50 protein-coding genes and 1 pseudogene (2 of these 51 only partly in view) are annotated in these 57,671 nt (G+C 69.4%); 29 read left to right on the forward strand and 22 right to left on the reverse strand.

The window, feature by feature from the left end; translation table 11 throughout:
• The 7 genes from ACF059_RS08750 to ACF059_RS08780 form a co-directional block, all read left to right on the forward strand.
• A protein-coding gene (locus tag ACF059_RS08750) for an Eco57I restriction-modification methylase domain-containing protein (protein ID WP_392053418.1) crosses the window boundary here: on the forward strand, window positions 1–1,856 show its final stretch. It extends 2,203 nt beyond the left edge of the window; only the last 1,856 of its 4,059 coding nucleotides appear in the window; its start codon lies off the left edge, out of view; its stop codon occupies window positions 1,854–1,856.
• Entirely contained in the window at window positions 1,853–3,526 is a 1,674-nt protein-coding gene (locus ACF059_RS08755; RefSeq protein WP_392053420.1) for a hypothetical protein, read from the forward strand. The genes ACF059_RS08750 and ACF059_RS08755 overlap by 4 nt, the downstream gene beginning before the upstream one ends.
• On the forward strand, window positions 3,523–4,170 hold the full coding sequence (locus ACF059_RS08760) for a hypothetical protein (protein WP_392053422.1): 648 nt from the start codon (window positions 3,523–3,525) through the stop codon (window positions 4,168–4,170). The genes ACF059_RS08755 and ACF059_RS08760 overlap by 4 nt, the downstream gene beginning before the upstream one ends.
• The gene (locus ACF059_RS08765; RefSeq protein ID WP_392053425.1) at window positions 4,167–6,263 is read left to right on the forward strand and encodes an Hsp70 family protein; all 2,097 of its coding nucleotides are present in this window, start codon (window positions 4,167–4,169) and stop codon (window positions 6,261–6,263) included. The genes ACF059_RS08760 and ACF059_RS08765 overlap by 4 nt, the downstream gene beginning before the upstream one ends.
• A gap of 2 nt (window positions 6,264–6,265) precedes the next feature.
• Window positions 6,266–9,232 carry a GTPase gene (locus ACF059_RS08770; RefSeq protein ID WP_392053428.1) on the forward strand — a complete coding sequence of 989 codons (2,967 nt, stop codon included), beginning with the start codon at window positions 6,266–6,268 and terminating at the stop codon, window positions 9,230–9,232.
• A complete protein-coding gene (locus ACF059_RS08775; protein WP_392053430.1) occupies window positions 9,225–10,967 on the forward strand; it encodes a GTPase in 1,743 nt (580 codons plus the stop codon). Before ACF059_RS08770 ends, ACF059_RS08775 begins: the two co-directional genes overlap by 8 nt.
• A 303-nt stretch (window positions 10,968–11,270) precedes the next feature.
• A complete protein-coding gene (locus tag ACF059_RS08780; protein ID WP_392053433.1) occupies window positions 11,271–12,344 on the forward strand; it encodes an endonuclease domain-containing protein in 1,074 nt (357 codons plus the stop codon).
• A gap of 211 nt (window positions 12,345–12,555) precedes the next feature.
• Here ACF059_RS08780 and ACF059_RS08785 read toward each other — a convergent pair whose 3' ends face one another.
• On the reverse strand, window positions 12,556–12,741 hold the full coding sequence (locus ACF059_RS08785) for a DUF397 domain-containing protein (protein WP_392053436.1): 186 nt from the start codon (window positions 12,739–12,741) through the stop codon (window positions 12,556–12,558).
• Entirely contained in the window at window positions 12,738–13,607 is an 870-nt protein-coding gene (locus ACF059_RS08790; RefSeq protein ID WP_392053439.1) for a Scr1 family TA system antitoxin-like transcriptional regulator, read from the reverse strand. Before ACF059_RS08790 ends, ACF059_RS08785 begins: the two co-directional genes overlap by 4 nt.
• A 167-nt stretch (window positions 13,608–13,774) precedes the next feature.
• Here ACF059_RS08790 and ACF059_RS08795 point away from each other — a divergent pair, with 167 nt between their 5' ends.
• The 3 genes from ACF059_RS08795 (at window position 13,775) to ACF059_RS08805 (ending at window position 15,428) form a co-directional block, all read left to right on the forward strand.
• Complete coding sequence (locus tag ACF059_RS08795) at window positions 13,775–14,254, forward strand: ATP-binding protein (RefSeq protein WP_392053442.1); 480 nt, start codon at window positions 13,775–13,777, stop codon at window positions 14,252–14,254.
• Between the two features lie 141 nt (window positions 14,255–14,395).
• Window positions 14,396–15,052 carry a DUF433 domain-containing protein gene (locus tag ACF059_RS08800; RefSeq protein ID WP_030026458.1) on the forward strand — a complete coding sequence of 219 codons (657 nt, stop codon included), beginning with the start codon at window positions 14,396–14,398 and terminating at the stop codon, window positions 15,050–15,052.
• A complete protein-coding gene (locus ACF059_RS08805; protein WP_392053445.1) occupies window positions 15,042–15,428 on the forward strand; it encodes a toxin-antitoxin system, toxin component, PIN family protein in 387 nt (128 codons plus the stop codon). Before ACF059_RS08800 ends, ACF059_RS08805 begins: the two co-directional genes overlap by 11 nt.
• Window positions 15,429–15,587: 159 nt before the next feature.
• Here the strand turns inward: ACF059_RS08805 and ACF059_RS08810 are convergent, their stop codons facing one another.
• The gene (locus tag ACF059_RS08810) at window positions 15,588–16,217 is read right to left on the reverse strand and encodes a uracil-DNA glycosylase (RefSeq protein WP_392053448.1); all 630 of its coding nucleotides are present in this window, start codon (window positions 16,215–16,217) and stop codon (window positions 15,588–15,590) included.
• Window positions 16,218–16,322: 105 nt separating this feature from the next.
• Window positions 16,323–16,730, reverse strand: a complete 408-nt coding sequence (locus ACF059_RS08815; protein ID WP_392053450.1) for a hypothetical protein — start codon at window positions 16,728–16,730, stop codon at window positions 16,323–16,325.
• Between the two features lie 414 nt (window positions 16,731–17,144).
• On the opposite strand from ACF059_RS08815, the gene ACF059_RS08820 reads away from it, so the two are divergent.
• The 7 genes and pseudogenes from ACF059_RS08820 (at window position 17,145) to ACF059_RS08850 (ending at window position 26,936) form a co-directional block, all read left to right on the forward strand.
• Complete coding sequence (locus ACF059_RS08820) at window positions 17,145–19,529, forward strand: AAA family ATPase (RefSeq protein WP_392053453.1); 2,385 nt, start codon at window positions 17,145–17,147, stop codon at window positions 19,527–19,529.
• Entirely contained in the window at window positions 19,526–19,918 is a 393-nt protein-coding gene (locus tag ACF059_RS08825) for a hypothetical protein (protein WP_103419641.1), read from the forward strand. Before ACF059_RS08820 ends, ACF059_RS08825 begins: the two co-directional genes overlap by 4 nt.
• A 24-nt stretch (window positions 19,919–19,942) precedes the next feature.
• On the forward strand, window positions 19,943–21,304 hold the full coding sequence (locus ACF059_RS08830; RefSeq protein WP_392053456.1) for a hypothetical protein: 1,362 nt from the start codon (window positions 19,943–19,945) through the stop codon (window positions 21,302–21,304).
• Window positions 21,305–21,365: 61 nt separating this feature from the next.
• Window positions 21,366–21,596 (forward strand): hypothetical protein, encoded by a 231-nt coding sequence (locus tag ACF059_RS08835; RefSeq protein WP_392053459.1) that lies wholly within the window; start codon window positions 21,366–21,368, stop codon window positions 21,594–21,596.
• 108 nt (window positions 21,597–21,704) lie between these two features.
• On the forward strand, window positions 21,705–23,567 hold the full coding sequence (locus ACF059_RS08840) for a DUF4357 domain-containing protein (RefSeq protein WP_392053462.1): 1,863 nt from the start codon (window positions 21,705–21,707) through the stop codon (window positions 23,565–23,567).
• Window positions 23,564–24,778, forward strand: coding sequence for an McrC family protein (locus tag ACF059_RS08845; RefSeq protein WP_392053465.1), 1,215 nt, complete (start codon window positions 23,564–23,566; stop codon window positions 24,776–24,778). Before ACF059_RS08840 ends, ACF059_RS08845 begins: the two co-directional genes overlap by 4 nt.
• A gap of 44 nt (window positions 24,779–24,822) precedes the next feature.
• Window positions 24,823–26,936 (forward strand): annotated as a pseudogene (locus tag ACF059_RS08850) (UvrD-helicase domain-containing protein).
• 12 nt (window positions 26,937–26,948) lie between these two features.
• Here the strand turns inward: ACF059_RS08850 and ACF059_RS08855 are convergent.
• The 4 genes from ACF059_RS08855 to ACF059_RS08870 all read right to left on the reverse strand — a co-directional run bounded on the left by ACF059_RS08855 (window position 26,949) and on the right by ACF059_RS08870 (window position 31,494).
• Complete coding sequence (locus ACF059_RS08855) at window positions 26,949–28,610, reverse strand: N-6 DNA methylase (RefSeq protein WP_392053468.1); 1,662 nt, start codon at window positions 28,608–28,610, stop codon at window positions 26,949–26,951.
• Window positions 28,611–28,728: 118 nt separating this feature from the next.
• Window positions 28,729–29,088: a DNA-binding protein gene (locus ACF059_RS08860; protein ID WP_392053471.1), complete on the reverse strand. Its 360-nt coding sequence runs from the start codon at window positions 29,086–29,088 to the stop codon at window positions 28,729–28,731.
• A 791-nt stretch (window positions 29,089–29,879) separates the two neighbouring features.
• A complete protein-coding gene (locus tag ACF059_RS08865) occupies window positions 29,880–31,019 on the reverse strand; it encodes an aromatic acid exporter family protein (RefSeq protein WP_392053474.1) in 1,140 nt (379 codons plus the stop codon).
• A 70-nt stretch (window positions 31,020–31,089) separates the two neighbouring features.
• Window positions 31,090–31,494, reverse strand: a complete 405-nt coding sequence (locus tag ACF059_RS08870; RefSeq protein ID WP_392053477.1) for a DUF1622 domain-containing protein — start codon at window positions 31,492–31,494, stop codon at window positions 31,090–31,092.
• 89 nt (window positions 31,495–31,583) lie between these two features.
• Here ACF059_RS08870 and ACF059_RS08875 point away from each other — a divergent pair, with 89 nt between their 5' ends.
• A complete protein-coding gene (locus tag ACF059_RS08875) occupies window positions 31,584–32,615 on the forward strand; it encodes a magnesium and cobalt transport protein CorA (RefSeq protein WP_392053480.1) in 1,032 nt (343 codons plus the stop codon).
• A 785-nt stretch (window positions 32,616–33,400) separates the two neighbouring features.
• On the opposite strand, the gene ACF059_RS08880 is transcribed toward ACF059_RS08875, so the two are convergent.
• Window positions 33,401–34,690: a cation:proton antiporter gene (locus tag ACF059_RS08880; RefSeq protein WP_392056535.1), complete on the reverse strand. Its 1,290-nt coding sequence runs from the start codon at window positions 34,688–34,690 to the stop codon at window positions 33,401–33,403.
• Between the two features lie 179 nt (window positions 34,691–34,869).
• The gene (locus tag ACF059_RS08885; RefSeq protein ID WP_392053483.1) at window positions 34,870–35,244 is read right to left on the reverse strand and encodes a VOC family protein; all 375 of its coding nucleotides are present in this window, start codon (window positions 35,242–35,244) and stop codon (window positions 34,870–34,872) included.
• A 142-nt stretch (window positions 35,245–35,386) separates the two neighbouring features.
• On the opposite strand from ACF059_RS08885, the gene mscL reads away from it, so the two are divergent.
• Window positions 35,387–35,863, forward strand: a complete 477-nt coding sequence (gene mscL, locus ACF059_RS08890; RefSeq protein ID WP_366868051.1) for a large conductance mechanosensitive channel protein MscL — start codon at window positions 35,387–35,389, stop codon at window positions 35,861–35,863.
• Window positions 35,864–36,284: 421 nt separating this feature from the next.
• Here the strand turns inward: mscL and ACF059_RS08895 are convergent, their stop codons facing one another.
• Window positions 36,285–37,403 carry a fatty acid desaturase family protein gene (locus tag ACF059_RS08895; RefSeq protein WP_392053486.1) on the reverse strand — a complete coding sequence of 373 codons (1,119 nt, stop codon included), beginning with the start codon at window positions 37,401–37,403 and terminating at the stop codon, window positions 36,285–36,287.
• 7 nt (window positions 37,404–37,410) lie between these two features.
• Complete coding sequence (locus tag ACF059_RS08900) at window positions 37,411–38,475, reverse strand: ferredoxin reductase (RefSeq protein ID WP_392053488.1); 1,065 nt, start codon at window positions 38,473–38,475, stop codon at window positions 37,411–37,413.
• Window positions 38,476–38,561: 86 nt separating this feature from the next.
• Here ACF059_RS08900 and ACF059_RS08905 point away from each other — a divergent pair, with 86 nt between their 5' ends.
• The 6 genes from ACF059_RS08905 (at window position 38,562) to ACF059_RS08930 (ending at window position 45,000) form a co-directional block, all read left to right on the forward strand.
• Window positions 38,562–39,701 (forward strand): PucR family transcriptional regulator, encoded by a 1,140-nt coding sequence (locus tag ACF059_RS08905; protein ID WP_392053492.1) that lies wholly within the window; start codon window positions 38,562–38,564, stop codon window positions 39,699–39,701.
• A gap of 305 nt (window positions 39,702–40,006) precedes the next feature.
• Window positions 40,007–41,242 carry a PP2C family protein-serine/threonine phosphatase gene (locus tag ACF059_RS08910; RefSeq protein ID WP_392056538.1) on the forward strand — a complete coding sequence of 412 codons (1,236 nt, stop codon included), beginning with the start codon at window positions 40,007–40,009 and terminating at the stop codon, window positions 41,240–41,242.
• Window positions 41,243–41,445: 203 nt separating this feature from the next.
• Complete coding sequence (locus tag ACF059_RS08915) at window positions 41,446–41,724, forward strand: GlsB/YeaQ/YmgE family stress response membrane protein (RefSeq protein WP_366868056.1); 279 nt, start codon at window positions 41,446–41,448, stop codon at window positions 41,722–41,724.
• A 199-nt stretch (window positions 41,725–41,923) separates the two neighbouring features.
• Window positions 41,924–42,397 carry an SPW repeat protein gene (locus ACF059_RS08920; protein WP_392053496.1) on the forward strand — a complete coding sequence of 158 codons (474 nt, stop codon included), beginning with the start codon at window positions 41,924–41,926 and terminating at the stop codon, window positions 42,395–42,397.
• Between the two features lie 450 nt (window positions 42,398–42,847).
• Window positions 42,848–43,213 carry a DUF1360 domain-containing protein gene (locus ACF059_RS08925; RefSeq protein ID WP_392053499.1) on the forward strand — a complete coding sequence of 122 codons (366 nt, stop codon included), beginning with the start codon at window positions 42,848–42,850 and terminating at the stop codon, window positions 43,211–43,213.
• A gap of 803 nt (window positions 43,214–44,016) precedes the next feature.
• Window positions 44,017–45,000 carry a tetratricopeptide repeat protein gene (locus tag ACF059_RS08930; protein ID WP_392053502.1) on the forward strand — a complete coding sequence of 328 codons (984 nt, stop codon included), beginning with the start codon at window positions 44,017–44,019 and terminating at the stop codon, window positions 44,998–45,000.
• Window positions 45,001–45,067: 67 nt separating this feature from the next.
• Here ACF059_RS08930 and ACF059_RS08935 read toward each other — a convergent pair whose 3' ends face one another.
• Window positions 45,068–46,909 (reverse strand): PQQ-binding-like beta-propeller repeat protein, encoded by a 1,842-nt coding sequence (locus ACF059_RS08935; protein WP_392053505.1) that lies wholly within the window; start codon window positions 46,907–46,909, stop codon window positions 45,068–45,070.
• Window positions 46,910–46,914: 5 nt separating this feature from the next.
• On the reverse strand, window positions 46,915–47,328 hold the full coding sequence (locus ACF059_RS08940; RefSeq protein WP_392053508.1) for a hypothetical protein: 414 nt from the start codon (window positions 47,326–47,328) through the stop codon (window positions 46,915–46,917).
• Window positions 47,329–47,560: 232 nt separating this feature from the next.
• Between ACF059_RS08940 and ACF059_RS08945 the strand changes: the two genes are divergently transcribed.
• On the forward strand, window positions 47,561–47,887 hold the full coding sequence (locus tag ACF059_RS08945) for a hypothetical protein (protein ID WP_392053511.1): 327 nt from the start codon (window positions 47,561–47,563) through the stop codon (window positions 47,885–47,887).
• Between the two features lie 52 nt (window positions 47,888–47,939).
• Window positions 47,940–48,389 (forward strand): hypothetical protein, encoded by a 450-nt coding sequence (locus tag ACF059_RS08950; protein WP_392053514.1) that lies wholly within the window; start codon window positions 47,940–47,942, stop codon window positions 48,387–48,389.
• 20 nt (window positions 48,390–48,409) lie between these two features.
• Here the strand turns inward: ACF059_RS08950 and ACF059_RS08955 are convergent, their stop codons facing one another.
• Together ACF059_RS08955 and ACF059_RS08960 are read right to left on the reverse strand one after the other, a co-directional pair.
• Window positions 48,410–48,847, reverse strand: a complete 438-nt coding sequence (locus ACF059_RS08955; protein WP_392053517.1) for a nucleoside deaminase — start codon at window positions 48,845–48,847, stop codon at window positions 48,410–48,412.
• Window positions 48,844–49,662 carry an LLM class flavin-dependent oxidoreductase gene (locus ACF059_RS08960; protein ID WP_392053520.1) on the reverse strand — a complete coding sequence of 273 codons (819 nt, stop codon included), beginning with the start codon at window positions 49,660–49,662 and terminating at the stop codon, window positions 48,844–48,846. Before ACF059_RS08960 ends, ACF059_RS08955 begins: the two co-directional genes overlap by 4 nt.
• 93 nt (window positions 49,663–49,755) lie before the next feature.
• Here ACF059_RS08960 and ACF059_RS08965 point away from each other — a divergent pair, with 93 nt between their 5' ends.
• The gene (locus ACF059_RS08965; protein WP_392053523.1) at window positions 49,756–50,220 is read left to right on the forward strand and encodes an Lrp/AsnC family transcriptional regulator; all 465 of its coding nucleotides are present in this window, start codon (window positions 49,756–49,758) and stop codon (window positions 50,218–50,220) included.
• A 262-nt stretch (window positions 50,221–50,482) separates the two neighbouring features.
• A complete protein-coding gene (locus ACF059_RS08970; RefSeq protein WP_392053526.1) occupies window positions 50,483–52,291 on the forward strand; it encodes a galactose oxidase-like domain-containing protein in 1,809 nt (602 codons plus the stop codon).
• A gap of 92 nt (window positions 52,292–52,383) precedes the next feature.
• Here ACF059_RS08970 and ACF059_RS08975 read toward each other — a convergent pair whose 3' ends face one another.
• The 6 genes from ACF059_RS08975 to ACF059_RS09000 all read right to left on the reverse strand — a co-directional run.
• Window positions 52,384–52,917: a winged helix-turn-helix transcriptional regulator gene (locus tag ACF059_RS08975; protein WP_392053529.1), complete on the reverse strand. Its 534-nt coding sequence runs from the start codon at window positions 52,915–52,917 to the stop codon at window positions 52,384–52,386.
• A gap of 118 nt (window positions 52,918–53,035) precedes the next feature.
• Entirely contained in the window at window positions 53,036–53,575 is a 540-nt protein-coding gene (locus ACF059_RS08980) for a flavin reductase family protein (RefSeq protein ID WP_392053532.1), read from the reverse strand.
• Between the two features lie 34 nt (window positions 53,576–53,609).
• Complete coding sequence (locus ACF059_RS08985; RefSeq protein WP_392053535.1) at window positions 53,610–55,178, reverse strand: tryptophan halogenase family protein; 1,569 nt, start codon at window positions 55,176–55,178, stop codon at window positions 53,610–53,612.
• 76 nt (window positions 55,179–55,254) lie between these two features.
• Complete coding sequence (locus ACF059_RS08990) at window positions 55,255–56,511, reverse strand: pyridoxal phosphate-dependent aminotransferase (RefSeq protein ID WP_392053538.1); 1,257 nt, start codon at window positions 56,509–56,511, stop codon at window positions 55,255–55,257.
• A 57-nt stretch (window positions 56,512–56,568) separates the two neighbouring features.
• Window positions 56,569–57,315 (reverse strand): SDR family oxidoreductase, encoded by a 747-nt coding sequence (locus ACF059_RS08995; protein WP_366868074.1) that lies wholly within the window; start codon window positions 57,313–57,315, stop codon window positions 56,569–56,571.
• On the reverse strand, window positions 57,312–57,671 hold the 3' end of the coding sequence (locus ACF059_RS09000) for a thioesterase II family protein (RefSeq protein ID WP_392053541.1). It continues 423 nt past the right edge of the window; 360 of the gene's 783 nt are visible here — the last part of the coding sequence; its start codon lies off the right edge, out of view; the stop codon is at window positions 57,312–57,314. Before ACF059_RS09000 ends, ACF059_RS08995 begins: the two co-directional genes overlap by 4 nt.

A 57,671-nucleotide genomic window follows, 5' to 3' on the forward strand; every position in this document is an offset into this window, starting at 1 on the left:
CGGACGCGTCCAGCGCCTCGAAGGCCACCCACGACGAGATCGTCCGCCTGCGGGAGCAGTACCGCTTCTTCCACTGGCACCTGGAGTTCCCCGAGGTGTTCTCCGTCCCGGACGGGGTCGTCACAGGGACGGTGGACGAGGCGACGGGCTGGGCGGGCGGCTTCGACTGCGTGCTCGGCAACCCGCCGTGGGACAGCGTGGAGCTGAAGGAACAGGAGTTCTTCGCGCAGCGCGCCCCGGAGATCGCCGCCATCTCGAATGCGAGCGCCCGCAAGAAGCAGATCGCCAAGCTCCAGGACGACCCGGACACGCTGGAGCTGTACGGCGAGTACGCGGCGGCGAAGCGGGCCGTCTACGCGGAGAGCCACTTCCTGCGCCGGTCAAAGCGGGTGCCGTTGACGGGTCAGGGGAACCTGAATCTGTACGCGGTGTTCGCGGAGACGGACCGGATACTGACGGGCGAGCGGGGCCGCGTCGGCGTCATCGTGCCGACGGGCATCGCGACGGACGCGCGGACGCAGTACTTCTTCAAGGACCTGGTGCAGCAGGGTTCGATCGCGGCGCTGTACGACTTCGAGAACGCGGCGCCGATCTTTCCGGACGTGCACCGTTCGTTCAAGTTCAGCATCCTGTCCCTGACGGGGCGAGCCCTGCGCGAACCTGCGGCCCGGTTCGCCTTCTTCCTCCACGATCCGGCGGAGCTGGACGAGGCGGACAAGGCGTTCACGCTCACACCCGAGGAAATCACCCTCCTCAACCCGAACACGGGCACGTGCCCGGTCTTCCGCTCTCGCCGCGACGCCGAGATCACCCTGAGCATCTACCGCAGGGTCCCCGTCCTCGTCACGGAGTGCGGCGATAGTGGTCAGGGCGGAAGTAACCCCTGGGGCATTTCGTTCTTGAGGATGTTCGACATGTCCCATGACTCGCACCTGTTCTCTACCCGCGGGGACATGCAGGCTGATGGTTGGCGTTTGGAAGGCAATGTCTTTACCAAGGGTTCAGGTAAGATGTTGCCTCTTTATGAGGCGAAGATGCTTCACCACTACGACCATCGCTGGGCCACATATGGCGAGGACGGCTCAACGCGAGACCTAGAGCTGGATGAAAAGCGGGATCCGACCACTATTGTCCTCCCGCGTTATTGGGTGGCCCAGTCCAAAGTGGATGCGGTCGTCAGTGCGAAGGATTGGGGCCATGAATGGCTGATGGGTTTCCGTAAGATCTGTCGCGCCACAGATGAGCGGACGGCAATTGTCTACCTGTATCCGAAGGGTGGGCTGGGGGACTCCGGAAATGTGATGGTTCCGTCAGTAGGGCAGCCTTCTGTCTTGCTGTTCAGTAATGCCACGTCCTTGGTTCTGGATTACGTGCTGCGTCAGAAGCTCGGCGGGACGAACTTGAACCTCTTCCAGTTTGAGCAGCTCCCGTTCCTTTCTCCGGGTGATGTCGCCCCACACGGGAAGTTCATTGGCCGTCGCGTGTTGGAACTCGCGTACTCGACTTATGACATGCGACCCTTCGCCCGCGACCTCGGCGACACCGGCGCCCCCTTCATCTGGAACGAAGACCGCCGTACCGTCATCCGCGCCGAACTCGACGCCCTGTTCTTCCACCTCTACGGCATCACCCGCGACGACGTCGACTACATCCTCGACACCTTCCCCATCGTCAGGCGCAAGGACGAAGCCAAGTACGGCACCTACCGCACCAAGGACCTCATCCTCGCCGAGTACGACCGCATGGCGGTGGCCGGCGTCAGCCTGACCAACCCCATCGTGGATGGCGAGAATTACACCTCCACCCTCACCCCGCCCCCGGGTCACGGCCCCCGCCACGAAGGAACCGGAGAGTGACGAGTCCGCCGCCGGCCAGCGGCACGCCGGGGCAGCCGGTGTCCGGGGCGCGGGCCGAGGCGGTCGCGCGGGAGCGGGAGCGGCTGCGGGCGCTCAGGGAGCGCAGGGAGGCTCAGAGCGCGGACTCGGGAATCGACGGGTTCACCGTACGCAGATGGCGGAAGGTGGGGGTGCTCGGAGCCCAGGCGGTGCCGCGCGCCCACACCCTACTCCGGCGACTCGCCGACCTCGCGCGCGACACGGCTCACGACGCCGCGCACGACGCACTGACCGACGCCCTGCGCGACGAACCGGACGACCGGCTGCTGCCCGCTGTCCGGGCCGTACTCGAACGGGCCGACCCGGCCGCGGTCGCCGCGACGCTAACGGAGGTGCACGCGGGCGGCTTCCTGTGGCTGTCCGAAACTGGGGAGCAACGACTTACCGCGCTGACGGCGGGCAACGACACGCTCGCCGTCTCCGGGAGCGAGGACCCCTCTGGGGCTTTCGCTCTCCTCGCCGCGTTCACGACGGAGAGTACGGCCGCCTTCCCGCCCCGGATGCTGCCGCGTGTGCTCCCCTGGATACCGCTGAGCGTCCTCGACGACCTGATCGACGCCGGAGTGGTCGGCCCCGAGCACCAGCCCTGGCAGTACCGGGCCGAGGAGACGGATCACGCGTACCTCAAGGCCCGGCTGGTTCCCGATCAGGTGACCGCCGAGCAGGCGACCGCGCTGGAGTGGACGGCCCGGGAACGGCGGAACGCGTTCCTCGCCGGGGGCGAGCCGCTGCCCTCGGCCGGTGACGTCTACGACCTCCTGGAGCGGGTCGCCGACGGCGACGCCTCGGTCGTGAAGGAGCTGGAACGGGAGCTGCCCCGTGACCTGGTGCTCCGACTGCGCCGGCTCCTGGACGGGGTCGCGGTCGGCAACTGGGACCGGGACATATGGGAGGACCGGGGGTTGTGGCGGCTCATTTTCGCTCTGTGGGAGCCCAAGGTGGCCGTCAACCCGTCGCGCTCGCCGCTGCACGCACTCATGGCCCTGCGTCAGGCCTACGACCTGCTGTGCATGAACGACCTCGCACGTGTTTCCGCCCAGATCGACAAGCTGGTGTCGTACGAGGCCGCCGACCCGGCCTGCCGGGCCGAGGCTCTCAACTTCCACGCGTACACGCTGCTGCTCCAAGAGGAACTCGATGCGGCGGCCCTGGTCCTGGAGGGCATCCGCGACGCGCACGAGCGGGCCGAGTCCAACCTTTGTATGCTCCGCCGGCGTCAAGCGGTTCAGCGCAACGACAGACCGGCGGCCTCCAACCCCTATCTCGACCTCGGGCTGCCGCACGGCGCACCGAGCTGGACGACCCGGTACCGGGACCTCCGCCGGGAGCATGTGCGTGATGTGGACATGAGCGCGCAGCTCAACAGCGCGATGAAACGCATCAGGGACGCCGAGCGTGACGAGGACTGGTCTGGCTTCTTCGTGCTGCCGCTCGACCTGGACGTGTTCGAGCTTCCGGACGAGGTGCCGGTCACGTTGGTCCCGCCCCTGACCCCCCTGACCAGGCGAACGACATCTCATTCTCCTGAAGGCCTGGCGCTCGTGCGGCAGCGGGCGGTGGCGGATCTGCTGCCGCACCTGCTCAGCGCGCCCCGGCGCCCCGATCGCAACGCAAGGACGCACACACCGTGAAGAAGGTGCCCCGCAGCCAGCGGAAGACCTCGGTGGTTCCCAAGCGGGTTCCTGCCAAGGGGAACAACGGCCTCAAGCATCGTCGGGACAAGCGGCGAGCGGAGGCCGATGCCCCTGCTGCCCCTCCGCAGGCTTCCCGCCGACTCCCCGCAGACTCCCCGCGCACCTACCGCCCCGAGGAACTGCTCAGCCCCCACATGCTGCTCGCACGTTTCACCGAGCGGGCGACCGAGCTCCTGGCCGCTGTCCCGGAAGAGGAGAGGCCGACGCAGACCGCTGTGGCGGCTGCCCTGCGCCAGGCCGTTCTGGAGGCGTTCCGCTCCCGGGAGGAGTACGTGGCCCGGATGGTCGAGGTCGATCTGCTCGCCGGCGCGCCCAAGCAGAATGCCACCTCGCTTCGCAAGGGCATCCGTGCCGCCCTGCTGGACCAGGGAGTGCGGTGCGTGGACGCCCCCGACGGCGAACACGAGCTCTTCGTGGTGGTGGAAGGCGACGGTGAGGCGTTCGAGGTGCTGCGCCCGGCTTACGTGGACCAGGCCACCGGCAAACTGGTGCTCGCCGGGCAACTACGCCGCCTGCCGGGGTCGGGTGGAGCGGAGCACTCTGCCGGAGGCGACGACGCCGCGAACGGGGAGGGCATGTGACCGCGACCGGAATCGATTTCGGTACCACCAACTCCGTGGTGGCCCAGTGGCTGGGCGATGACGTCGACGTGCTGTCGCTGGACGCCCACCACATCGACGCCGACTGGCGTCACCCCGGCTTCGAGTACCTCTTCCCGTCGGTGGTGGGCATGAGCTCACTGCGCCGGGGAGCGTTGTTCGGCTGGGAGGCCAAGCTCCGCTCCGAAGAGGCGGCCGAGGCCTGCAAGCGACTGCTCAAGAGCGACGAGTACGTCACGATCCAAGGCCGCAGGTTCGCGGCCACGACGGTGGCGGCCGGTGTCTTCCAGGCCATGCGCAAGGGAGCGGAGCACAACCTCACCACCATCGATCAGGCCGTGATCACCGTGCCCGCCAACGCCACGGGAGCCGCCCGCTACCGCACGCGCGCCGCCGCGCGGTTCGCCGGCATCGAGGTCCTGGCGCTGCTCAACGAGCCGACCGCGGCGGCGATCTCGTACGTGCACGAGCTGCGAGAGGCTCGCACCATCCTCGTCTTCGACTGGGGTGGCGGCACGATCGATGTCACCGTGCTCGACTACCAGGACGGGTTCTTCGAGGAGCTCGCTTCACGGGGTGTGACCGAGCTGGGGGGCCTGGAGATCGATCGCCGCCTGCGTGACCTCGTCCTCGAACGGGCTCCGGCGCGATCGGCGTGGACGCCTGCGCAGGAGCGGCAGTTCGGGCTGGACGTGGAGCGCAGCAAGATCCGCCTGTCCTCCGAGGAGTCCGTCCCCATCAGGACTCCGGACGGCGACACCGTCGAGGTGTGGCAGGGGGAGTTGGAGGACGCCGTCACCGACCTCGTGGACCGTGCTCTCGCGCCGGTTCAGCAGTGTCTCACCGACCTCCACATGGCTCCTCTGGACGTGGACGCGGTGCTGATGATCGGCGGCACGAGCCAGATCCCGAGCGTCCGGGCCGCGGTCGCCGAGGTCATGCAGCAGCAGCCCGTCGAGGTCGCCCTGTGCGATCCCATGACTGCGGTCGCCCGCGGCGCCTCCATCGCGGCAGCCGTACTGTCGGGGGAGACCGAAGGCGTGATCCAGGTGGCGACGAGTCACGCCCTGGGCACGGTCGTCACGGACGACACCGGACAGCGGGCGTTCAGCCAGATCATCCCGCGCAACTCACCCCTGCCGTGGAAGGAGCGCAAGAGCTACACGCCTCGCCGGGACAACGCACGCAGCCTTGCCGTGGAGATCTGGGAAGGAGACCCCGACCGTCCCCTCGACCACGCTGACAACGTGCAGCTGACGGACCTCCGCCTCACCTACCAGAATCCCCGGGCCCGCGAGGACTCCCGCTTCCTGCTGGAGTACACGTACGACACCAACGGGCTCCTGCACGTCAAGGCGACCCTTGAGCGCACCGGCGAGGAAGTGCTGAACGAGGAGATCAAGAGCTTCAGCTCCGGTGGTCCGACGCCGGCGGTGCGCAAGGAACTCGATGATCTGCTCGCGGGCAACACGGTCACCACGCTCCTGCCGACGCAGACGCGGAGGCGATCCGCGGGCTCGGCTTCCAAGGCGCTCGTGGTCGACGGCTCCAACCTGGCGTGGATCGGCAGGTCGCCCCGACGACCCGGTGTATACGGCAGGGACGACCGGCCGTCCTACGCCCAACTGCTGTCCGCGCGCGACGCCCTGGCATCGCGGTATCCCGATGCCGTACTCCACGTGGTCGTCGACGCCACCTTCCGGCACAAGGTCGCGGAGGAGGAACGCGCCGCGGTGGACTCGGCGCTCGGCACAGGGGACCTCATCCAGCCCCCGGCCGGAACCGAGGGCAAGGGCGACGCGCTGGTCACGGCGATCGCGCAGGACACGGACGGAATCGTCGTCACCAACGACAACTACGCCGAACTGCAAGGCAGGTACCCCTGGTTGCGGGACAAGGAGCGGGTGCTCGGGGCCACCCTGACCCAGGGTATGTGGGTCTTCACGCCGCGTACCTGCGTTCCACCCCGTCATCGGATCGTACGAGCGGAGGCGTTCCAGCAGTCGCGGGCCCTGATTCCTCCGAGCCCAGATCCACTGCCCGAGTTCAGGTACCACCGCCCTCACGAGGAGTAGTGATGACTGGCGGGGCGGTGAACGACAGGACGAGCCTCAGAGCCGAGATGCTGGCGCTCCTGCTCGAGCCGTTGGGGGTGGATGCCATGGTCGGGCCGGCCGCACTCCAGCGATTCGCCAAAGAGGTGGACATGGTCGCCCAGGCGCGCGGGTGTGCCGGCCTGCCGCCGTCCGGGAGCACCCTTCCGTGGGTGTCCGACGCTGTGGCGGCGTGCGTCGAGGAACACGAGCTGGCCCGCCTGACAAGGGCTGGAGGCCGGACTCCGGCGCCGGACGGGGGTAGATCCCTTCGGGAACTGAAGCGGCTGGAAGGACTGCGGACTCATCTCCAGGCGCTGGAGGGCGTGCCGGTGGAAGCGCTTCGGGTGGACGCAGCGGCGGTAGCGGCCGCGGAGCGGCTGCTACCCGAAGTCCTGGAGCCGTGTCGTCGTGCGGACCGGGAATGGCCCGAGGAGATCTGGCGCTCGATCCGTGAGATCGACATCGAACCCGCGCTGGCCGACCTCGGTCGTCGACGAGGAGGCCGGAAGGCGGCGGAGGCGCGCGAGCTCGTGCTCAGGCACAGTGCTGCGGCGGCCTGGAATCTGCGGAACCGGGAGCTGGTGTCGCTGCTGGAGAAGGTGCGGGACTTCGTCGCCGCGGAGGAGTCGTACGAGGCGGTCCTGTCCGAGCGGCCGCAGTGGTGGCGCTGGCTCGCACCGGACGCGCGATTCGGGTTCAGGTCGGATCGACGTGACGCTCTGCTCTGGGCGATCGAGGTCCGTGACACCGGTGCCGTGTCCGGAAGTACGGTGGACATGCTCGCGGACGACAGCGTGCGGGCGGTGATCGAGCACGGGCTCGCGACGGAGCCCGTGAACACGGCCGTGTCTCCGGCCGCGCCCGCCGCGAGCTCGGCCGCACGGCTCACGGCGGGGCTGCTGGCGGTCGCCTCCCGGACCGACGTCAACGAGCTGCGGGCGTTCGAGTCCTGGTACACGAAGAACGTCGAGTCGTTCGACCGCGTGGCGGCGGCCATGGACCTGTGGCGAACCGAACCGGATCGCCGCGAGGCCCTCAGGGCCCTGGTCGGCGAGCTCGCGTCCGGGGCGGTGGACACGAGCCGATCGGCCTACCGCGACATCCAGACCGCTCTCCGGGAGGAGGCCGAGGCTCGTCCTTCGCGAGCGCCGTACTCCGCGCACGCGATCGAGAGCGAGGACCTCGTCGGGGTCATCCGCCGCATCGGAGCGCTCGAACGCGAACTGCGCGATTCCGTACGGGTCATGCCCGCGGCGCGAGGCAGGCTGCGCGTGGCCATCGCGGGAAGGACCAAGTCCGGGAAGACCACGCTGCGCAAAGCGCTGACCCGTGAGGCGGACCGGACCGGGATCGGGCGAGGGGCGCACCGCACCACGCGGGAGACCTCCGCGTTCCACGTCGGCTCTGTGACGTACCTCGACACGCCCGGCGTCGCCGCGAAGGACGACGACCTCGACGCCACGCGTGCTCAGGCCGCGTGCGACAGCGCCGACGCGGTGATATGGAACTACGCCGACACGCTGCGTGAGGAGGAGTCCACCGAGCTCCAGCGACTCCTCCTCACGGGGAAACCCCTGCTCGCTGTCGTGAATGTGAAGGGAAAGGTCGACGAACCGCACCGCCTTCAGCGCTTCGCCCAGGACCCGGAAAGAGAGTTCGCGTCGGCGACGGGTCACACGGTCCGGATCGAGCAGGTCTCCAGAGCGGTCGGAGTCACGCCGCCCGTAGTCCTCCCGGTCCACTCCGGAGCCGCGCACGAAGCGTTGTCCACGGCGGACCGCGAGCTGGGGGACAGGGCCCTTCGGGCGAGCAGGTTGCCCGAGCTGGAGCAGTCCCTCACCCGGCTCCTGGCCGAGCGTGCGATTCCGCTTCGTGCGGTTCGCCTGGCCGAGGACGTGCGGGCGCCGCTCGCGGCGTTCCACGACCGGCTGATCGAGGAACTCCCCGGGATCGATCTCGCGCTTGCCGAACTCGCATGCTCGACGCCGCGTGACCGGGCAGAGTCGCTGGAAGCCTTCCGGACAGCGGGCCGGGACACGCGTGACCTACTCGAAGCCGAGCGCCACCGCGCCAAGGAGCGGGTGTCGGAGGTGGTTCGGGACCTGGGCAGCGTGGCTGACGCGCAGCGGTGGAGCGACTTCGTCACCGGTTTGGACCTGGAGGGACTTCTCTCCGGTCTCGGGGACACGTTCGAGCAGGAGGCGCGGAAACGGGGGATGCTTCTGCGCGTGCGGGCGAGCGCCACGGACCATCAGGACGACGCGCAGCCGCGTGTACGGCCGCGTCCTGACCTGAAGGAGAAGGCCGTGAGCCTGGGCACGGCGGCAGCCAAGGGGGCGGCGACGGCCCTTCTGAGCTCCGTCGCGGCCAAGGGGATCCCCAAGAAGCTTGCGATCCCCCCTCCCGCGGCGACGTTGGTCTACGCGGTGGAGGGCCTGGCCGGAGCGGCGAAAGCGGTGAGCGGTGAGGTTGCCCGCGCGCGGCGGGCGAAGGACGGGTGGACCAGCACGACCACGACCGAGGCTGAGGTCTGCCTCGATGACCTGTTCGACGGACTTGCGGCATGGTCGGCTCGTATCACCGATGACGCGACGGCTCAGATCGATGCCCGGTTCGAGGCGCGGTCCGCGGACATCAGGGTCACGCGGGAGCGGTTCGAGCGACTCTGCGGGCTGCGGACGGCCGTGCGGTCCGCCCTCGACGCGATCGACCTCGTCCTGGCGCGCCGGCTCCTGGCTCTCGCGGGAGGGGACCCGGCGGCGATCCGTCGGGCACGTCGGACGCCAGGAGTCGAACTTCGTGTCTGGGCCGACGCGTCCCGCGTCGCGGACGTGCGGTCGTGTCTGCGGGACCAGTTCGTGGACGTCCTCACCGAACGGATCGAGATCCGCGCGGATCTCGGATGGCTCGGCACCCTCGAAGGAACCGAAGGGAACACAGATGGCTGACGGTGGTCCGGTCGACGCGCCCACGATCGACGGGGGCCGAAGCGCTCTCGTACTCGCGCTGGCCGCACGTGCCGAAGAGGTCCTGGGCGCTCACCCTCGCACTCGCGCCCTGACCACGAGCCTGCCTCGTGCGGACACGAGCCCGCTGCGGATCGCACTGCTGGGCCCGTACAGCGCGGGGAAGTCCACGCTCGTCGCGGCACTGCTCCGGCTCCCGTCGGCCGACATCGTCGATCTCGTCGACGCGGCGCCCAAGACGCACGAGGCGACGTCGTACGAGTGGAACGGAGCGACGCTGGTCGACCTGCCCGGGACGCTGTCGGGTATTGACGGGCACGCCGATGCGGCGCGGGGCGGCGTTCGTGGTGCGGACGCGCTGATGATCGTGACAACGAGCGAACTGCCGGGCGAAGCAGAGACCAGGACGATTCTGCGGGCTCTCGACGCTGACGGGTTCGCTGACCGGAGTGTGGTCGTCGTCAACAAGATGAACGCCGAGAACAGCGATCGCGATGTCGTCCTCGACGAGATCCGCGGGCGCCTCGGGCCTTTCGCCGACCGCGTCCCGATCGTCCCCACCGACGCACGCGACTACATCGACGCGCTCCATGACCCCACTCTCTCGCCCGATCAGCGACAGTGGCTTGTCGCGGAGAGCGGTATCGACGCTCTGGCGGCCGAGTTGCGGAGAATGACCGCGCCCGGTGTCAGCGGTGTCCGGCCCGAGGCTCAGGCCTTCGAACTCCTTCGAGTGCTGGCGGACGCCGAGCGGCAGTGGGTGCTGGACGGCGAGGAACTCGATGCCGCGGAGAGCGCGAAGAAGGTCGAGGAGTCGGTCTCCCGGGCGAAGGAGCGTGTGCTGAGCGTACTGGTGAGAGGGAGTGAAGTCGTCGCTTCCAGGATCACGACGGCCGGAGACAGGGCCGCTGCCGGCGTCTCGGAGAAGGACGGGGCCGTCCCCGACCGCGTCACTCATGCCGTCCAGGAGCAACTGGAGCGTGCGAGCAATGAGTTCGACGCGAGTTTCTCTTCGTCGGTGAGGACGGCCTTCGACGCGCTGGTCGCCGAGTACGGAACCGGTGTGCCCGAGCCTGAATCCTGGGGGAACGACCTCGAAGCACGCGAGACGACGTTCGACGGGTCCCCGAATGGCACGCCACCGTTGACGCAGGGGGTCAAGGAAGCGGCGAAGAAGGCCGCGAAGGTGGGTACCGAGAAGGCGGGCGAGTGGATCGGGAAGATCGCGGACGGCGGTAACGGGCCGGGAAGCGCGGCCTCAGCCGTCGTGGAAAAGCTCAGCAAGAACCGGGTGGGCCGGAAGATCATCGACGCCGGAGGGAAAGTCACCAACGGCGCGGAGAAGTTCAAACCGTGGGGCAAGACCAAGGCGGCCGGCAAGGTAGCCGGTACGGCCCGCAAGGTGCAGTGGGTGCTGGCAGTCACGGGGCCGTTGATGGACCTGACGAGCGTCGCGCAGGACCAGAGCAAGTGGATCGCGCTCAACAAACGGCGGAAGCAGATCAAGGATCACTTCGACGAGGAAGCGCGCGAACAGCGGACCGCTCTCACCGATGCCGGTGAGCGGTACCTGAGCGAGTGGATCACCGAGGTGGAACGGTCGCTCAGCGGTCTCACGAAGCGGGGCTCGGACATCAAAGCGGAGCGTGAAGCGGCCCTGACGGCGATCAAGGGCCTCCGCGACGAGGCCGAGAAGCTGGTCGGGCCGACCCGCTGACCTGACGGACCGTGGTCCCGGCGGTGAACGCGCCCCGTGACCACGGCCGCCCGGACAGGCGCTTAGGTTCCGATGCGAACCCCGCTGACCGCGACCAGGTGTCCCGGCCGGGGCGCTCGGACCCGTCGGCGTGTCGGCGCCGTTAGCCTGTCGGCATGACGGAGCGTGTCGTGCCCGGCCGTGCGGGCGGCCTGATCACCCTGGAGGCCGCGGACGCGCTGTGGGTCGGGCTGACGGCCGGCGGCGCCGTGCCGACGGCTTCCGGGGCGTTCACCCGCTCGCCCGCCCGCGCCCGGAGGAGGTATGTCCTGCTCGGGAGCCGCGTGGTGCCGACGCTCAGGGCGGGCGGCGGGCGGCGGTCGGTGGGGTGTCGCGGAGCGCGAGGTGCGCCGGGCGGCCGCGGAACTGAACGCGGTGGTCATGGATCGGCGGGACCTGGTCCGCGTCGGCCCGTTCCGCGGAGCGCCGGAGCCGGAGCCGGAGCGTGACGAGGAGACGCCGCTGCGCTGGCGGCGGCGCGTCGCGGGGGAACTGGGCGAACTGTGGGAGCCGGGCGGCCCCGGGCGCGGGGCACGGCACGAGGACGGCCGGCCGTGTCATCTGGCGGGGATCGACTGGCGACGGCTACTCGTGGAGCACACCCCCGACGGGCCCCGGCGGACGTGGTGGCTGCCGCGCGGGGTGGTGAGGCTGCTCGATGCGGCCGAGCACGCCGAAACGCGGTGGCTGCGAGCCGCGCGGACCCGTGAGACGGGCACGGCCGTGGCCGAGTCGCCCTCCCGCCCTCGGCGGGCCGGGGACGCCGACGGGCGGCGCGCGACGAGCCCTGAGGGCCCCGCCGCCTCAGTGCGCCCATACGGCAGAGAGCTCGAAGGCCAGCTGTACTCGGTGCTCAGCAGAAAGCCCGGCATCTCCCAGAAGGTGGCCGGGTGGGTGTGCGCCGTCTGCGGCGGCGCGCCCGCCACGGTCCTCGATCACTGCCACGAGCACGGCTACATCCGCGCCCCCGTCTGCCAGTCCTGCAACACGCGGGAACGCCCCGATCATCTGTACGCCAACGACGTCCGCGTCGCGAACCGCTACGCCCGCCTCTTCCACACCGACGCCAGCGACTGGCTTCGCCACTGGCACCGCTGCACCGGCTGCCGCGCGCGCACCACCCTGCCGCTGCCGCACCTCGCCGCGTGGACCGCCTTCATAGCCTGCCGGTCACTGCGCCCGACCCACCGGGCCCCGCGCGGGCGCGAGCCCTGCGGCACCCTGCGCGTGTCCTGGGCGGGTAGTCAGAACGCGCCCCGGTCCAGCCTGTTCACGGTCACGGTCGATTTCCTGCCCCGTCGGCGAGCACCGTGTCCTGGCGCGGGTCCCCTACCGTGAGGCCGCCGAGCGGTTCCGTGGCTGGCTCGCCGAGACGGCCCCCGCCGTGGCCGCCGCGTCCGGCCCCGACCGCCTGGACGGCCTCCCCGCCCAGCCCCGGCCGGTCGTCGTGGACCCCGGCGGCGAGGGCCTGGGACTGTTCTGAGGTGAGGAGCCGCCCGCCGCGTACGGCGACGGGCGGCTCCCGCGTGAGACCGGGCGGGCGTGCCGTTCAGTCCTCTGCCGCGTACCGCACGAACCGCGTCCAGCCCTCGCGGCCGACCGCGAACGGCCGGTGCTCGACGTCCTTGGAGTCCCGGATATGGACGGCCCGCGGGGTGACGGCGACCTCGACGCAGTCGTCGCCCTGGGTCCCGCTGTAGCTGGACTTGAACCAGGCGAGTTCGGTCGTACTCATAGCTCTCCTCGCAGACGCTCCAGCAGGCCCCGCGACTCCTTGGGGTTGAGGGCCTGTGAGCGCAGTGTGTCATAGCGCTGGCAGAGCAGACTCACCTCTTTCGGGTCGGAGATCAGCCGCCCGTTCTGCTGCCCTTCGGAGTACCCGAGCCGCCGCCCGTCCGGAGTCTCAAGGAGTCGTACCGGCCCGTCCAGGCAGCCGTGGAACTCGGCCTCCAGTGGAACCACTTGCAGGGTCACGTTGCGCGGTGCGCTCAGGTCCAGCACTCGGTCCAACATGCTCCGCTGCACCTCCGCCCCGCCCAGCCTGCGCCGGAAGACATGCTCCTCCACGATGAAGCTGAACGGGACGGTCGGCCGCTCGTACAGCATCTTCTGCCGCTTCAGGCGTGCGGCGAGCTGGGTCTCCAACTGCCGTTCCGTCAGCAGCGGGATACTGTTGTCGAACACCGCCCGCGCGTACGCCTCCGACTGCAGCAGCCCCGGCACGAGCCGACACTCGTACGTGTACAGGCTGACCGCCACCTTCTCAAGGCGTGCCCATCGCCGGAACCACACCGCGAGACCCGCCTCGGCGCGAGTGAGGAACGGGGCGGACCTCCGCAGCGCCCCCGTGTTCCCCAGGGCCCCTTCCCCTCGCTCGACGAACGCTTCGTCCGGCATCCGCCGCCCCAACTCCACCGATTCCACCGTGTGCTTGGAGAACCGGACGATCTCCGCGAACTCGGCCCTGCTGAGCCCCGAGTGCTCCCGCAGGGCCTGGACGACGGCCCCGAAGGTCCGCAGGCTGTCCGACGGATCGGGCTCCCGGCCCTGCTCGTCCGTCTCGTCCGCCCCGTCCGTCACGATCTCGACGTCCTCAGCCACCCGCGGCCACCTCCCGACGCACCCGTACCTCGACCGCCGTCCCGGCGATCGACAGCACTCAGCGTGACGCGTACGCCCCCGTACCGTCTACCGCATGTGCCCGTACGCTGACGCAGCGTACGGGCTCACTCCTGGCACGCGCTCTCGTACCCCGCCACGCTGGCCTCATGTACGCGACCACGCCCCACCAGCACTCCACCGTACGGACGTTCGCCCAGCGACTGTCCTCGACCCGTCGCGGTGCCCGCCTCGCCCGCCTGCTCGTCGCCGAGCGGCTGACGGCCTGGGAGGTGTCACCCAGCGTGGCCGAACGGGCGGTACAGATCACCGCCGAACTCGCGGCCAACGCCGTCCTGCACGGCCGTGTCCAGGGCCGTGACTTCCGGGTCGCCCTCACCTGCGCGGCGGCGTCCGGCGGTGTCCGCATCGAGGTCACCGACCCGCGCGGCGAACGACTTCCCACCCCATCGCCAGGCCCCGGAGGCATCCCCTCCGACACCGAGTCGGGCCGAGGGCTCCTCCTGGTGGCCGCCCTGGCCGACCGCTGGGGCGTGGAGCCTTACCCACCGAGTGGCAAGACGGCGTGGGCCGAGATCGGGCCGGGCGGTGCCGCCCGAAGTGACGAACCCGGACCCCCAACCCGTTGATCGCCTCGACCGTGGCCGTCCGGTGTACTCCGACAGCCGACCACCGACGAGCAGCCCGGGGGAGGGTGCGCACAGAGCCGCGCGGGCAGGCTTGGTGTGGAAGGATTCGAGTATCCGAGGACGGCCGGGAGGAGGGCAGCCATGATCGACAGGTTCACGGACGGGCTTCTCACACCTGCCGAGACGTCGTCCTACCTCCAGATTCCCTCCTCCACCCTGCACAGCTGGCTCCAGGGGAGGGCGGCCGGAGCGCCGCTCGTCCACAGTGTCGAGCCCGTGCGGCGAGGACAGCCCTCGGTGCCGTTCGTGGCGGTGGCCGAGGCGTACGTCCTGCGGTCGCTGCGGGACCTCGGGCTCAGGATGAGCGAGATCCGGGAGGCGGCCGGGGCGGTGCGGGCGGCCTTCGACACGCCGTATGGCCTGGTCTCCCGGCGCATCGCCACGGACGGCGTGGACATCTTCATCGAGCACGCCCCCGACGACCTGCGCAGGGCCCGTGACGGGCAGGCGCCGATCCGGGAGGTCGTCGCGGACTACCTGCGCTACCTGTCCTGGGACGCGGGGGACGATTTCCCGTCCAGTCTCAGGCTGCGGCAGTACCCGGCCTCCGTGCCGGTCGTGATCGACCCCCGGTTCGGGCACGGCCTGCCGGTGATCGAGGCCAACCGGGTGCCGGTGAAGGCGCTGACCGACCTGTGGGAAGCCGGCGAGTCCGTCGAGGACATCGCGTACGAGTACGACATGGAGCCGGAGCAGGTGGACGCGGTCCGCCAGGCTGTGGTGCGTCTTGCCGCCTGAGTTCTTCCTCGACCGCAACCTCGGACGGCGCGTCGCCGAGGAGCTGCGTGCCCGTGGATGGACCGTGCACAGGATTGGTGAGGTCTTCGCGGGTGACGCCCAGGACGTACCGGACGAGGAGTGGATCCTCCACGGGCTCGCCCAGGGGTGGGTGCCTCTGTCGAAAGACGGGCGGATCAAGACCCGCGACCGCGAGATCCGGCCGGTCCACGAGCGCGCGGCCGTACTCTTCTATCTGGACAACCAACAGCTCCGCAGCCTGGAGATGGTCGAGCGGCTCCACATCTGCCGCGAGGCGATCCACCGGGCGGTCGAAAGGGGCGGCCCCGCCGCCTATGCCGTCCGAGCGGACCGTATCGAGCGCACCTGGCCTTGACTCTCGCACCGCCCCCGCCACCCCCTCCGGGTGGCCGCCCCCACGCCGGGCGGTGCGCCGAGCGTCCATGCCGACTCACAGCCGATGGCGTCGTCCCCGTCGTGGTCCAGCCGGTGCGGGCCGCGAGCCGACCGAGGCGGAGACCGTCTTCCGGCGCTGTCAGGCCCGGAGTATGTCGGCCACTTGGTGGAGCGCGTCCTCGCGGTGCCGCTCGCGCGCCGCGCGGACCTCGGGGTCGGGTGACCACAGTGCCTGCCGGCCCGGGTGGTACGTACGCACCACCTGGATGCGCTCCTGGCCGGCGAGGGCCGGGTGCGCCTTCTCCAGCCGCCGCCAGGTGGCCTGCGCGTCGCCGCCCTGGAGCAGGACGACGCGGAGGTCCGGCATCAGTCCGAGGAGGCGCGCGAGGGCCTCGGCGCCGGCCTTCTGTTCGGAGGCATCGGGCTTCCGGTTGATGTACCAGGGGTAGGCGTTCCAGGGCGTGACGTCGCGGGCGCCGATGCCGGCCTGTTCGAAAGACCGGCACTGACGCTCGGCGGTCGGGTCGTCGTTCTCCGTGCACAGGAAGCCCGAGCCGGTGCCGTCCTGGGTCTTGGGCCCCGGATCGCGCAGCACGGACAGCACGCGCGCCTCGGTTCCGCCGTGCCAAGGAGCGACGTACGGCATCCAGCCCCTGCCGTCCTGGTCCCGCAGGCCGTCGACCAGCTCGTTGATCGCGCGGACGTGTGCCGCGTACCGGTTCCGCTCCTGGTCGGTACGGAACGTCTCGTTCGCCATCTGTCGCGCCATGTCGTCCTCCCCTGCCGTCTCCACCCGAGTGCACGTCGACAGGGGCGGTGCTCGGCCTCCTACGCTAGAGGGTGGCACTGACGTGCGGGGGCGAGGCCCGAGACGTCAGAGGGCGGGTGAGGGCGGCAGCCAGCCCACCGCGCGGAGTGTCGGCATGACCCGGGTGATGGCGTATGCCATGACCGGGGTCTCGTCGTCGTCCACGGGGAAGTACAGCGCGTGCTGGAGGGGCTTCACATCCTGAGGGTGCTCCAGACCGACCAGGGGGAGGTCCTCCCGGTCGAAGGCGGGTTCCAGCGTGACGCCGGGACGGCTCGTCAGAGTCCGCAGGAGCGAGAGCCCGCACTGCGTGGCGAGTTGCGCCGTGGTGAGGGACTTCTTGAAGCCGGCCCGGTCCGAGCCGGTCCTCGGTATGACGGTCCAGGCCATGAGGCGCAGGCGACCCCTTCCGGCGGGCACGGCCTCGATGCCTGCGCGGCGGCGGCCGTGCAGATTGGCCAGGAGGACGGGCATCTCGGGAACCACCGACGGCTGGTGGAGGACCACAGGTCCCGCTCACCGTTGTCCCAGCGGGTGTCGTGCAGAGTGAGTTGAGGGCGACCGGGCAGGACGAGACGCCATTCCACGGCGGTCCCGTTCTCCGTGGATCCGGAGCAGGTGGCTCCGTGGCGCGTTGCGCGGGTGCCTGACCGCCGCAGGGTCAGCTGGTCCGTAAGCCTCATGACGGTTGAGCTTCTCCTCAAGAGGTGGGGCCGTGCGGCCGTCTGACGGTCACTCATGCCGCCCGGATCCGCGATCGTACACAGATTCGCATGAAGTCTGGCGGGAGATATCCGTTGACGACGTCAACGTATCTGCGCCACTCTGAGGCTCCCGGGTTCGGACTTCGCCGTCACACCCGCCGCCTCCCGTGCATGGAGCCACACCGTGAGCGACCAGCCCCACCCCTCCCTCCGTGACCTCGTCCTCCAGCGCCTGGCCGTCGCCGGCCTGGAGCCGGAGAGGGCGGATCTGCTGCGCGACCTCTTCCCCGGGACTCGGGCCGGAAGCGCCTCCCGAACCGGTCCTCTCTTCCTCCGCTCCATCACGGCCGCCGGGTGGCGAGGCATCGGCCCGGAGACCACGCTCGGCCTCACCCCCGCACCGGGCCTCACCGTGGTCGCCGGACGCAACGGCTCCGGTAAGTCCAGCTTCGCCGAGGCCGCCGAGATGGCACTGACGGGCGACAACTTCCGCTGGCAGGACCGTACTCAGATCTGGCGGCAGGGGTGGCGGAATCTGCACGATCCGGCGGCTCCCCGTGTGGAGGTGGAGTGCCGCCGTGACGGTGCGGACACGCCCGTCACCGTCCGCAGGAGCTGGCACGGCGACGGGCTGGGCGACGCACGGGTGGCGGTCCACCGGCCAGGCCTGCCCGGCGGAGAGCTGGGCGAGGTCGTCGGCGCGGAGGAGCTCGCGCTGTACCGGCCGTTCCTCTCGTATAGCGAACTCGGCGCCGTGATCAACGGCCCCATGACCGCCCTCCATGACGGACTCGCCCAGATCCTCGGCCTGGAGCAGCTCTCCGAGGCCTACAAGGAGGCGGGAGCCCGCCTCAAGGCGATCAAGGACGGCGAGAAGAAGGCCACCGACCTGGCAGCCGCGGTCCTCGCCGAACTGCGGGGCTCCGGCGACCCGAGGGCCGTCGCGGCCGTGGAGGTTCTCTCCGCACGCCGCCCGGACCGCGAACGCGTTCGCACCCTCCTTGCCGCACGGCCCGAGGGCGACACCGCCGAACTCGAAAGGCTGCGCGGGCTCTCCACCCTCGAAGGGCCTGATCTGAGCGACATCAGCGGTGCCGTGACGCGGCTGCGGGAAGCCGCGGCCCGGGCCGATGACGCGCGGTCCGGCTCCGCCGAGGACGCCCGCCGTCTCTCCGACCTCCTGGAGCGGGCGCTCGACCACCGGCGGCGGGCGCGGACCGCCGACTGCCCCGTCTGCGACACGCCCGGACTGCTCGACGACGACTGGGCGGTGCGCGCCCGGGAGCAGGTCGAACGGCTCCAGCACGAAGCCGCGGAAGCGCAGTCCGCGCGCGACGACCTGCGCGGCGCCATCCGCGCCGTCCACGATCTCGTCCAGCCCGTCCCCGTATGGCTCCGGCCGGAGGACTCGCCGCTCGCCGCCCTCTGGCGGGAATGGTCCCTGTGCCGGAGCGCGACCGACCCCCGCCCGCTGGCGGATCAGGTCGAGCGCCTTTCGGCCGCCCTCGCCGACGCCTGCCGGCAGGAGAGCGAGAAGGCGGCCCGCCTGCTCGCCGAGCAGGACGTCGGCTGGCGGCCGCTCGGGGTGCGCCTCGCCGAATGGCTGGCCGTCGCCGACCGGGCCGCCGAGGCCGCATCGCTCGGCAAGCGGCTCAAGGACGCGCAGACCTGGCTCAAGAAGGTCACCGACGAATTCCGCGAGGAGCGGCTGCGCCCGTTCGCCGACCAGTCGCAGACCATCTGGAAGCTGCTCTGCGAGCGCAGCAGCGTCACGCTCGGCTCGATCGGCCTCACGGGGACGGCCAACCAGCGCAAGGTGAAGCTCGACGTGTCCGTGGACGCCATGGACGCGCCCGCCTTCGGCGTGATGAGCCAGGGCGAACTGCACTCGCTCGCCCTCTCGCTGTTCCTCCCCCGCGCCACCCACCCCGACAGCCCCTTCGGGTTCCTGGTGATCGACGACCCGGTGCAGTCCATGGACCCGGAGGAGGTCGAGGGGCTCGCGCGGGTCCTCCACGCCTGTGCCCAGCGCCGCCAGGTGATCGTCTTCACTCACGACACCCGCCTCCAGCAGGCCATTCGCCACCTGCGCATCCCCGCGACGATCATGCAGGTCGCCCGACAGACCGACTCCGTCGTCAAGGTCACCCGCACCGACGACCCGGTCTCCCTCGCGCTGAGCGAGGCCCGGGCCGTCGCCAAGGACCCGAACGTGCCGCAGGACGTCGCCGACCGGGTCCTACCCCAGATGTGCCGAGGCGCCCTGGAGGCCGCCTGCCTGGAACCCGCACGGCGCCGCCTGCGGGCCGAAGACCACGGCCACGCCGACGTCGAGGCCAGGATCGGCAAGGCGCACAAGCTCACCGATCTCGCCGCGCTCGCCTTCTACGACAGCAGCATGGAACCCGCCCAGGTCCTCGCGGCCGTCGCGCAGGACCACGGCCCCTGGGCCCGCGCGCTCATCGAACGGTGCAACGCCGGCGCCCACCAGTTCCTCACCCCGATCGGCGACCGCATGGACCTGGTCCGGGACACCGAGCGCCTCGCGAAAGCGGTGCGCGGCCGATGACCCGTACCCCCGACGAACTGGCCGCGGCCGCCCGTCATCTGCTCCTCCCTCCCCCCGGTGTTCCCCACACCCTCGCGCCGGGACTCCGCGCCCGAGCCGCCGCCGCCCTGCTCCGGCTGGCCCTGGACGAGGCCATGGACGGCTTCTGGCGGCGGGTCAGTCCCGCCATGGCGCACAGCCGTGGCCGGACCAAGGCGCTCTGTCTGGAGTGGTACGCCCCGTGCTCCGTGGCCCGTCAGTGGTACGCCGTGTGGTCCGCGCTCAGCGCGGCCTGCCACCACCACACGTACGAACTCCCGCCCACCCCGGGCGAGGTCAGGGCCTGGCACGACGACGTCGTCGAACTGCTCGCCGCCCTCCGCCAAGGACCCGAGCGGACCGAAGCCTGACCGGTGCGCCGAAAGGACCACGGCATGGACACACGCCGCTACCGCATGGTCGTCACCAGCGGCCTCGACTACGTCAGCACCGGCGCGCAGGTCGACGCCCGGCTCCGGGACTGGCTGCGTGAACCGCCCAAGAACTACGACATCCAGGCGTTCGCGGAGGGACGCAACGAGATAGCCCGGGGAGTCACGCTCGACCACGACTCGGCGACCGGCACCGGCGGGGCGTACGGGCGTTGGCGCCTCCGGGAGACCGCCCCGGACGGCACCTGGCAGACGACCCTGGTGATCAGGCAGACGGAGAGCCGGCCGACCCGCGTACAGCTGGACGTAGAGCACCTTCCCGATGATCCGGACACGTTGCCGACGCCCGCAAAGACCCCCCGCCTCGCGGCAAGCCTGCTGGACGTCCTCCAGGCCCGCGACGGGCTCGCGGACGTGACCCGGATGCCACAGGTCGTCGAGGCGGCCGACATCGACTCCGTCATCGACGAGTTGTGCGACGCGGAGCGCCGTCTGCCGATCGTCATGGCCACCGCCCCGAACGGGGCCGACTTCGATGTCTGGCTGGAGCGGACCCTGGACCCGCTGGTCCGTCCCCTGGCCGGCCTCGCCATCCTCTACGCCCTCGCGCCCGGGGCGGACAACCGCTTCAACCGGCTCATGGAGTACCACCGGGTGTACGGCGGCGGCATCCGGACCTTCCTTCCAGGTGTGGACCCGGCCTGGGCGGCCGACAGCCAGCGCCACCGCGTCATGTCGCACCGGGTCGTCGTCGTCGCCGAGAACCCGGCCCGGGCCCGCCGCCTGCTCGCCCAGCTTCCCCAGGGCCTCGCCACCCGGGCGCCACTGCCGCCCGAGCTGGACGCGGTACCCGTGTTGCGCGCGCGTACCAAGGAGAGCTCGGGCAACTCTGAGCTGGAGCGGCTGAGGGACGAGAACCACGCCCTCTTCGAGTTCCTCGAGGAAGCCGGGCGCGAGCAGCGGGTACGGGCCGACGAGATCAGGGACCTGAAGAACGAACTCCAGCGCGCCAGGAGCGACGAGATCACGCTGATCGCCGAGTACGACGAGCAGTACCGGGAACTGCATGAGACCCGGGTCCAGCTTGTCACTGTGCAGAAGCGCCTGCTCGCCCTCGGCGCCGCCGAAGCCGCGTACGCCCCGGACGACGGCGGTCCCGCTGTCCCCGAGTCCTTCGCGGAGATCCTGGAACGGATCGAGGAGATGCCTCGCGTGCACTTCACCGGAGCCAGGAAGATCACCCTGGAACTGGACGACCAGGCGTACGGTTCCTCCTGGGTCCGTATGCTGGGACGCACTGCTGGCGCTTCGGGACTACGCCGACGTCTCGGTCGACGCCCCCGCCGACGGCGCGGCCTTCCGTGACTTCAAGCAGTGGTGCGAGGACGCTCCGGGCGGCAGGCACGCGATATCGCCCCGTAAGGTCGTGCGCGACGAGTTCAGGACGGTGAAGACGAACACCGTCTGGCGCAAGGAACGGACCTTCCCCGTCCCGGAATACGTGGATCCCGTCTGCCGGCTGTTCATGGGCGCGCACGTGAGGATCGGCGGCGGCAACACCGTCGCTCCACGCCTGCACTACCACGACGCCGCCCGCGCCGAGCACGGGATCTTCATCGGATACATCGGGCCGCACCTCACCAACACCCTCACCTGAGGTACGGAGCGGGGCTAAGGTCCTTCTCGGCACCGGCCTTCGGGCATATGCCCTGCCCGTGTCCAAGGACTCACGGGAACGAGGAACGTACGTGAACCAGGAGTGTGCGTGAACGAGGACAGCGGCAACCCCGCCGAGTACCCGGAGTTCCGGCTGCGGCTGCCCGGCGGGGACGGCATCGGGCGGGCGGTCGGCGTCCTCCTCGACGCCGTCGGCACCAACGGGAGCCGCAAGTTCCTGGTCCGGGCCGGTTCGCCGGCCCGGGAGCACGTCATGCCGTCGTTCCCCAAGCACTTCAGCGGCACGTTCAAGCGGCGCGAGGAGCTGAGAGCCGCCGGAGTCCTCGCGCCGTCCGACCGCTGGCCCGGCTGGCTGGAGCTGACCGCTGACGTCGAGTGCGGATCGCCGTCCGCCGCCGCCGAGATACTCGTCGGAGCCCCGCGCAACGGCTGGGAGGAGTGGCGCACCGAGGCGGGCACACCGCTGTCCGACTTCATGGAGGGCATGCGTTCCGGGCCCAACCGGGCCTGGCTCGTGCGCGGCTCGAACGTGGCGGGCAGTGACCTCGTCCACCGGCTCTGGCTTCCCGAGGGCAGGGTCACGCTGTCGGCCTCGCGGCTGCGCCAGGGAGTGGCGCAGGGGGCGAGCAAGGAGCGGCTGAGAGCGTTCGTCGAGGAGGACTACGGGACGACGGCGACCTACAACCAGAAGCTGGAGCTCGTCGACGAGCTGTACGCGTTCCTCTCCTGGATGAAGCCGGGCGACACGGTGTGCGGCATCTCCGGGGGCCGCCTGTACGTGGGTGAGATCACCGGAACGGTCGAGCAGACCGCCTCCGAAGGCGGCCGCTCCAACCTGCGCCGCCCCGTCGACTGGCAGAGCAGCGGGTACGCCTACGACGAGCTTCCCGAGGAACTCCAGCAGAAGCTCTCGGCGCAGCACGACGTCGTCGACCTCACCTCCGTGCAGGCCCTCATCGACGGACTCGGCCGTACCGACGAGGAGCTCGCCGACGAGGCCGTGTCCCGGGAACGCGACCCGAGCGAGACCGTCCCGGCCCTCGCGGCCCGGCGTGAGTTGGAGCTTCCCGAGCCGGGCCAGGCCCTCGCCGACGAACTGCTCGTCCACGACGTGGAGTGGCTGCGCGAGGTGAAGGACCTCCTCTGGGACGAACGGCAGCTGGTGCTGTACGGACCGCCGGGCACGGGCAAGACCCACCTGGCCCTCAAACTCGCCGAGTTCCTCGGAGGCGGGCCCGAACGGGTCAAGCTGGTGCAGTTCCATCCGTCGTACGCGTACGAGGACTTCTTCGAAGGCTTCCGGCCGAAGGAGGACCCCGACACCCGGGAGGTCGCCTTCCGGCTGACGGCGGGCCCGCTGCGGGAGCTCGCCGACCTCGCCTCCCGCGAAGGAAACCGCCACATCCCGCACTTCCTGATCATCGACGAGATCAATCGTGCGAATCTGGCCAAGGTCTTCGGAGAGCTCTACTTCCTCCTGGAGTACCGGAACAAGTCGGTCCGCCTGACTTACTCGGGCGACGACTTCGCCCTCCCGTCCAATCTCTTCGTCATCGGCACGATGAACACCGCCGACCGCTCCATCGCCCTTGTCGACGCGGCCATGCGACGGCGCTTCGCCTTCGTGGAGCTCTCGCCGCGTACCGAGCCCACCCAGGGGCTGCTGCGCCGCTGGCTCGCCGCCCAGGACCGCGGCCCCGAGCCGGCGGACCTGCTGGACGCGCTCAACTCCCGCATCGACGACCCCGATTTCCGTATCGGCCCCTCGTACCTGATGAAGAAGGCGGTCTACCGGGAAGGCGGCCTCGACCGCACCTGGCGCACCAAGATCCTTCCGCTCCTGGAGGAGCATCACTACGGAGAGGGAATCGACATTGCCAAGACCTACGGTCTCGAAGCCCTTCGCGCGAACATCGCACCGGCTGCCGGCCCGGGTGAGCCCGACGCGTGACCGGCATCCAGCTCGTCGAACACGCCCCGCACACCACCCATGACCTGCCGGCGGCCATCGGCCGGGCACTCGCCGCCTCCCGGATCGTGGACGCGGCGCCCGACCCGTACCGGACCGGGGGATGGCGGCTGCGCGCGGGGAGCAAGGTCGGAGCCTTCGTGGTCAGGGCCCCGGGGGAGGACCCCGTCACCCTGAGGATCACTCCGAAGGTGCCGATCGCCCATCTGTTCTTCCTCCTGGGGTACGCCCTGAACCCGCGGATCCACCAAGAGGGCACGGTGGAGGTGTCGGCGCACACGGAACTGGTTCCCTTCTTCGCCCAGACCTACGAGAGGGCGCAGGAGCGAGCCCTGAGGCAAGGAGTGCTGCAGGGGTACCGGCACACGGAAGAGGCGTCCCCTGTCCTTCGCGGTCGGCTCAGGGAGACCGACCAGGTGCGCCGTCACCACGGACGGCTCTTTCCCCTGGAAATGGCCTATGACGAGTACACCACCGACATACCCGAGAACCGGCTGCTGCGGGCGGCGACCGAGCGGCTGCTGAGCCTGCCCCGCGTCCCGGCCGGAGTACGGCGGTCCCTCCAGCACCAACGGGCCCGGCTCATCGACGCCGAGCCCCTGCTGCGTGGCGCCGCTCCGCCCCGGTGGCGGCCGAGCCGCCTGAACCTCCGCTACCAGCCCGCGCTGCGGCTGGCGGAGACCGTCCTGCGCCGCGAGTCGCCCGAGCACCTGCCGGGTGACGTCACCGTCGACGGATTCCTGCTCGACATGAACAAACTCTTCGAGGACTTCGTCTGCGTGGCCCTGCGTGAGGCCCTCACAGCGCATGGCGGACACTGCGCGCTCCAGGCCAAGGGAGTGCATCTCGACGCGGACGGGACCATCCGCATGAGGCCGGATCTCCTCCGGTACGGGGACGACGGCCGCCCGCTGAACGTGGCCGACGCCAAGTACAAGGCGCAGAAGCCCGACGGTTTTCCCGACGCCGACCTCTACCAGATGCTCGCCTACTGCACAGCGCTGGGTCTTCCCGAGGGGCATCTGATCTACGCCAGGGGCGGCGCGCTTCACGCTTCCCACCGTGTCCGGAACGCGGGGATCGTCATCCACCAGCACGTCCTGGACCTGGAAGGGCCGCCGGCGGAACTGCTCGGGACGGTCCGGGACCTTGCCCGCCTGATGGCCGAGGGCGCGGGACTCGCATCCCCCTAAGATCGTTTCGGCCGCGCCGCACGCCACGAGGTAAGGAGCCCACCGTGCCCCAGCTCGCCTTCGCGAACAGCTTCTGGGAGAGCTACGACGTGCTGGAGAAGCCCGTCAAAGCCGGAGTGCGCAAGGCGATGACCAAGTTCCAACAGCTCACCGTCGCGGAACTGCACGCCGACAAGGGGCTTCACCTGGAGTCGGTGGACAAGGCGCGCGATCCACGGATGAGGACCATCCGGATCAACGACTTCTGGCGCGGAGTGGTCCTCGCCCCGAACGACGGCAGCGATGTCTTCCTCCTCATCAACGTCGTGCCGCACGACGGCGCCTACAGCTGGGCGGCCAAGCGGCTCTACACGGTCAACACCGCCACCCGCGGCCTGGAGGTCCGCAACGTCGTCGCCATCGAGCAACTGACGCCGGCCCTGGAGGCGGCGGCGGCCACGGCCCCCGCCCTGCTCTTCGCCTCCCACTCGGACACCGTGCTGCGGGAACTCGGCATCGACGCGCAGGTGTTGCGTGCCGTGCGCACGATCACGGACCAGGCCCAGCTGGACGCGTTCGGCACCCTGCTCGAAGTCCTCCAGTACCTCGCGGAGGGCTTCAGCCCCGAAGAGGTCTACCGCGACGTCGTCACCGCACGGCGGCCCGCCGACGCGTCGGCGATCCTCCACACCAGAAGCCGCATCACACTCGTGACCGGGCCGGACGAGCTGGCCGAGATCCTGGAGAAGCCCTTCGCGGCCTGGCGGGTCTTCCTCCACCCCTCCCAGCGGCGCGTCGCCTACCGCGTGTCCTACGGCGGACCGGCGCAGGTGACCGGAGGCCCGGGCACGGGCAAGACTGTCGTCGCCCTGCATCGCGTCAAGCACCTGTTGTCCCGCTCCGAGGACAGCCGGGTCCTGCTCACCACGTACACCAACGCTCTCGCGGCGAGCCTGCGCGAGAACCTCGCCCTGCTGCTCGACGGCGATGAGGCGCTGCTTCGCAGGGTCGACGTGACGACAGTGAACGCCTACGCGCACCGAGCCCTTCAGGCAGCCGGCGGCCGGACTCTGTCCCTCGTCGGAGACCGTGAGGAGCAGCAGATCTGGCAGCGGGTCGGCAAACGCCTCGGCCTTCCGTGGCCGGAGCAGTTCCTCGCCCAGGAATATCGCCACGTCGTACTCGCCCAGGACATCGGCACGCTCGACGCCTACCGGGGCGCGGTGCGCAGAGGACGCGGCTCGGCGCTGCCCGTAGCCCAGCGAGAGCGGGTCTGGGAGGCGGTCGAGTTCTTCCGGGCCGAACTTGCTGCCCGAGGCGGCCGCACCCACCTCAATGTCTGCGCCCAGGCGGCACGGCTGCTGGAAGGGAAGGTCGCTTCGGACGGCCACGACTACGACCACGTGGTCGTCGATGAGGCGCAGGACCTGCATCCAGCCCAATGGCGGGTGCTGCGGGCAGCTGTGGGCCGTGGACCCGACGACCTCTTCATCACCGGTGACCCCCATCAGCGGATCTACGATTCCAGGGTCTCCCTGGCCTCACTGGGCATCACGGTGACCGGCCGGAGCGGTCGGCTGCGGATCAACTACCGCAGTACGGAGGAGATCCTCGGCTGGTCCACCGGCATTCTGAAGGAGATGGACGTCGAGGATCTCGGGGGCGACGGTGCGGACAGCCTCCTCGGTTACCGCTCACTGCTCCACGGAGGACGCCCTCACGTCAGAGGTCATGCTTCCGAGCAGGTCGAAGTGGACGCGATCGTCGAGCGGATCGAGGAGTGGATCGGCCAAGGCATGCGCCCCGAGGAGATCGGGGTGTGCGCCCGCTTCCACCTGCTCCTGGACAAGGTGTACGACAGGCTCGCGGCTCGGGGTATTCCCGTGGTCCGAGTCAAGGAGGGACCGGGGGCGGGAACGGCAGGGGTGCGCCTCGCGACGATGCACGCGATGAAGGGGCTGGAGTTTCGTGGCGTCGGTGTACTCGGGGTTTCGGACGGCGCACTCCCGTTCGCCCGTGAGGTCACCGCGGCCGCGACGGACAGGCTGCAGAACGAGGCCGATCTGCTGCGTGAGCGGTGCCTGCTCTTCGTCGCCTGCACACGGGCCAGGGAAGCATTGCACGTGTCTGGAGCGGAAAGCCCAGCCCGTTCGTGCCCCTGCCTTCCGAACTCCCCTGACCGGCCGACGGGTCACTCGCCGGAATCGTCCGCAGGAGGCGCAAGGGCTCCGTTAGTCAGCCCCTCCCGGGCCAGAGCGGCTGCCTCCTTCCCCAGTTCGGCCAGACTCGCGACGCGTTCCTCGAACTCTTGGAGAGAACGGAAGACGGCTCCGTAGCGACGCTGGTCGGCGACCGCCATCTGCGGGATGCGGGCCGCCCGCGCGTCCACACGGTGCGTTCCGCTGGTACTGGTCGAGCGGCGGACGTTGGACGCGCTCTGAAGAAAGCCGCGCAGGTAGTCCGTATCGAGTTGAGGACTCAGGGATTTGGGGCCGCCGGCGCCCGCCTCGATCAGTCCCGCTCGGGACAGATCCGCGAGGCTGACCGTGGCTGTGTCCAGAGAGTCTTCTCCCGCCGTTTCCCGCAAGGCCGGCAGGAGTGCGCCCAGCGCTTGGAGCTGCTGCTCGATCTCTTCGCGCAGGGACCAGTACTCCGCCCGGAAGTCCTGGGTGGAACGGTGGATGTGAAGGTTCGGCGTGAGGTCCACGGTCTCGTCGAGGAGGTCGATGAGGGGGATGTCGGCGACCTGGTCGCTGGTGGGTTCTAGTGGTCCGTCCGGATCGTTGCCCGTCAGGTCGACCATGCGGACGTGTGACGGAGTCGTGTCGTCCGGTTTCGGGCGGCGGAGGATCCAGAGCAGTACGGGGACGGAGTGCGAGGAGGCGACTCCACCCGGTAGCGCGATGACGTGGGCGAGGATTCCCCGCCGTACGAGTTCCGCCCGGATCCGGCGTCCAGCCTTGCGGTAGGCCACGGATGACGGCATGACGATCACCGTGCGGCCGCCAGGGGCGGTGTGGGCGTAACAGTGCTGGAGCCAGGCGAGCTCCCCCTCCGCCTTGGAGGGGGTGCCAAGCTCCCATCGTGCGTCGAGGAGCAGTTCCTCGCGCCCCCAGTCCGGGCCGACGGCGGGAGGCTCGCACACGACGAGGTCGGCGCGGAGCGAGGGCCAGGCATCCGCCCGCAGCGAGTCACCCGCTTGGATCACCGCATCGGCTCGGCCGCTCAACTTGGCTCGGAGTTCCGCGAACCGTGCTGCTGCGGGGTCGATCTCCTGCCCGCGAATGACCGTACTGCCGTCGTCCCCCGCAACCATGAGAAGGACCCCGATCCCGCAGGCGGGATCGAAGACGGTGGTGCCCTTGGGCAAAGGGCCCACAAAGTGAGCGACCGCCCGGGCGATCCTCGCCGAGGTCACCTGATCCGAGCCGCTGCGACGCGCCGAATCCTGAAAGCGTTCGACGAGTCCGTCGGCCACGTCGGTTGGTGTGGTGCTCTGTGCTGACGAGGCGACGATCGCAGCCGCTGCGGAGTCGAGACCAGACGGATTTCCCGTCGAAAGGAATGCTGCGACCGAAGACAGGCCGCTGATCATGTCATCGCCGAACGACGCGCGGAGCGCCTGCCAGAGCCGGACTTCGTCGGAGACGTCATGGCTCTTCCGCTGGTTCGCGAGCCATGCCCGTACATCGGTAAGGGAAAACAGAGGTGTGCCTGAACTGCCTCCCGCCGGGGCGGGGAAGTCCTTGTGGCGGCGTCTCCAGTTCGACACAGCGGCTCGTGTCACGCCCGCGATGCGAGCGATCTCGGCCCCGGTGATCAAAGGGTCTACTGCACCCGCGTCATCCCTCATACGGAAACCGTACACGCCATTGCAGACACGCGGTAAGTGTTGGGCGTTGACGTCGTCAACGTGTTCATCTGGGACGGAAGTCATCCGCTTGTGCAGAGAACGTGAGCGGCGGTGGGATTCAGACCTTCATGACGGTGGCGTGCCCGCGGCAAAGCGCTGTGAGGTCCTCAGGATCGGAAGTAAGGATCGTGGCCGGCCCTGGTGAGGCCAATGCGGTGGCGGCGAGTGTGGCGTCGATGGCGTACTTGTGGCCGTGCGGGCCGGCGTCGGCGAGCAGGATGGCGGCGTGGCGGGCGATCGGCTCGGTGATCGGTTCCACGATCAGGCGGGAGAGTGTCCACTCCAGGGCCGGGCGGTTGATGCGGGGGTGGGCCACTTCGACCAAGGCGGCTGCCGAGGTGATCACACGGAGGTCGTCGGTGCGGGCCAGGGCGAGCCGGGCGTGACCGTTTGGCGGGCAGGCGGCCGAGGCGGTCACTTGAAGGTCGGCGTCACAAGCGGCTGCGAGCGGCTTGCGGACCTCGTGGTCGCGTTGTGCAGTCTCGGCGAGCCTTCGCCGTCCGGCGAAAAGATCACGCTCGCGAGCTCGCCCCGCTTGGTGGCGGCCTCCGGGCCGTCGAGGGGCAGTACGCGTGCGTCGAAAGGTCGCGCGTAGCGCCCATGGCGCACGTAGTGCACATGGATCTTGAGTCCGTTTTGCGCACCACGTGTCTCTGACCTGCGGTTTTCATTAACCTGTTTTTGGCTCTACATGTTTTCGATGACGCACCACGTCGAGTGCGTGGCGATCCTGGAGCCGGTGGCAAAGGGCCTCTGACCTGCAGGTCAGGGCGGTGTGCGTTATAGGTGTTGTGTGCGTTACGGGCGATATCTTGACGCTCGTGACGCACGTTTGACGCACGCCGTCGACGATGCCTGACGAGTCGTCAGGTGCGTGAAGGGTGCCTCTCCCGGGAGATTACGATCTTGCTGCGGGCGCCCTTCCGTGGGGTGGCGACCAAGTGGGTCGGCGCCTGCCCCGCGCTGGCACCCCTACGCCCCCCAGCGTCAAAGATGCCGAGAGATCGCCCGCTCACGCAGGGTGCCCGACCTTGCCCCTCCACGGGCACCTCTTTCATGACGCTCTCCCCGTACGAGGATGAGCGCCGCCTCGGGGCGAGGGCGCCCCGCGAGGTGCTGTGACGGCCCCACTTCGCCGACTCCGGCCGCCCGTATGCGGCCGGCCCAGACGTAGATCCCCGGGCCGGATGGTTCACTCAGGATTTGGGGTCAGGTTTCGTGGCCCGAGCGGAGTTCGGCCAGCAGGCGGCCGATGTCCGTGAGGACGGTTCCCTGGAGGGTGTGTACCGCCGGCGTGGCATCAGCGGCTGCGCGCTCCTGCTGTTCTACTCGGTCGAGTTCTGCCCCCGCGTCGGCGATCAGGCCGTCCAGGTGCCGGGAGTCGGTGGGGGACGTCTGGCCGATCTCCTGCATCGCTGTGGCTGCCCTTCGCAGCAGCGTGCTGGAGGCGGTCCGGAAGGACGCCGGCAGGTTCTCGATTTCTCCGCTTTCGAGGGCGTAGTCGACGGTGCGGGTCAGGGAGCGCAGGTGGTCCATGGCGCGTTCGGCGACGGTGACGGCGTCACGGGCACGGGGCAGGGCAGCCTCGGCGCTGTCGACGGCGCGACGGGGGTGGAGGCGGCTGTTCTCGATCTCGCTGTCGATGCTGGTCCGGATGCGTTCGCATTCGGCGGCGAGTTTGTGCCAGTCACGGCGCCAGTGCCGGATGCGCTGGGTGTCGGGGTCGTTCCCTTCGAAGATCTCGGCCAAGTCGTCGAGGCGGCGGCTCATCGCGGTGTACAGGTCGGCGACGGCCTGTTGCCGGTGATGGATATGGCGGGCGGGCGCCAGGACAAGGTGGGCCGTGAGACCGCATAGCGCACCGAGGGCCACCGAGGCGGCCAGGTGGCCGATGTAGTCGATGCGTCCCTGGCCGGAGGAGAACGCGAAGAAGCCGACGATGGCGACCTGGGTGCCCTGTTCGCCGAACCGCTCGATCCTTCCCAGGCAGAGCGCGATCAGGGTGAGGAGTCCGAACGTCCAACCGTGAATCCCCGCCGTGGCAGCCAGGGAGGCCGCGAGTGCGGCGCCCACCGCCATCGCCAGCAGATACTGGACGCAGTCGCGCACCGAGCGGTACACGGTGGCCTGCAGGGCAACCAGGGCGGTGAACGGTGCGAACGTGGAAACGGTCGGCGGCAGCAGATAGCGGGCGATCACCCACGCGGCCATGGCCGCGACCACGGATTTGGCGCCGAGGATGAGATCGTCACGCTCGCTGCCCGGGCCCCGTGCGGCCCGCCGCAGGTATTCGATTCTTCCGGCAGCGGCCGCTCGTACCCGGCTGCGTCTCTCGCCCGGTCTGGGCACAGTCGATCACCTCGCCAGAGCGTGTTCCCCTCGGGCCGAGATCAAACGTCGGCGGCGCGGAGTGGGATGGTCAGGCGGCCGTGGGCCGGGGTACGGGCTCCTTCTGGTCACGCTCGATCTCGGCGCGTTCCTGCGCGATCTCCCGGGTGAGGAAGAAGTTCAGGACGGTGCGGATGGCGGCGATGGCCGCGAGCTGGCCGATTTCGGTGAAGCTGGGGGCGACCGCCGTGCGCAGGACGTCGCCCGCCAGCTGGAATTCCAGTCCCAGGACGAGGAAACGGCCGAGGCTGAGGCGGATCTTGTTGAACTCGCCGATGAGGGAACGTCGTCGCAGGCCGGTCGTGGCAAACCGGGCGAAGGCCCAGATGGCGCCGACGAAGATGATCAGCGCACCAGCGGCCTCGATGAGGTGGACCAGCCATCCGATCATCTCCCGCACTCCCGACTCGGACACCAGCTCACCTGACATGTTCATGGGCCCGCTTCTACCCGCGGTTGTGTGCCTACACGGTACGGGGCGGTGTCTCTTGCCACACGCGGCGGACGTACGAGAAGCGGCTGGGGGTGCATGAAACGGGGCTGGTGAAGCATGCGCGGAGGATGGAATGCGTGATATATGAGCAGGACTCGGGCCGGTCGGAGCATATGGAGTGTGAACTCCCGGACGATGCCTGCCAGTCGGCCCTCAAGCGGCTGCCCGACCTCAGCGACGGCGAGTTCGCCTGGATTCGGCTGACGGATCCCGCCGAGGGGGAACTCGTCCAGCTCACCGAGGAGCTGGGCCTGCACCCGCTGGCCGTCGAGGACGCGATGCACGGACAACAGCGTCCGAAACGCGAGCGATTCGGCGACGTGCTGGCCGTCGCGCTGAAGACCCTCCGATATGTGGAAGAAGAGACAGCGGTGGAGACCGGCGACATCATGATCTTCGCCGGACCTCACAGCGTTCTCACCGTGAGCCACGGACCGATCGACCCCTGCGCCGAGGCCGCGCGCAGGCTCGACGCAGACCCGGACATGCTGCGCCTGGGTCCCTGGGCTGTCCTGCACGCCGTGCTGGACGTCGCTGTCGACGCGTACAGCGACGCCGCCCGCACGGTCCGTGCCACGCTGAACCGGCTCGAAGACGAGGTGTTCTCGACTTCCCGCGTCGACCACACCCAAAGCATCTACTCCCTCAAACGGGAAGTCCGTGAGTTCCGGGACGCCGTGCAGCCGCTCGTCCCGGTGGTCCAGAGCCTCCTGAGCGGCCCGGGCGCGGAGGAACAGCCGCCGAAGATCGCGCCGTATCTCCGGGACGTCGCCGATCACCTGCACCGCACGGACATCGAGGTGCGGACACTGGACGAGCTGCTGGACTCAGTCCTCGGGGCTCAGCAGGCGCGTGTGGGCACCTGGCAGAACGACGACATGCGGCGTATCTCCGCGTGGGCGGCGATCTTCGCGATTCCCACGATGGTCGCCGGCGTCTACGGCATGAACTTCGAGCACATGCCCGAGCTCGGCTGGACCTACGGCTACCCCCTCGCTGTGGGCCTCATGGCGCTCGCGTCAGGCGCCCTCTACCGGGCCTTCCGCCGCAACGGCTGGTTGTAGCGCACCGCGGCCGGGTGCTCGCCCCGGCCGCGGTGGCCCCGGTCTCCGCCTCTCGGGGAAGTCCCGGGTTCTCACGTGCCCTCGCTGACATGAGCGGCGCCGCGATGGAAAGCCGCCAGGTATGACACACACATCGAAGCCAGACTCCCGCGGGGACGACAAACGCGGTGAATCCGGCCGCGAGAGGCCGGCGGGACCCGGCCCGCAGGTGGAAGAGCAGGCCCGGATCAGCTCACCGAGCTGCCGAAACGGTCGTGGAAGGCGGTGCTGCGCGGCACCGTGAGCTTTCGGGCCCTCGAACGTGCGACCCAGCCTTCTCTGACCGCGGACGGGCTGCAACTGATCGTCCATCTGGGCTCTCTCGAGTGCGCCGACTCCACGCTGCTCGGCCTACTCCTGGCAGCACGCGCCCGAACAAGCCTCCACGTTGTCGCCCCCTCGGCCCCTCCCCGGACCGCCGTATGAGCGGCACAGGCATTCGCGACGCCCTTCGCCCCCACGGCAACCTCACAGCCGCGCGCACCGCCAATGCCGCCAACGGACCGTCAGAAACGGGCCCAGTTCCCCCGCCCGGCCAGAGCTGACAGCCCGCCGCTTCTACCTGACCACCCCGCTGACGTACAAGACCACCCTGCGTAGGCCCGGCTCGGCCGCTTGCCCGGTGATCTGCGACATCGCGCGGCTCGTCACCAGCTCCTCCACAGGGAACCCCCATGCTCCCAGCTCGACGGACGCAGCGGACCGAGCCGGACCCTGCGTGCGATGCAGCCAAGGCCCTGGACCGGTCAACCGAGGCGAGCCTGTCCGTCTGAGCTCGGCTCTCCTCCATCGGGGGCCGAGCGGTCGAGCCGGGCTGTAACGGGTGTGGCTGCGATGCCGTGCAGGACTGCAGAGAGCAGCACGGTGAAGGTCACCACGGCCCACAGCTCGCGGGCGGGGGCGGCGAAGTCTGCTTCGCCCAGTGCGTACGCGAGGTAGAAGAACGAGCCGATGCCTCGGATGCCGAACACCGCGATGGCGATGCGCTCCTTTCCCACGGCCGCGCCCCGCATCTGTACGGCCCAGCCGACGACCGGGCGGATCAGCAGGAAGAGCACGAGACCGAGAACGGCTCCGCGCCAGGTGAGTACGGCGAGGCCGCCGTCGGCGATGAAGCCGCCGACGAGGAAGAGGATGACGGCGGTGAGCAGCCTTTCGACCTGGTCGGTGAAGGCGTGCATGACACGGTGATACCGGTGGGCGCGCTCCGCGTTGCGGATCGTGCAGGCGGCGACGAACACGGCGAGGAAGCCGTAGCCGTGCAAGAGCTCGGTCAGCCCGTAGGCCGTGAAGGTCGCGGCCAGCGCGACGAAGCCCTCCCGGTGCTCGGAGAGCCGCAGTGCTCTCCAGGAGGCCTGGAAGAACATCCAGCCGAGGAGCCGCCCCACACCGAGCCCGACCACCAGTCCCACCACGCTGCGTACCAGGATGTCGCTCCATACCCAGTGCCAGAGCCCATCGGTGGACCAGCCTGTCGCAGAGGCTGTGGTCAATGCGATGGCCGCCAGGACGAAGGGGAAGGCCAAGCCGTCGTTGAGTCCGGCCTCGCTGGTGAGCGCGAAGCGGACTTCGTCCTCGTCGTCTTCGTCGTCGGTCGGCTCACCCACGCGTACTTCGGCGGCCAGCACCGGGTCCGTGGGAGCGAGGGCGGCCGCCACCAGCAGGGCCACGGCCGGCGGCCACCCCACCACCCACCCCGCGACGGCCGCGGTGACCAGGATCGTCAGCGGCATGGCCCAACCCAGCAGCCGCCACGTCGTCGACCAGGCCCTCCAGCCGGGCGGCCTGTTGATGGCCAGCCCCGCCCCCATCAACGCGACGACGACGCAGACCTCCGTGAGGTGCTCCACCACACCGCGGTGCCGGACGGGATCGAGCGCGGGAAGCGCGTCGAGCGGCAGCAGGAACACCAAGAACCCCGCTGCCAGGAACACCATGGGCAACGACAGGGGCCGCTTTGCCAGCGCGGTCGGGAGTACCGCCGCGCACAGAGCCCCCAGCCCCACACAGGCGTACACCACATCGATCCCCGTCAAACCCGGCAAGCCGAACCCCTTCCCGCACGAAACCGTCTCCGGGCCACCTACCCGATCTTGACCCGGGCTGCGCCTGAAGCGGTCCTCCCTCTTCGGCAACACCCTGCCCATCCCCGTGCCCGCCGAGGGGCCCGACGACCGGTTCGTCTACCTCTCCGACGTCCATCTCGGGCCGGCGGTCAGGCGCCCGGGAGGAAGAGGCAGAACAGGTGGCCGTGGGGGTCGCGCAGGACCCTTACCCTTTCCTGCGGTTGGTGTTCCTCCACGGTCGCGCCCAGCGCGCGGGCCCGCTCGATCTCCGCCTCCAGGTCGTCGACCTCGAGGTCCAGGTGCGCCTGCATCTGCTGGGTGCCGGAGCGCTGTGGCCACACGGGGGGCGTGTGGTCGGTCTCCAGCTGGAAGCTGAGGCCGGGGCGTTCCTTCTCCGGGGCGCGCAGGCGTACCCACTGCGGCTCCCGCTCGACCTCTACCCAGCCGAGGAGGGCCCGGTAGAAGTCGGCCAGGGCGGGCGGATCGGGAGTGCCGAGAACGAAGGCACCGAGCGTCGTCGTCATGCTCCTCCCCCTGCCCAGGCAGCGGCCTCTCATACGGGCACCGGTTCAGGTCGCACGAAAGGGCAGGGGTGCGGGGTCCCTCGGCGGGAAGACGGTCACGCGTGGCTTTGTGCCCGCACGTCGGCTAAGAGGAGGAGCAGGGATGTTGGTGAAGGGCTTGAAGGGTTTCCGTGGCTTCATACTCCGCGGGAACGTGGTCGATTTGGCGGTCGGCATCGTGATCGGAGCCGCATTCACCGCCGTGGTCAACGGCTTCGTGAAGGCGTTCCTCACCCCGCTGGTCGGTCTGGCAGCCGGTGTACGGGGCAACTTCACATCCCGGACCTTCAAGGTCGCGGGCACGGACTTCCCGTACGGCGGCTTCATCGACGCAGCCATCAGTTTCGCCCTGGTCGCCGCCGCCCTCTACTTCCTCGTCGTCCTTCCGGTGAACAAGCTCCACGAGCGGTTCGCACCGCACCAGGACATCCAGGCCGACAAAAGGGACTGCCCCGCCTGCCTGAGCCCGGTCCCCGTCCGCGCACGGCGCTGCGCGCACTGCACAGAGGAGCTCACTCCCGGCCCGGAGGCACCGCAGTACCCGCATGAAGCGGCCGCGCATCCGCGCGAGCGGGCGTAGGGCACCTGCCGATCCGACGGAGGGCCTCCCGCAGTCGCCCCTTCCTGCTCCTGGCCGCGGCCTTCACCCTCTCCGACTTCGCCACGTACTGTCGTCATGAGCCTCATCCCGCTCCTCCCCTGGCGAGGCGCGAACGCGGCAACCGCCGCCTGGGCCCTCGCACTCGGCGGCGCCGGCCAGACCCTCGGCCGCACCCTCTACACAGGCCTGTCAACCCGGACGTCCGTCACGACCCGTACGGTCACCTCATTACCCTCGGCGGCGTGACCACGGCAGCGCTGGCCCTCATCCCGGGCCGCATGCCTCTCTACGCACCACGTGGAGTGCGTCGCCATCCTTGAGCCCCTTGGAAAGGGCCTCTGACCTGCGGGTTCGGGCGGTGTGTGTGATGTGGTCCGTTCGGGTCTGAACCGGTCGGGAATCAGGCCGCGACGAGTTGCTGCTCGCGGTCCGGCGTTTTGGCCTTGGGCTTCTTGTTCGGCAGTGAGAGCCGGAAGACCTTGTGCCAGGCGGAGAACACCTGCTTGGGAAGCGGGCCGGTGACGTACTCCAGCTCGTACTTCTCGAACAGCGCGCGCACCTTCACCGCGACCTCGGCGTACCGGTTGCTGGGCAGGTCCGGGAACAGGTGGTGCTCGATCTGGTGCGACAGGTTGCCGGTCATGAAGTGCATGGCTTTGCTGCCGCTGATGTTCGCCGAGCCCATCATCTGGCGCAGGTACCACTGGCCGCGCGTCTCGCCCTTGATCGACCGGCGCTCGAAGACCTGGACGCCCTCGGGGAAGTGCCCGCACATGATCACCGAGTGGGTCCAGAGGTTGCGGACCAGGTTCGCGGTGAACGTGGCGGCGAGCGTGGTGAGGAACGAGGGGCCCGACAGCAGGGGGTGGATCACGTAGTCCTTGAGCACCTGCTTGCGGATCTTGCGGCCCACGGCCCTGGCCCGCGCGCGGAACTCCGGGGTGTTGCGGCGGCGCTTGTGCAGGTTCTTGCCGAGTTCCAGGTCGTATGCCGCGATGCCGTACTCGAAGAAGCAGGCGTTGAGGAAGTTCCACAGCGGCTGGCCGAGGTGGAACGGGTGCCACTTCTGGTCCTCGTCGACGCGCATGATGCCGTAGCCGAGGTCGTTGTCCTTGCCGATCACGTTGGTGTAGACGTGGTGCAGCTCGTTGTGGGAGTGCTTCCACTGCTCGGCCGGCGAGACGTGGTCCCAGTCCCAGGTGGTGGAGTGGATCTTCGGGTCCCGCATCCAGTCCCACTGGCCGTGCAGGATGTTGTGGCCGATCTCCATGTTGTCCATGATCTTCGCCACGGACAGACCGGCGGTGCCGATCAGCCACGCGGGCGGGAAGATCGAGAACAGCAGCACACCCCTGCTGACCAGCTCGAGCCTGCGCTGCGCCGCGATGACCTTACGGATGTAGGCGGCGTCCTTCTCGCCGCGGCCGGCGATCACCTCGTCGCGGATCGCGTCCAGCTCGCGGCCGAGCTCCTCGATCTGCTCCGCGGTCAGGTGGGCGGTGGGGTCGATGGCGGTCAAAGTGCTCCTACCGTTCGATGTCGCAGGGGCCCGCCGCGGCGGACACGCAGGTCTGGATGAGGACGCCCGGCTCGGCTTCGGTGATCTCACCGGTACGCAGGTCGCGGACGGCGCCCGCCTTGAGCGGTGTGACGCAGCCGAAGCAGATGCCCATGCGGCACCCGGACGGCATCAGCACGCCGGCCTCCTCGCCGACGTCCAGCAACGGCGTGGCGCCGTCCGCGTCGACGGTTTTTCCGGTGGTGCTGAATGTGACCTCGCCGCCGCCGCCGCTGTTGCCGGCGACGCCGATGCCGGGGCGGAAGCGTTCGGTGTGCAGGCGCTCCGGGACTCCGTACTGGGCCCAGTGATCTTCGGCGGCGTCGAGCAGGCCGGCGGGGCCGCAGGCCCAGGTCTCGCGCTCGGCCCAGTCGGGCACGAGTTCGGCGAGACGGGCGACGTCCAGCGTTCCGTCCGTGTCGGTGTGCAGCTCGGTGAGACGCAGCTCCTCGTCCGCGACCAGGTCGTGCAGATCCTTGCGGAAGATCACGTCTTGCGGCCGTGGCGCGGAGTGGACCATGACGACGTCGTCGAGTGCGATGTCGCGGAGCATGCCCATCACGGGCGTGATGCCGCTGCCGGCCGTCAGGTAGAGCACCTTGGCGGGCTTGGCCTGCGGCAGTACGAAGTCACCGGTCGCCTGGTCGAGCTGGATCAGTGTGCCCGGTTTCGCGCTGCGGACCAGGTGGTTGCTGACCTTGCCGTCCGGGATCGCCTTGACGGTGATCGTGATGCGGCCGTCCTGGCGGTTCGTCGGCGAGGTGATCGAGTAGGCACGCCACAGGCGCACCCCGTCGACGTCGACCCCGATCCGCACGTACTGCCCGGCCCTGTGGCCGCGCCAGCCCCGTCCCGGCCTGATCACGACGGTCGCGGCGTCACCCGTCTCCGGATGCACGGCCTCGATGCGCCCGCGCAGGTCAGCGCCCGCACGCAGCGGGCTGACCAGGTCGAGGTAGTCCGACGGCAGCAGCGGTGTCGTGACCATCTCCAGCAGTTTCCACGCCCTACTGCGGAGGGCTGCACTCGTCATGGCTCCAGCTTGGTGCGCCTCAGAGCGTAAAGTCCTGTCCGTAGGACGTGAAAATGATCGGTTGAATTGTTCGCAGGGAACAAAACATGAGCCATGCAGTCCGAAGGGCCACCGAACTGGCCTTGGACGAGGCCACGGTCACCGCACTGCGGGCCGCGCTGAAGACCACCGCCGACGAGGTCGTCCAGGCGATCATCGACGAGGTCCCTCCCTACGCCAACGCCCTCTCGGGCCGCATGGGCGCCACCATCCGCCGAGCCGTCCGCACCGCCTTGGGGCACTACCTGAACCTCGCCAGCGGCAACGCCACGGGCGGCGACGCCGGTGACGCGGCCTACGAGCTGGGCCGCGGCGAGGTGCGCGACGGCCGTTCGATGGACGCCCTCCTCAGCGCCTACCGCGTCGGTGCCCGCGTGGCCTGGCGATGCCTGGCCGCGGGCGCCGTCCCCGCAGGGCTCCCCGCCGCCGACGTCGCCAAGTTCGCCGAGCTGACCTTCGCCTACATCGACGAGCTATCCGCCGCGAGCGCCGCGGGCCACGCCGACGAACTCGCCGCGCGGGGCCGGGCCCACGAGCGCCACCTGGAACAACTGGCCCGCGACCTCCTCTCCGGCGCGAGCCCGGACGTGCTCCTCGCCGCTGCCGGGCGGGCCGGGTGGCAGCCTCCGGTTTCGCTGACCGCAGTCCTGCTGCCCGCCGCCCAGGCCCGGCCCGCCTACCGCGCGCTCGACCCGAGCACCCTCGTCCTCGACGATCTGCCGGACGCCTCCGGCGTGCTGCTCGTCCCCGATGCCGACCGGGCGCATCTCCTGAGGCGGCTGCCCGAGGGCACCGCCGTGGTCGGTCCGGCCCGGCCGTGGACCCGTGCCTCCGCCTCGTACGCACGAGCCGTCCGGGCGCGCGCCCTCACCTCCGACATCCGCGACACCGAGGATCATTTGCCCGAGCTGGTACTGAGCGCCGACGGGGACGCGTTCGCGGACCTGCGCGCCCGAGCCCTCGCACCGCTGCAGACCTTGCCCGTCTCGACCGCGCGGCGGATGGAGGAGACGTTGCGGGCGTGGCTGCTGCACCACGGCAGGCGGAACGAGATGGCGGCGGCGTTGTTCGTCCATCCCCAGACCGTCCGGTACCGGATGTCGCAGCTGAGGGAGCTGTTTCCGGATCTCGGGTCGCCGCAGCGGGTCCTTGAACTGACGCTCGCGGTCGGCCTTCGGGTCAGCTGACGCGTTCTTCGACCGTCCACGACCGCGTCCTCGAGGAGGGCGATCGCACTGGCCTCTGCGCTTCGGGCCCGGGAGCACATGCTCCCGGGCCCGTTCGCGCGTTCCGCAGACAGGCGGGATGACCGCAGGCGATCCGCTCTGCCGTGGTGCAATGTGAGCGGTCCGGGCGCCGGGTGTCGCCAGGGCGGGTGACTGGTGAGCGCACTATCGCTTCAGGTGGAGGGTCTGTGATCGCAGGAGCGCCAGTCGGGAAGGGTGGGCCTGATGATGGGTTCCGCGTGAAGGACGGTCGCGTGCGTGAGGGGATGACGCTCGCGGGCATGCTGGAGGCGGCGGAGGCCGCGCCGCCCGTGGAAGCCCTTGATGTGGTCGCGCGCATGCTCAAGGAGTGCATCGGGGCGGTGTCGGTGTCCTTCCTGATCACCGACTTCTCGGGTGGCTCGGTCGTACGGCTGGGCGCCGCGGGAAGCGTCGAGACGGGTGAGCGCGCCCAGCGCATCACGCTGCGGGGCACGCTGTACGACGACGTGATCCGCAGCCAGCGTCCGATGGTGCAGGACGAAGGCTCGGCGACGCTCGTACGGGTGGTCGCTCCGGTGACCAACCGCGGGGACGCCATCGGCCTCTTGGAACTGTTCCTGCCCGCGCCGCCGGACGCGGACATGATGCGGGAAATCGGTGAGACGGCGCATGCGCTGGCCTACATCGTGATCGCGAACCGCTCCTTCACCGACGTCTACCAATGGGGCCGGCGTACGCGCCCGCTCAATCTGGCCGCGGAGATCCAGCACCGGCTGCTCCCTGCGTCGCTGGCGTGCGAGGCCGCGCAGTTCGCGGTGGCCGGGGCGCTGGAACCCGCCGACCACGTCGGAGGCGACACCTTCGACTACGTGGTCGACCGGGACACCGTCCAGCTGTCCGTCACCGACGCCATGGGGCATGACGTCGCCGCTTCATTGCTGGCCACTCTGGTGGTGGGCGCACTGCGCCGGGCGCGGCGGGCCGGCGAGGGCCTACGGGAACAGGCTCGACAGGCCGACGAAGCCATGCGCGAGCACGGCCGTGAGGGCTACGTGACCGGTCAGCTGTTGCGGATCAGCCTGCTCGACGGGTCCACCGAGTTCATCAACGCGGGACACCCCTGGCCGCTGCGGCTGCGCGACGGCGAAGTGACACAGATCGTTCCGAAGATCGATCTGCCGTTCGGCATCCTCAGCCCCAGTGACTACCGGGTGCAGTCACTGGACCTGCGGCCCGGCGACCGACTGGTGATGCTGACGGACGGCATGCTGGAACGCAATGCCGACACCGTGGACCTGTCCAAGCTCATCGTCCGCACCCGCGACCTGCATCCCCGGGAAGCCGCCCGCACCCTCATCGGGGCGATCGTCGACGCCGGCGACGGGCATCTGGAGGACGACGCGACCGTCATGTGCCTGGACTGGCACGGCACCGCCCCGACCCAACGGGACGCCGCCACCGGCGCCGACCTCACCGACGCCTCACTCCCGGCAACCTCAGGGACCAGTCCCGAACGGTGACCCGCTCAACCCCGCCTCTACGGGGTGAGCTCGGCCGGTTCGGTCTCGTGCGGGGACGGCGGTCCCGTTCCCGATCGAGGGCGCGACCCTGTCCTACACCCTCGCCGGCCCCGATGCCTTGGGTCCGGAGCCAGACGTTTGCAATCTCCGACACGGTGCATACGCGTTTAGCACGAGCTTATTCATCGAGGTAGGAGGAGCGCATGGGCATCATCGCCTGGATCTTGATCGGACTGCTCGCGGGCTTCATCGCAAAGGCGCTCATGCCGGGTAAGGACCCGGGCGGCGTCATCATCACGATGCTGATCGGTATCGCGGGTGGCCTGCTCGGCGGCTGGCTCGGCAAGGTCATCTTCGGCGTCGACTCCATCGACGGCTTCTTCGAACTCTCCACCTGGATCGCCGCCATCGTCGGCTCCGTGATCCTCCTCGCCGTCTACCGACTGGTCACCGGCAACAAGCGCCACCACAGTCACGCCTGAGCAATCCTCCCACCCAAACGGACAGCGGCTCCGCCTTCTCCTGAGGGCGGAGCCGTTCGTCGTCGGTCAGCAGGGCTGGCCCAGCGGAGGCGTGGCCGAGTGATCCGTGCAGAGCCCGGGAAAATCTGCGTCCTGTTTGTCCGTGTATCACCCGATTGCTGGGTAGGCGTGGGGCATCACACCTTCTACGGAGGCCATCATGGCGTCAACCCACCGCGCATCCATCGAAGAGCACCCCGACCTGATGGAACTGCGCGCCCGGCACGACCGCGCGGCAGCCACCCCGCGCGCCCAGATGATCGAGGCTCTGGCCCTGCTCACGGGCCTCTACCTCGCCGCTTCTCCCTGGATCGTCGGCTTCGACGGCTTCACCACCCTGGCGGTCACCAACCTCATCGCCGGTGTCGCCTACATGCTCCTCCTCGGTGGCCTGGGGAACTCCTACGAGCGCACCCACTCCATGGCCTGGGCCGCGGCCGCCATCGGTATCTGGACCTGCATCGCCCCCTGGGTCGTCGCCGGCGACGTCGCCCACACCCGCTCGATCACGAGCAACCTCATCACCGGTGTCATCGCCACCCTTCTCGCCCTCGCCGCGGCTTCCGCCGCCCGCGACAACGACACCAGCCGCCACGGCCTGGGGTCACGCCGTCCCATGCCGGGTAGTCGCTGACGACGCGAACCCGGGGCCGGGCGGCCCGCCGCCTGCTCCGGACAGCATGCGCCCTGTGGCGGCGGTCGCCGAAAACCTCGGCGGCCGTTCCACGAAGAAGGAGAAGACGAAGACCGGTGGGTGGTCCGTCTCACCCACGAGCGGTTCACCGGGGTCCCCCCGGGCACCCGGTGGCAGAGAGCCCTTTGTGCTGGCGCCAGTTCCTTCGGAAAGGCACGGATGAACAGTGATCGCACGCTCCCTACCGACCCCCTCGGCACGTCCGCCGGGCTGTCCGGCACTCCAGGGGACGTCCTTGAGCGGTCCCGAATCCACAAGTGCCTGACCGGGCTGATGCAAGGTTATGGCGGTGGGGAGGAGGCCAAACTGCCCGGGTACGCGGGGTCGATGGCGGTCTTCGGGCTGTACGCCACCGCCTGGACGGCTGTGCTGCGCCGCCACGGTCCCCGTGTGCCCGACGTACTCCGCGCCGGGGACCTGGCCCTCACGGCGGTGGCGACCTTCCGCCTCAGCAGGCTTCTGAGCAAGGGCGTGGTGACGAGCCCGCTACGGGCGCCGTTCACCCGGTTCAAGGAGGCGGCCGGGCCGTCCGAGGTCACGGAGGAGGCCCGGACCGGTTCCGGGGTGGGTGGTGCAGTGGGCGCCCTCGCCACCTGTCCGTTCTGCGTCGCAGTCTGGGTGGTGACCACCCTGACCGGCGCTCAGATTCTGTGGCCGCGTCAGGTGAGGATCGTCACCGGCGCGCTCACGGCGCTCGCCGGGGCGGACGCCCTCCAGTTGGCCTATAGCGCCTTGCAGCAGAAGGCTCAGGAGTAGGACGTCGGCCTGTTCGCAGCGTGGAGCGGTCCGTCCCGGTCCTGCATTCCCCCTGCTCTCCGCGACAGCTCGAAGCCCCGTCCCCGGCAACCCCGTGGATGAGGTCGAGCGGCAGCTTGGCGCAGACCCGCTACATCGAGGCGCAGCAGCAGAAGGTGGTGAACTGACTGCTGCCAGGGGTGTCGTCGGTGCTGGACACGACGATCGCCTACGAGCAGATGGCAGTCGACCTGACCTCGTGGCCCGCATGGCCGGCCACACGAAGACGCTCGGCTGATCGACCAGCAGGCCAGGGCGGGCAGCGATGCGGCCGTGACCAGTGCCGCCGAGAAGGCCCGCCCGGTCGTCGCGATGCACCTCGACATGGTCTGCGGCGGCACCGGCCACGTCATGTAGCGCCGTGTCTGGTCGAGGGGCGGTACCTATAGACCATCCGTCCGGCATCTGTCTCACGAGCCCCCGGAAAACCGTCGCCAACCTGGTGGTCGTCCCCGTCGTGGACTGCTGGGTCACGTTCTACAACAATTCAGGATCCACTGACGTGATCGCCGACCTGAACGGCTACTTCATCTCCTGACACCAGAAAAGAACGAGCGAGGGCCCCGCCCGATCAGGAGATCGGGTGGGGCCTGCGTATCCGCCGGGTACCACCCGCCTTGCAACGGCCCTGCTCGTGAACGACCGACGCCCGCGCGGACCTGGGCGGGGCGTACGCGTCTGCAGGTCAGGGCCGGTCCATGTCGAGTGCCCTCAGGACGTCGTCCGTGCTGACCCAGCTGCCGCGGGTGTCATACCCTCGAAGGATGTCGAATGGGGCGGTAGCAGCTGAAGTAGGTCTCGCGCGGGTGATGACGCACTGCGGGGGCAGCCCATCAGCAGCCGTGCACTATCTGGCTGGTGCCATCGCCTCTGCACCTGAGAAACCCGAGCCCTATACGGTTCTTGCCGAGTTGTGGAGGGACAGGCCGTCGGAACTGGCCGAGGTGGTTCAGGGTGCCGACTCGTTGAGGACGGTATTGGCGCAGTCGTACATCAGCTTCCTTCAGGACGACATGGACGGGGCGGTGCTGGCGATCGGATCGGTCACGGGTGTGCGACCCGACATCGCCTGGGCCAAAGCCCCCTGGTTCAGCGATGAACGATTTCTCGGTGTGGTGAGTGCCGATGCGCTGACCGAGGCCGCAATGCGGACGATGGACTATGGCCATGATCTGGACACCGAAAGCATGCGGGAACGATTTCGCCCCTGGTTCGAAGCCATCGACGTGGTCTCTGCCCGCCAGCCGTTGCCGGAGGCGTTGGCCAAGATGGCGATCTTGCTGCGGACATGCGGTCTCACCGATGCGTCCTTTGCCCTCTGCAACCAGGCGGACTCCGTTGAGCGGATCATGCTGACGGAAGTTGTGCGAGCGGGCACGTGGCGCAAGCTGGCTGATCTCCAGCAGACTGTGGCGGCGTTCGAGCGTGCTCTTGCCCTGGACCCGGCCAACTGGTCGCTCTATCTCGACCTGGCCGATGTGTGTGCCGAGCAGGGCGACTTCACCGCTGCGGTCCGGCTGATCGATCAGGGGATGCGGTACGAGCCGGCTGAACTCTCCCTTCGCGCGGCTGGGGCTGCCTACCGGGCACGACTGACCGGGGCGCCTGCCGATCGGAGCGAACTCATCGAACTGGCGCCGAACCTGCCGAACGACTCGTACCGGGACCTGCTGATTGATCACGCGTGTGCTGGTCCCGCGCTGCCTGCCGAACTCGTGGCTGCGACCCGGCGCGTCCAGAACAGCTGAGATCCCGCGCCCAGCATGGGAACACCGAACACTACGAGTTCCGTGATGCGCCCAGGCGAACGCGAACTTAGATGGGCAGCGCGTGTACGTCACCTTTGGAGTCCGTGGCGTACATGACGCCATCGTGGATCGCGAGCGAGCCTTGGCGGTCCCCACTCACCAGAAGGTCTTGTGATCGGACCCTTCGTCCGGTCGGGAGCGTCCATCGGGTCAGCTTCGCGGCGCGGTCGGCTGTGAAGAGGGTGTCTCCCACGACGAACGGCTGGAGGAGAAGGATGCCCTCAGTTTTCTTCTCCTTATCCCACAGACGATCCCCAGTCTTCGTGTCGAGCGCTACTAGTCGTCTGTCTACGTCCCCGAAGAGCAGGACCCCGTCGGCCACGACCGGAGCCGAAGCGAGGCGGGCCTTTGTGTCGAACGACCAGAGCACTTCTCCGCTCTCGGGAGTCACGGCCACGATTGTCTGAGGTGCGGAAGGCCCCTGCGGCTGCACGACCACGTATACGCCGTGGTCCGTGACTGCCCAATCGGGGGACAAAGGCGCCTCGGTCTTGTAGGACCAGGCCTCTCGTCCTTCGAAGATGGCCACTATGCGGTTCGAGCCGGCGTCTGCCGCTTCGCCCGATCTCTGGAGTTCCCTGGCCATGAACAGTACGAATCCGGCGGCTGCCTGGGGAGCGGAGGTGATGGTGAGCTCGTTGGCGGGAAATGACCACAGGGGCCTGAGCGTCGACGGGTCGAAGGCGTACAGGCTGCCGTCCTGAGTGGGTGCGTACAACGCATCCTTCGAAACGCCCAGCAATCCGTCGCGGACCAGCGCCGGATGGGACGCGCGGGGCTTTCCGGTTCGGAGGTCGACCGATTGCAGCGGGCCGCCTTTGCCGGGGAAGTAGGCAAGGCCTTCACACAGGGCGGGGCTGCCGGGGTACCGCATCTTGATCAGATGAACCCGTTGCCGGGCCTCGAGGTCGATCACGTGCAGCCTGTATGGCTCATGCACCACCAACACGTTGTCGGACAGGACGGGCTGTCGTGCGGGACCCAGGGCGGCACGGGTCTGCCAGGGCTCGGGCTTATGGCGTGGTCGGGTCCCAGCGGACTTGCGGCTCCGGTTGTCCGCCCGGTCTTTTCGCGGGGATCGCTCTTTCCGCTCCTTCCGCACCTTGGCCAGTGCGATGTCGTACTGCATCTCGCCGCCCATGCGAGGGGTTTGCGTGGCCTCCGCCTGGTGAAGACGCTCGCAGGCGTACCGGTAGAGCTCCTGGAGGGTGACGAAACCGTCACCATTGAGATCGGCGGCACCACTGGAAATGCCTTCGATGAGCATCCCTGTGAAGAGGGACGGCGCGGGCGTCTCCCCATCGGGGTGATGGCCTTCCCAAGCCCTCTGCGACCTGGTGCCAGCGGTGATGACGACGCGGCCGTGGCCGGCCAGCGCCTCCTCGAATCTCGCCGATTCGTCGCTCTTGGCCCCAGGGAGGAAGAGGCCGCTGTAGCAGCAGTCGAGGATCACGACGATGCTCCGTGCGCGGCACTCCTCCATGACATCGTGGATGAACGCCGCAGAGATCGCCGTATTGGCGGGCCGCTCGGGATCCGTCTGGCGGATGGCGAAGTGAAGCTTGTCGCTGCGGTTCAAGATCCCGTGACAAGAGAGATAGAGGAGACGCACGTCGTCGCCCCATGCGGTGAGGAAGAACTCGACAATCGCCTGCTCGAGTGTGGAGCGGTCGGCATCGATGAGTGTCTGGACCTCGAATGCGCCGATCTCGGGGTCGCGTAGGAGCGTGTCCAGGCGAGTGCAGTCGACCTCAGGTGAACGGAGCGCCGGCAGTTCCGGATGATCGTATGTACCCGTCCCAATGAGCAGGGCCCCACGGTTTCCTTTGCCGAACGACTGGGTGGTCATATGTGTCAGGTCTGCTCGGCAGAGCGCTCTTCGGTCTGCTGTTCGGGCGCATCCTCGCGAGGAGCGAGGAACTCGCCGATCAAACGTTCGCGCTCAGCGGCCGAGGCGTCACCCAACTCGATCACACGGCCTTCCAGCTCCACCCTGATGCCCCGCACGGGCCGGTTCTTCAGCCAGGTGTCGGCGAGGAGAAGAACGTGGCGCAGCGCGAAGGAAGCGGCCGTGACCACCACCGACCCGGCGGCGATGAGCTCGCCGCTCTTGGCTCCCTTCGAGACTTCTGTCGTGGAGCGCCCTGACCGTACGTCCACTACATCCAGCTCTTCGAGAGCGCGGCGCAACTGACTCCCAAGGCGCAGCAGCTCGTCATCGTCGGTGTCGGCAAGCCCCAGGAGTTCCAGCCGTACGGTTTCGTGCATGATCCCACCCTGCTGTCAGCGCTCTGTGTGCACGACATGTTACGGAGGGAGTTGACTCGGCTGCTTCGAATGTTGGGTACTGGCGTGCCCCGCCGGTGGAGGCGGGCCAAGAGGTGCCGTCTTGTCCGTCATGGGCATGTAATACATGCAGCCAGAACGCGTCCGCTAGGTAGAGAACCCCGCCGACGCTGTGGAACGGGACTGGGGAAACGCGACCGTTACCGTGAGGAAGTTGTTGGCAAGCGTGGCCCGGTGGGCGGTGCCCACCGTTGTCCTCGCGCAGGGCTGTCTCGTGTGGACCGGGGTGTTCAGCCTGGGGGAAGCCGTGGCGGTGGGGCTGGCTATCGAGCTGCTGCTGGCTGGTGTCGTCGTCGCTGAAGTCGCTCTGGGCGCGAGGGTCTTCCGCGCTTCCAGGAGCCAGGGGGCCGACGGGCACGAGGCGCTCAGGCAGGTGCTGTCCGCCGTGTTTGCCCGCGCCCGTCGCCAAAGCGATGGCGGTGGAGTTCGGGCTCTTCCGTGCGTTGTGGCGCTGGACCCGTCGGAAGCCCGACGCGGCTGAAGGGCACCAGATCCTGAGCTATGGATCCGAAATCAAGCCCATCATGTGGGTGATGGTCTTTCTCGTACCGCTGGAGCTGCTGGCCGTCGAACTGCTGATCCCTTGGACCGTGGTGCGCATCGTCCTGCTCGTGCTCTCCGTGTACGGGGCGGTGTGGGTGCTCGGGTTCATCGCGGCGCTCTCCATCCGTCCTCACACGGTCGGCGACGGCAAAATTTTCCTGCGCTTCGCACACTTCACTCAGATCACCATTCCGCTGGAACTCGTCGAATCCGTCCGCTCGTCCCGGCACAGCGGATACCGCAGGGCGATCGAGATCAGCGACGGGGTGTTGGCGATGCCGATCGGGGACTCCACCACGCTCAGCATCAAGCTGCGCAAGCCCTACTCGGTGGCGCCCAAGCCCGGGAAACCGAGGCAGGAGGTGCGAGAGGTGCGCTTCGCCGCGGACGACACCCGCGAAGCCATCCGCGTACTCACAGCCCATACCTCCGGGAGCTGATCCGACGCGGAGTCGGTGCCTCAGTTCGGTCCGTAGTAGGCGTCGATCGGGGTGCGGGCCTCCTCGAAGAGGTGGGGGCCGGTCTGCGTCACTGTGGGCCAGTGGCCCGACGGGGGGTTGAGTTCGACGAGTTGGTCGGTGGACAGGGCGTACACGACGCGGCCGATGCCGGAGCGGACGATGCCGCCGGCGCACATGCCGCACGGCTGGCAGCTGGTGTACAGGGTGGTGCGGGCGGCCGTGCCCGGGTCGAGTGAGCGGGCCGCCCAGCGGGCGAGCTTCAGCTCGGGGTGGGCGGTGATGTCGTCGTCGCGCCGTACCGTGTTGTGGGCTTCGGCGAGGACCGTGCCGTCGGGGCCGGCCAGCAGGGAACCGTACGGCGCGTCGCCCAGGGCGACCGCGCGGGCCGCGATGCCGATGGCACGCCGCAGGAGGGTCTCGTCGGCGGGGGTGATCACGGTCGGCTCCTCCAGTGGGTGGCTACGGCGGTCAGGGCCTCCCAGGCCACCTCGGGCCTGAGGGTCTCCTGGGGGTCTGCGTGATAGGGGTCGAGTACGACGGTGTCGGCGCCGAGCAGGCGGAGTTGGTCGAGGTCGTCGAGGATCTGCTCAAGGGTGCCGACCCCGAGGGGCCGCTCGGGGGAGTCGGCCGGGGCGGGGGTCATCCGCAGGGCGATACGGGGTGCGAAGCCGGGCAACGCGTGCTCGCTCAGGACGGAGCGCATCAGCGGCAGGGGTAGCCGTAGGGGATGCCAGGCGTCGCCGAACCTGACCGCTCGTCGGATCGCCGCCTCACTGTGGCCGCCGACCCACACGGGGATGCGGGAGGTGTCGGTGCCGGTCGGCGTATGCCGTGCCTCCCGTAGGACGCGCAGGCATTCGTCCGTCAGCCGGCCGCGCGAGGTGAACGGCAGGCCGAGTGCCTCGAACTCCTGACGGGCCCAGCCGACGCCCACGCCGAGGACGAACCGGCCACCGCTGAGCCCGCTGAGGTTGGCGGCCATCCGGGCCACCAGAAGCGGATGACGGTAGGGCGCGACGAGCACGGTGGTGCCCAGCCGGATGCGTGTGGTGAGCCCGGCCAGCCACGACAGCGTCGTGAACGGTTCATAGAACGGCTCCGGGTACCGCTCGGCCACATCGGGGGTGACCGCCACGTGGTCCGAGACCATGAGCAGGCCGAAGCCGAGCCCTTCGGTGATCCGCGCCCATTCACGCAGCACGCCGGGATCGGTGCCCGGCCCGAAGTTCGGTACGTTGACGCCAAGTTGCATGGCCTGAGGCTAGCCCGGCGGTCACACCCACCAGAACCCTTCCTTCCCGGTGATCACGGCGATCTGCCGTCGTTCTGCCGGTAGATTCGCCTTATGACCGTGAATCTCGACGACACCGACTGGGCGATCATCGGGCAGTTGCAGCAGGAGGCGCGCATATCGCTCAGCGAGTTGGGGCGACGCGTGAACCTCAGCTCGTCGGCCACCACGGAGCGGGTACGGAACCTGGAGTCCCTGGGCGTCATCACCGGCTACCACGCCGCGGTCGACCTCACCCGCGTCGGCTACCCCCTGCTCGCCGTCATCCGCCTGAAGTACCCCGGCAGCCGCCACCAGCCCTTGCGCCGGCTGCTCGCCGAGCGGCGGGAGATCCTGGAGTGCCTGCGCACGACGGGGGACGACTGCTACACCCTGAAGGTGGCCGCGACCTCCATGGAGCACCTGGAGGCACTGGTGGACGAACTGGCCGCCTTCGGCAGTACGACCACCAGCGTCGTCTACAGCCAGACGCTCCCCTCCCGCGGACCCGGCAGGCCGCAGTCGATCCCGAGGGCGTGACCCCCGCCCTTCGGATCCCCGCCCCCCGGCCCGTCGGCGTGTTCGGTTGCGAAGAGTGACGGCCGTGCGGGGGACCGTGCGCGGGGTCGGGGGAGGGGTTCCGGCGGGTGGGGGCTGGGGCGTGACACCGACGGCCCTGCCTCGCGGGGGCGGATTCGGCGCGCGAGGTGGATGCATACCGTCATACATCTGTCGCTGTGGGTGACCGTTCATCCACGGCAGGCCCGTCGCCTGTCCGCAGTGCCCCCAGGTGAGGAGTCCCATGTCACGCAGGCACCGCTCGAAGAGCGTCGCGGCGTCGCTCTCCGTGCTCACGGCCGCCGCCCTCTTCGTCGCCGCCGTTCCGGTCGCGGCCCACGACGGCGAGAGCCATCCCGACGAAGCCGCGGCGCTGGGCGCCGGGCATGCGCAGGAGCATGCCAAGATCCGAGAGGCGGCCCAGGCCCTGGGCGGGTACTCCCAGCTGGCGCGGATCGAGAGCCTGAACGAGCTGACCAGGTCCCAGGAGCTGGCGAACTCGAAGTTCCACCCCAGGGCGTACGGGCAGTTCGCGGAGTACTTCCCGTCGCCCGACTTCGCCGCCCACATCGCCATGCTCCCCACGGGCAAGGTGCTGATGTTCTCCTTCGAGCGGGTCGAGACCGACCCCACGGAGGAGCCCGCGCCGACCAACACGCTCGGGCCCGAGAACGCCGGCCGCGCCTTCCTCTGGGACCCGGCGAGGGGGACCGGCCCCGAGGCGTTCAAGAAGGTCACCCCGCCCGAGCTGGTCGTGCCGGACGGTACGGAGGTCAAGCGCCCGGCCCCCTTCTTCTGCGCCGGCCACGCCTTCCTGCCCAACGGCATGCTCGGCGTCTTCGGCGGCAACCTCGGCTACGGCGGCGGCGCCGGGGCGAAGCTGTCCCTGGTCTTCGACCCGTGGACCGAGTCCTGGTCCGTCAACCAGGACATGGCGGTGGGCCGCTGGTACCCGACCGTCGCCACCGCCCCCGACGGGCGCCTGCTCATCATGTCCGGGCACACCGACAAGGGCTGGGGCACCTCGACCTCGGTCGTCGAGCGGTTCCCCGCCAAGAGCCACCCGGTGCCCTTCGAGAAGACGCTGGTCCCGCGGGACGTGCCCACCGACACCCTGCGCGTGGACGCCCCGTTCGGCGAGGACAGCGACTACCCGCACCTGTTCACCCTGCGCGACGGCAAGGTGTACGGGCTGGGCCGCCACGCCGCCCGGCAGTGGGCCTTCGACCCGGTCGCGGAGACGCGTACGGACCTGCCCGCCCGCCCGGACGGCGTCCACCGCGGCTACGGCTCGGCGGTCGCGCTGCCCGCCGGATTCCGCGGCCCGAACTCCGTCCTGATCCTGGGCGGTGACCGCGACGACCCCAACACCTACCAGCTGGCGGACGGGGTGTGGGAGAAGAAGCAGCCCCGCGCCTTCGGCCGGACCCAGGACAACACCCTGCTCCTGCCGGACGCGAGCCTGCTGACGGTCAACGGCGCCCATGGCATCCGGGACTACGGGAACGGCGACTACAACCCCAAGGCCGATCTCAAGTACCGCCAGATCGAGACCCGCAACGCGCTCGGGGAGTGGCGGCTGGGCCCCGTACAGCGGCTGCCGCGCGGCTACCACGCCAACGCGGTCGTCCTGCCCGACGGGCGGATCATGGTCACCGGCGACGAACTCCAGCAGCTCGCCAACGACCCGAAGATCGACGACGACATGAACGGCAGCATCGAGATCTTCGAGCCCGCCTACCTCCACCAGGGCTCCCGGCCCAAGCTCGACCAGGTGCCGGGCGACCCCATCGGCTTCGACTCCCGTTTCAAGGTGTCGACGTCGACCCCGGGGCAGGTCAAGAAGGCGGTCCTGCTGGCGCCGACCACCGCGACCCACGCGGTCAACACCAGTCAGCGCCACCTGGAACTGCGCATCGTCCACCGCCACGGCAACCAGATCGCGCTCCAGGCCCCGCCCTCCGCTAACGACGCCCCGCCCGGCCACTACATGCTCTTCCTGCTGGACGAGAAGGGAGTGCCGAGCACGGCCAAGTTCGTGTCCCTGCGCTGAACCGCACGCACGGGAGCGAAAAGAGACGGCCCGCCCGGCCCGCGACGGCGTACGCACGCCCCGCGGGTGGGGCCGGGCCGTCGCCCGTACGGTCAGCGGCCCTGCGGGATCTTCGGGTAGCGGGCGGCGATCTTCTCGCTCGCGCGGGGGCCCTGGGCGAAGACGTACTCGGGGGTGTCGATCCGCCGGCCGGTCAGCCGGTCGACCACGACGGGGTCCACCGCCACGCCGGTCTCGGCGTTGACCAGGACGAGACTGCGCTCCTCCGGGGCCAGCCGGTGATTCCCCCATGCCGCCATGACCAGGATGAGCGGGCGCAGGGCGCGGCCGCGCTCGGTGAGCCGGTAGCCCGGGCCGCCGGCGTCCCCGGCGTCCTCGGTGCCCGCTGCGTCGCCGCGGTCCCCGGCTTCGAGGAGGTCCCGCGCCGTCAGGTCGGCCAGGCGGTCCGCCAGTACGTCGGCGGGTGTCTCCAGGTTCCGGCGGATCGCCTCGAAGGTGGTGTGGCCGTCGAAGACCTCGTGCAGGATCTCCAGGGTCCACCAGGGGCCGATGGCCGTGACCGTCCGCGCCAGCGGGCAGTCGGCGATCCTCGCCTTCGGACCGGTGTTCAAGGGGTGGCCACTCATCGTCAGCTCCAATGCGCGGTGCGGTGGGTCTGGGAAGAAAAGGCCCCCGTCCGCCGACGACCGGTGAGGGACCGGCGGTCGACGGACAGGGGCCTCGGGGCGCCTCGGGCCGGTGCCGTCAGGCGTCAGTACGGGTCACCTTCAGCGACCCGTACTGCCGCATGCCGTACAGCAGCGGACTGGGCGGCTGGTTCGACTGCGTCTCCACCTGGAGCACCTCCCCGAAGACCACGAGGTGATCTCCGACGGGCAGTGTCCGGCTGACGCGGCAGTCGGCGATCGTGTGGGCGTCTTCGAGCAGATGGGGCAGCCCGAACTCCGGTTCCGGGACCCACTTGACCTTCTCGAACCGGTCCGCCGCGCCGGAGGCGAAGAGGTTCGCCGCTGGCACGGCCCGGTCGTGCAGCAAGTTGACCGAGAACGCCGACACCTGGAGCAGCGCTGTCAGGGTCGGGCTCTCGGCGCGCAGGCACACCAGCAGCGTCGGCGGCTGCAGTGCGACGCTGCACATCGACGAGCAGGTCATCCCCCACGGCTCGCCGTCCCGCGCGGTCGTCGTCACGATGGCGACCCCGGCCGGATGCGTCGTCATGAGGGAGCGGAACTTCGCCGGGTCGACCAGTGCTCGCGCCACCGTGTCCGTTACCGGATCCGGCATGGTTCGCTACCTCCTCGCTTGGCGGCACAGCTGATCAGGAACGCATCCCTTTCAGCTCGTGGACGTGGGACAGGTAGTCCCAGTGACTGGGGAGCCCTTCGACCAGGGATTTGGCCTGGTCGCGGACCGTGCGCAGTTCCTTGGTGGCGGCGACGTCGTCCATCAGCGCCAGGCCGGGCAGCGACCGTACGTCGAGGCCACCGAGGCCCAGGATCATCGCGGTGTACGAGTAGGGCTCGAAGCCGTGGTAGTACGGGAAGATCGTGTCTGCGTCGGGCAGCTTGACCTTCCACTGCTCCAGGCGCTCGGCCAGCCCGTCCGGGACCTTGCGGGTCTTGGCGTCCTGCCAGTACTGGTTGTCGTTGCGCTTGGCGGCGACGTAGTGCAGGACGAGGAACTCCCGCACGCCGTCCATGACGTTGGCCACCTGCCGGTTGTACGACTTGCGCAGCTGGTCGTCGTCCCGGCCGCCGGGGAAGTGCTTCACCAGCTGTTCGACGGCGTTCTGGATGAAGAAGAGCCCGGTCGACTCCAGCGGCTCGACGAACCCGCTGGAGAGGCCGATGGCCACGCAGTTGTTCACCCAGGAGTTCTCGCTGCGGCCGATGCGCATGCGGATGTGGTTGGCGGTCAGGTCGTCGGCGGCGGGGCCCACGAACTCGCGCAGCGTGCGCTCGGCCTCGTCCGGGCTGCAGTAGTCGCTGGCGTAGACGTAGCCCGTGCCGACCCGGCCGACCAGCGGGATCGTCCAGATCCAGCCGGCCTCCTGCGCGGAGGCCCGCGTGTACGGCCCCATCCCCTGCTCGGCCATCTCCATGGGAACGCGCAGGGCGACCGCGCTGTCGTTCGGCAGGGTGTCCTGATAGGAGAGGAAGGGCACGTCGAGGGTCTTGTTGAGCAGCATGCCGCGGAACCCGGTGCAGTCGATGAAGAGATCGCCCGTGAGGTCGCCGTGTTCCTTGGTGCGCACGTGCGTGATGTAGCCGCGCTCGTCGACCGCCGTCTCGACCACGTCGTCCAGTACGTGCGTGGCGCCGCGGTCGGTGCTGTAGCGGGTCAGCAGCTTGGCCAGCAGCGTCGCGTCGAACTGGTACGCGTAGGGGAACTGGGTGGTCTGCTCGGCCATCGTGGACCGGGCGGCGTGCGCCGCCTCGTGCTCGCCGGCGTCGAGCGCCAGCAGGCTGCCACCGAGCTGGCGGGGCGCGCGCTTGGCGTCGCAGAGCGCCGCGATGACCGAGCAGTCCTTGTCGTAGTCCGCGCTCGGCCGCTTGTGCAGCCACCAGTCGGCGAGGGACACGCCCTCCACGACGCGCGGCCGCTCGAAGGGGTGGTAGAAGTGATGGCCCTTCTCCCGCCAGTTGTCGTAGCGGATCGCCAGTTTGTAGGTGCCGTGACACTCCGGCATCCAGTCGGTCTCCGCCAGTCCGAGATACGAGAAGAAATGCCGGATCGTGCTGAAGGACGCTTCTCCGACACCGATCGTGGGCACGTTCTTCGATTCGACCAGCGTCACCGCGAGTCGATCACCGAACGTCGCCTTCAAATACGACGCGGTCATCCAGCCGGAGGTCCCGCCGCCGACGATGACAACACTCTTGGCCATTATTTCCTCACTTCTTTCGAGCCGACCCGACTTCAACCGTCCTGGTTACCGCATTGCGCACGCGTGGTCCCCCGGCCTATTCCGCCGATGCGCTGCCGCCGTCACCGCACTCCTCGACGAACTCCAGGAGCAGGCGCACCCCGGTCTCCAGGGACCCCGGGTCCACGCAGAAGGCGATCCGGACGAGGTGCTGCGCCCAGGGCGCGTAGTCGTGCGAGCGGATCCGGCCCTGGTCGTCGACGTCGGGACGCATGGCGAAGCCGTTGCCCGGGACGACCGCGACGCCCTTGCTCTCCAGCAGCCGGGTCGCGAAGGTCTCGGCGTCCAGTCCGGTCCGGCTCACGTCGAGCATCGCGTACCAGCCGCCGGCGGGCAGTTCGCGCAGCAGTCCGGCCTGGACCAGCGGCGCCAGCACGACGTCGCGGTTGTGCTGGACCAGCTTGCGGTTGATCTCCGCCGCTTCGGCCCGGCTGTCCAGCGCGGCGATGCCCGCGTACTGCACCGGGGTCGAGGTGCCGATGATGTTGGCTTCCTGGGCGACCTTCATGACGTCGGCGGCCCGCTCGTTGGCCAGGGCCACGTAGCCGAGCCGGTAGCCGGTCATCGCGAAGCTCTTGGAGAAGCTGAAGACGCTGTGGACGATGCGCTCGGCCACCGGGAGGTCACGTTCGAGCGAAGCGGTCGAGATGTGCTCGCGCTCGTAGAGGAAGTGCTCGTACGCCTCGTCGCTGATGACCTGCCAGCCCCGGGAGCGGGCCAGGTCCACCAGGGCGCCGAGCTCCTCGCGGTCCAGGACGACACCGGTCGGGTTGGCGGGCGAGTTGATCAGCAGTACCCGGGTACGGGGCGTCGCGGCGGCCGCGATCGCCTCGGGGTCGGGCCGGAAGTCCTTGCCGAGCGGGTACAGCACCGGCCGGAAGCCCGCGATCAGAGCCTGCTGGAGGTGGACCGGCCAGTGCAGTTCGGGCAGGAGGATCTCGGCGCCGGGCTCGGCCAGCGACTGCAACAGGGCGGCCAGGCCCTGGCAGGATCCGGGGGAGATCAGCAGCCGGGACACGGCGCTGTCCACGCCGTTGTCCGTGCGGAGCTTGTCCACCACGGCCGCGCGCAGCTCGGGCAGGCCCTCCACCCCGGTGTATTTGGTGTCGCCCCGCCGCACGGCGTCGACGAAGGCATCGGCGACGTTGTCGGCCGGGTTGAAATAGGGGTCACCGACGTGCAGCTTGACCACCTCGACGCCGGTCTCCTCCTCCCGCTTCTCCGCCGCCCGGAAAATGCGGTGCAGACAGGAGGAGGGAATGGATCCGGCGACGGACAAGATGTCTGGACTCACGCTGGTACCACCTTTGTTCTTTAGGGTGTTGTCAAGAGTTGTCAACCATCACAAGAGTTACGCGGTGCGTCCGCCGTCGACGGGAATCAGTGCCCCGGTGACCCACCCCGACAATTCGGGGTCCAGCAGCATGCACACCCACCGGCCGATTTCGCTTTCGTCGCCGAAACGGCCCATCGGGGTCGACGACAGCAGGTCGACGCGGAGCTGATCGGTGCCCGCCCCGTCCAGACCGGTCTCGTTCCACATCGGGGTGTCCACCGGGCCGGGCATGATCGCGTTCACCCGTACGTCCGGTGCCAGCTCCCTCGCCAGCGAGCGGGTCAGGCTGTTGACGGCCGCCTTGGTCGCCCCGTAGAAGGCGCGCCCCGGCATGGACAGCACACCGCCGACCGACGAGATGTTGACCGCGCTGCCGCGGTGGGCGCGCAGCTGCGGCAGCGCGCACCGGATCAGCTCGGCCGGCGCACGGACGTTGACGGCGAACATCGCGTCGAACAGCGCGGGGTCGATCTCGTCGAGCCGGCCGAACCGGGCCAGCCCCGCGTTGTTGACGACGGCGTCGAGCCGGCCGAAGCGGTCGGTGGCCGCCGCGACGATCCGCTCGGCCGCGCCGGGCGCGCCGACGTCCTGGGCCACCACCGCCACGGCGTCCCCGTAGAGGTCGGCCAGCTCCCGCAGTGGCTCCTCGCGGCGCCCGACGGCCGTGACGAGGGCGCCCGACTTCAGCAGGGACTCGGTGATCCCGCGGCCGATGCCGGTGGCCGCTCCGGTGACCACGACCGACTTTCCGTCCAGCGTCATCGCACGGCCCCGCTCCGGGCAAGGGTTTCGGCGATGTCGCCGATCAGCTCCGCCGGGTCCGACAGCAGCCGGAAGTGCCCGCCCGGCCAGGACCGCATGCTGAAGCGGCCGTCCCCCACCCCGGCCCAGGCGTCGAGCCGTGCTCCGTCCACCAGCGGATCCTCGGTGTTGGAGTAGCAGCGGACCTCGCAGTGCAGCGGCTCGGGGTCCGGCGCGGGCCGGTAGGTCTCGTTGAGCGTGATGTCCGACCGCAGGACCGGCAGGAGCAGGTCCCGCAGCTCGGGGTCGTCCGCGATGCCGGGATCGATCCCGCCGAGATCCCGCAGGGCGTTCCACAGCTCGTCGTCGCCGGCCCG

This window comes from Streptomyces sp. NPDC016562 (genome assembly GCF_043076955.1).
In the GTDB taxonomy this organism is placed as follows: Bacteria; Actinomycetota; Actinomycetes; order Streptomycetales; family Streptomycetaceae; genus Streptomyces.

Bases quoted from the DNA above. Each gene is read 5' to 3' on its own strand.
- ACF059_RS08770 (WP_392053428.1), top strand. From the start codon at position 6,266: ATGACTGGCGGGGCGGTGAACGACAGGACGAGCCTCAGAGCCGAGATG.
- ACF059_RS08920 (WP_392053496.1), top strand. From the start codon at position 41,924: ATGGCGTCAACCCACCGCGCATCCATCGAAGAGCACCCCGACCTGATG.
- ACF059_RS08935 (WP_392053505.1), bottom strand. From the start codon at position 46,909: ATGACCACCCAGTCGTTCGGCAAAGGAAACCGTGGGGCCCTGCTCATT.
- ACF059_RS08885 (WP_392053483.1), bottom strand. From the start codon at position 35,244: ATGACGACGACGCTCGGTGCCTTCGTTCTCGGCACTCCCGATCCGCCC.
- ACF059_RS08950 (WP_392053514.1), top strand. From the start codon at position 47,940: ATGGTCTTTCTCGTACCGCTGGAGCTGCTGGCCGTCGAACTGCTGATC.
- ACF059_RS08825 (WP_103419641.1), top strand. From the start codon at position 19,526: ATGACCCGTACCCCCGACGAACTGGCCGCGGCCGCCCGTCATCTGCTC.
- ACF059_RS08855 (WP_392053468.1), bottom strand. From the start codon at position 28,610: ATGAGGGATGACGCGGGTGCAGTAGACCCTTTGATCACCGGGGCCGAG.
- ACF059_RS08980 (WP_392053532.1), bottom strand. From the start codon at position 53,575: ATGCCGGATCCGGTAACGGACACGGTGGCGCGAGCACTGGTCGACCCG.
- ACF059_RS08970 (WP_392053526.1), top strand. From the start codon at position 50,483: ATGTCACGCAGGCACCGCTCGAAGAGCGTCGCGGCGTCGCTCTCCGTG.
- ACF059_RS08780 (WP_392053433.1), top strand. From the start codon at position 11,271: ATGTCCTGCTCGGGAGCCGCGTGGTGCCGACGCTCAGGGCGGGCGGCG.
- ACF059_RS08930 (WP_392053502.1), top strand. From the start codon at position 44,017: ATGTCGAATGGGGCGGTAGCAGCTGAAGTAGGTCTCGCGCGGGTGATG.
- mscL (WP_366868051.1), top strand. From the start codon at position 35,387: ATGTTGGTGAAGGGCTTGAAGGGTTTCCGTGGCTTCATACTCCGCGGG.
- ACF059_RS08795 (WP_392053442.1), top strand. From the start codon at position 13,775: ATGTACGCGACCACGCCCCACCAGCACTCCACCGTACGGACGTTCGCC.
- ACF059_RS08800 (WP_030026458.1), top strand. From the start codon at position 14,396: ATGATCGACAGGTTCACGGACGGGCTTCTCACACCTGCCGAGACGTCG.
- ACF059_RS08810 (WP_392053448.1), bottom strand. From the start codon at position 16,217: ATGGCGCGACAGATGGCGAACGAGACGTTCCGTACCGACCAGGAGCGG.
- ACF059_RS08905 (WP_392053492.1), top strand. From the start codon at position 38,562: ATGAGCCATGCAGTCCGAAGGGCCACCGAACTGGCCTTGGACGAGGCC.
- ACF059_RS08870 (WP_392053477.1), bottom strand. From the start codon at position 31,494: ATGAACATGTCAGGTGAGCTGGTGTCCGAGTCGGGAGTGCGGGAGATG.
- ACF059_RS08785 (WP_392053436.1), bottom strand. From the start codon at position 12,741: ATGAGTACGACCGAACTCGCCTGGTTCAAGTCCAGCTACAGCGGGACC.
- ACF059_RS08900 (WP_392053488.1), bottom strand. From the start codon at position 38,475: ATGACGAGTGCAGCCCTCCGCAGTAGGGCGTGGAAACTGCTGGAGATG.
- ACF059_RS08975 (WP_392053529.1), bottom strand. From the start codon at position 52,917: ATGAGTGGCCACCCCTTGAACACCGGTCCGAAGGCGAGGATCGCCGAC.
- ACF059_RS08815 (WP_392053450.1), bottom strand. From the start codon at position 16,730: ATGCCCGTCCTCCTGGCCAATCTGCACGGCCGCCGCCGCGCAGGCATC.
- ACF059_RS08940 (WP_392053508.1), bottom strand. From the start codon at position 47,328: ATGCACGAAACCGTACGGCTGGAACTCCTGGGGCTTGCCGACACCGAC.
- ACF059_RS08960 (WP_392053520.1), bottom strand. From the start codon at position 49,662: ATGCAACTTGGCGTCAACGTACCGAACTTCGGGCCGGGCACCGATCCC.
- ACF059_RS08965 (WP_392053523.1), top strand. From the start codon at position 49,756: ATGACCGTGAATCTCGACGACACCGACTGGGCGATCATCGGGCAGTTG.
- ACF059_RS08985 (WP_392053535.1), bottom strand. From the start codon at position 55,178: ATGGCCAAGAGTGTTGTCATCGTCGGCGGCGGGACCTCCGGCTGGATG.
- ACF059_RS08915 (WP_366868056.1), top strand. From the start codon at position 41,446: ATGGGCATCATCGCCTGGATCTTGATCGGACTGCTCGCGGGCTTCATC.
- ACF059_RS08775 (WP_392053430.1), top strand. From the start codon at position 9,225: ATGGCTGACGGTGGTCCGGTCGACGCGCCCACGATCGACGGGGGCCGA.
- ACF059_RS08995 (WP_366868074.1), bottom strand. From the start codon at position 57,315: ATGACGCTGGACGGAAAGTCGGTCGTGGTCACCGGAGCGGCCACCGGC.
- ACF059_RS08910 (WP_392056538.1), top strand. From the start codon at position 40,007: ATGACGCTCGCGGGCATGCTGGAGGCGGCGGAGGCCGCGCCGCCCGTG.
- ACF059_RS08830 (WP_392053456.1), top strand. From the start codon at position 19,943: ATGGACACACGCCGCTACCGCATGGTCGTCACCAGCGGCCTCGACTAC.